This window comes from Pseudomonas sp. 5.2, from assembly GCF_059025405.1.
Map to the genome: position 1 here is coordinate 224,771 of NZ_JBYBHH010000002.1, position 55,639 is coordinate 280,409.

The 55,639-nt window shown below is 62.9% G+C and carries 51 protein-coding genes and 2 pseudogenes; 28 read left to right on the forward strand and 25 right to left on the reverse strand.

Annotated features, from left to right (window positions below; genetic code table 11):
• Positions 1 to 186 precede the first annotated feature (186 nt).
• Together AC5PZ0_RS04700 and AC5PZ0_RS04705 are read right to left on the reverse strand one after the other, a co-directional pair.
• A complete protein-coding gene (locus AC5PZ0_RS04700; RefSeq protein WP_027594051.1) occupies positions 187 to 783 on the reverse strand; it encodes a superoxide dismutase in 597 nt (198 codons plus the stop codon).
• A 425-nt stretch (positions 784 to 1,208) separates the two neighbouring features.
• Positions 1,209 to 1,808, reverse strand: coding sequence for a LysE/ArgO family amino acid transporter (locus AC5PZ0_RS04705; RefSeq protein WP_027594052.1), 600 nt, complete (start codon positions 1,806 to 1,808; stop codon positions 1,209 to 1,211).
• Positions 1,809 to 1,905: 97 nt separating this feature from the next.
• Between AC5PZ0_RS04705 and AC5PZ0_RS04710 the strand changes: the two genes are divergently transcribed.
• From AC5PZ0_RS04710 to AC5PZ0_RS04720, 3 genes are all read left to right on the forward strand, one after another.
• The gene (locus AC5PZ0_RS04710; RefSeq protein WP_172960427.1) at positions 1,906 to 2,802 is read left to right on the forward strand and encodes a LysR family transcriptional regulator ArgP; all 897 of its coding nucleotides are present in this window, start codon (positions 1,906 to 1,908) and stop codon (positions 2,800 to 2,802) included.
• 49 nt (positions 2,803 to 2,851) lie between these two features.
• Positions 2,852 to 3,847 carry an NAD-dependent epimerase/dehydratase family protein gene (locus AC5PZ0_RS04715; RefSeq protein ID WP_085273625.1) on the forward strand — a complete coding sequence of 332 codons (996 nt, stop codon included), beginning with the start codon at positions 2,852 to 2,854 and terminating at the stop codon, positions 3,845 to 3,847.
• Between the two features lie 87 nt (positions 3,848 to 3,934).
• Positions 3,935 to 4,759 (forward strand): ATPase, encoded by an 825-nt coding sequence (locus tag AC5PZ0_RS04720; protein WP_493854454.1) that lies wholly within the window; start codon positions 3,935 to 3,937, stop codon positions 4,757 to 4,759.
• A 114-nt stretch (positions 4,760 to 4,873) separates the two neighbouring features.
• On the opposite strand, the gene AC5PZ0_RS04725 is transcribed toward AC5PZ0_RS04720, so the two are convergent.
• Positions 4,874 to 5,923, reverse strand: a complete 1,050-nt coding sequence (locus tag AC5PZ0_RS04725) for an alkene reductase (protein ID WP_099430349.1) — start codon at positions 5,921 to 5,923, stop codon at positions 4,874 to 4,876.
• 12 nt (positions 5,924 to 5,935) lie between these two features.
• Positions 5,936 to 6,238 carry an ArsR/SmtB family transcription factor gene (locus AC5PZ0_RS04730; RefSeq protein WP_099430348.1) on the reverse strand — a complete coding sequence of 101 codons (303 nt, stop codon included), beginning with the start codon at positions 6,236 to 6,238 and terminating at the stop codon, positions 5,936 to 5,938.
• A 150-nt stretch (positions 6,239 to 6,388) separates the two neighbouring features.
• Here AC5PZ0_RS04730 and AC5PZ0_RS04735 point away from each other — a divergent pair, with 150 nt between their 5' ends.
• A complete protein-coding gene (locus AC5PZ0_RS04735) occupies positions 6,389 to 6,970 on the forward strand; it encodes an acyl carrier protein phosphodiesterase (protein WP_099430347.1) in 582 nt (193 codons plus the stop codon).
• Between the two features lie 147 nt (positions 6,971 to 7,117).
• On the opposite strand, the gene AC5PZ0_RS04740 is transcribed toward AC5PZ0_RS04735, so the two are convergent.
• Positions 7,118 to 7,906, reverse strand: a complete 789-nt coding sequence (locus AC5PZ0_RS04740; RefSeq protein WP_265968456.1) for a lysophospholipid acyltransferase family protein — start codon at positions 7,904 to 7,906, stop codon at positions 7,118 to 7,120.
• Complete coding sequence (gene olsB / locus AC5PZ0_RS04745; protein WP_027594060.1) at positions 7,906 to 8,661, reverse strand: L-ornithine N(alpha)-acyltransferase; 756 nt, start codon at positions 8,659 to 8,661, stop codon at positions 7,906 to 7,908. Before olsB ends, AC5PZ0_RS04740 begins: the two co-directional genes overlap by 1 nt.
• 150 nt (positions 8,662 to 8,811) lie before the next feature.
• Between olsB and AC5PZ0_RS04750 the strand changes: the two genes are divergently transcribed.
• From AC5PZ0_RS04750 to AC5PZ0_RS04775, 6 genes are all read left to right on the forward strand, one after another.
• Positions 8,812 to 9,699 (forward strand): acyl-CoA dehydrogenase middle domain-containing protein, encoded by an 888-nt coding sequence (locus tag AC5PZ0_RS04750; protein WP_099430345.1) that lies wholly within the window; start codon positions 8,812 to 8,814, stop codon positions 9,697 to 9,699.
• A 71-nt stretch (positions 9,700 to 9,770) separates the two neighbouring features.
• Positions 9,771 to 10,823: a serine hydrolase domain-containing protein gene (locus AC5PZ0_RS04755; protein ID WP_493854455.1), complete on the forward strand. Its 1,053-nt coding sequence runs from the start codon at positions 9,771 to 9,773 to the stop codon at positions 10,821 to 10,823.
• Positions 10,820 to 11,128, forward strand: a complete 309-nt coding sequence (locus tag AC5PZ0_RS04760) for an amidase (protein ID WP_099430343.1) — start codon at positions 10,820 to 10,822, stop codon at positions 11,126 to 11,128. Before AC5PZ0_RS04755 ends, AC5PZ0_RS04760 begins: the two co-directional genes overlap by 4 nt.
• 43 nt (positions 11,129 to 11,171) lie before the next feature.
• On the forward strand, positions 11,172 to 11,753 hold the full coding sequence (locus AC5PZ0_RS04765; RefSeq protein ID WP_099430342.1) for a YceI family protein: 582 nt from the start codon (positions 11,172 to 11,174) through the stop codon (positions 11,751 to 11,753).
• A 1-nt stretch (position 11,754) separates the two neighbouring features.
• Complete coding sequence (locus AC5PZ0_RS04770; protein WP_085273617.1) at positions 11,755 to 12,912, forward strand: phospholipase D-like domain-containing protein; 1,158 nt, start codon at positions 11,755 to 11,757, stop codon at positions 12,910 to 12,912.
• Between the two features lie 48 nt (positions 12,913 to 12,960).
• A complete protein-coding gene (locus AC5PZ0_RS04775) occupies positions 12,961 to 13,542 on the forward strand; it encodes a DJ-1/PfpI family protein (RefSeq protein WP_274888808.1) in 582 nt (193 codons plus the stop codon).
• 124 nt (positions 13,543 to 13,666) lie between these two features.
• Here AC5PZ0_RS04775 and AC5PZ0_RS04780 read toward each other — a convergent pair whose 3' ends face one another.
• Positions 13,667 to 14,065: a nuclear transport factor 2 family protein gene (locus tag AC5PZ0_RS04780; protein ID WP_027594067.1), complete on the reverse strand. Its 399-nt coding sequence runs from the start codon at positions 14,063 to 14,065 to the stop codon at positions 13,667 to 13,669.
• A 115-nt stretch (positions 14,066 to 14,180) separates the two neighbouring features.
• Here AC5PZ0_RS04780 and AC5PZ0_RS04785 point away from each other — a divergent pair, with 115 nt between their 5' ends.
• Positions 14,181 to 14,771, forward strand: coding sequence for a GNAT family N-acetyltransferase (locus tag AC5PZ0_RS04785; RefSeq protein ID WP_027594068.1), 591 nt, complete (start codon positions 14,181 to 14,183; stop codon positions 14,769 to 14,771).
• Complete coding sequence (locus AC5PZ0_RS04790; protein ID WP_493854456.1) at positions 14,768 to 15,640, forward strand: carbon-nitrogen hydrolase family protein; 873 nt, start codon at positions 14,768 to 14,770, stop codon at positions 15,638 to 15,640. Before AC5PZ0_RS04785 ends, AC5PZ0_RS04790 begins: the two co-directional genes overlap by 4 nt.
• Positions 15,641 to 15,869: 229 nt before the next feature.
• Here the strand turns inward: AC5PZ0_RS04790 and AC5PZ0_RS04795 are convergent, their stop codons facing one another.
• Positions 15,870 to 17,393 carry a fumarate hydratase gene (locus tag AC5PZ0_RS04795; RefSeq protein WP_027594070.1) on the reverse strand — a complete coding sequence of 508 codons (1,524 nt, stop codon included), beginning with the start codon at positions 17,391 to 17,393 and terminating at the stop codon, positions 15,870 to 15,872.
• Between the two features lie 249 nt (positions 17,394 to 17,642).
• On the opposite strand from AC5PZ0_RS04795, the gene AC5PZ0_RS04800 reads away from it, so the two are divergent.
• Complete coding sequence (locus AC5PZ0_RS04800) at positions 17,643 to 18,563, forward strand: iron-sulfur-binding ferredoxin reductase (protein WP_493854457.1); 921 nt, start codon at positions 17,643 to 17,645, stop codon at positions 18,561 to 18,563.
• A 74-nt stretch (positions 18,564 to 18,637) separates the two neighbouring features.
• Here the strand turns inward: AC5PZ0_RS04800 and AC5PZ0_RS04805 are convergent, their stop codons facing one another.
• The gene (locus tag AC5PZ0_RS04805) at positions 18,638 to 19,870 is read right to left on the reverse strand and encodes a delta-60 repeat domain-containing protein (protein WP_493854458.1); all 1,233 of its coding nucleotides are present in this window, start codon (positions 19,868 to 19,870) and stop codon (positions 18,638 to 18,640) included.
• Between the two features lie 160 nt (positions 19,871 to 20,030).
• A complete protein-coding gene (gene pyk, locus AC5PZ0_RS04810; RefSeq protein WP_027594073.1) occupies positions 20,031 to 21,482 on the reverse strand; it encodes a pyruvate kinase in 1,452 nt (483 codons plus the stop codon).
• 180 nt (positions 21,483 to 21,662) lie between these two features.
• Between pyk and AC5PZ0_RS04815 the strand changes: the two genes are divergently transcribed.
• The 3 genes from AC5PZ0_RS04815 to sbcB all read left to right on the forward strand — a co-directional run bounded on the left by AC5PZ0_RS04815 (position 21,663) and on the right by sbcB (position 24,014).
• Positions 21,663 to 22,049, forward strand: a complete 387-nt coding sequence (locus tag AC5PZ0_RS04815; RefSeq protein WP_099430337.1) for a tetratricopeptide repeat protein — start codon at positions 21,663 to 21,665, stop codon at positions 22,047 to 22,049.
• A gap of 123 nt (positions 22,050 to 22,172) precedes the next feature.
• Positions 22,173 to 22,541, forward strand: coding sequence for a PilZ domain-containing protein (locus tag AC5PZ0_RS04820; protein WP_454244221.1), 369 nt, complete (start codon positions 22,173 to 22,175; stop codon positions 22,539 to 22,541).
• A 36-nt stretch (positions 22,542 to 22,577) separates the two neighbouring features.
• Positions 22,578 to 24,014: an exodeoxyribonuclease I gene (sbcB, locus tag AC5PZ0_RS04825; protein ID WP_493854459.1), complete on the forward strand. Its 1,437-nt coding sequence runs from the start codon at positions 22,578 to 22,580 to the stop codon at positions 24,012 to 24,014.
• A 73-nt stretch (positions 24,015 to 24,087) separates the two neighbouring features.
• On the opposite strand, the gene mvaT is transcribed toward sbcB, so the two are convergent.
• Positions 24,088 to 24,465, reverse strand: a complete 378-nt coding sequence (mvaT, locus tag AC5PZ0_RS04830; protein ID WP_027594077.1) for a histone-like nucleoid-structuring protein MvaT — start codon at positions 24,463 to 24,465, stop codon at positions 24,088 to 24,090.
• Positions 24,466 to 24,748: 283 nt separating this feature from the next.
• Between mvaT and purU the strand changes: the two genes are divergently transcribed.
• Together purU and AC5PZ0_RS04840 are read left to right on the forward strand one after the other, a co-directional pair.
• The gene (purU, locus tag AC5PZ0_RS04835; protein WP_027594078.1) at positions 24,749 to 25,600 is read left to right on the forward strand and encodes a formyltetrahydrofolate deformylase; all 852 of its coding nucleotides are present in this window, start codon (positions 24,749 to 24,751) and stop codon (positions 25,598 to 25,600) included.
• A 336-nt stretch (positions 25,601 to 25,936) separates the two neighbouring features.
• Positions 25,937 to 26,170: a hypothetical protein gene (locus tag AC5PZ0_RS04840; RefSeq protein ID WP_275747076.1), complete on the forward strand. Its 234-nt coding sequence runs from the start codon at positions 25,937 to 25,939 to the stop codon at positions 26,168 to 26,170.
• On the opposite strand, the gene gpgF is transcribed toward AC5PZ0_RS04840, so the two are convergent.
• The 5 genes and pseudogenes from gpgF to AC5PZ0_RS04865 all read right to left on the reverse strand — a co-directional run.
• The gene (gene gpgF / locus AC5PZ0_RS04845) at positions 26,076 to 27,068 is read right to left on the reverse strand and encodes a glucosaminyl phosphatidylglycerol flippase (RefSeq protein ID WP_027594079.1); all 993 of its coding nucleotides are present in this window, start codon (positions 27,066 to 27,068) and stop codon (positions 26,076 to 26,078) included. The two genes, AC5PZ0_RS04840 and gpgF, sit on opposite strands and share 95 nt — an antisense overlap.
• Positions 27,065 to 27,829 carry an N-acetylglucosaminyl phosphatidylglycerol deacetylase gene (gene gpgD / locus AC5PZ0_RS04850; protein ID WP_493854460.1) on the reverse strand — a complete coding sequence of 255 codons (765 nt, stop codon included), beginning with the start codon at positions 27,827 to 27,829 and terminating at the stop codon, positions 27,065 to 27,067. Before gpgD ends, gpgF begins: the two co-directional genes overlap by 4 nt.
• The gene (gene gpgS / locus AC5PZ0_RS04855; RefSeq protein WP_099455203.1) at positions 27,822 to 28,943 is read right to left on the reverse strand and encodes an N-acetylglucosaminyl phosphatidylglycerol synthase; all 1,122 of its coding nucleotides are present in this window, start codon (positions 28,941 to 28,943) and stop codon (positions 27,822 to 27,824) included. The genes gpgD and gpgS overlap by 8 nt, the downstream gene beginning before the upstream one ends.
• Positions 28,944 to 29,177: 234 nt before the next feature.
• On the reverse strand, positions 29,178 to 29,942 hold the full coding sequence (locus tag AC5PZ0_RS04860) for a methyl-accepting chemotaxis protein (RefSeq protein ID WP_371097681.1): 765 nt from the start codon (positions 29,940 to 29,942) through the stop codon (positions 29,178 to 29,180).
• A gap of 93 nt (positions 29,943 to 30,035) precedes the next feature.
• Positions 30,036 to 31,052 (reverse strand): annotated as a pseudogene (locus tag AC5PZ0_RS04865) (HAMP domain-containing protein); the annotation flags it as partial.
• A 167-nt stretch (positions 31,053 to 31,219) separates the two neighbouring features.
• Here AC5PZ0_RS04865 and AC5PZ0_RS04870 point away from each other — a divergent pair.
• Complete coding sequence (locus AC5PZ0_RS04870; RefSeq protein ID WP_027594083.1) at positions 31,220 to 32,695, forward strand: helicase HerA-like domain-containing protein; 1,476 nt, start codon at positions 31,220 to 31,222, stop codon at positions 32,693 to 32,695.
• 164 nt (positions 32,696 to 32,859) lie between these two features.
• On the opposite strand, the gene AC5PZ0_RS04875 is transcribed toward AC5PZ0_RS04870, so the two are convergent.
• A complete protein-coding gene (locus AC5PZ0_RS04875; RefSeq protein ID WP_027594084.1) occupies positions 32,860 to 34,332 on the reverse strand; it encodes an inorganic phosphate transporter in 1,473 nt (490 codons plus the stop codon).
• A gap of 313 nt (positions 34,333 to 34,645) precedes the next feature.
• A complete protein-coding gene (locus tag AC5PZ0_RS04880) occupies positions 34,646 to 34,846 on the reverse strand; it encodes a hypothetical protein (RefSeq protein WP_027594085.1) in 201 nt (66 codons plus the stop codon).
• Between the two features lie 533 nt (positions 34,847 to 35,379).
• Between AC5PZ0_RS04880 and pcaR the strand changes: the two genes are divergently transcribed.
• From pcaR to pcaC, 8 genes and pseudogenes are all read left to right on the forward strand, one after another.
• Positions 35,380 to 36,255: a pca regulon transcriptional regulator PcaR gene (gene pcaR / locus AC5PZ0_RS04885; RefSeq protein WP_050580745.1), complete on the forward strand. Its 876-nt coding sequence runs from the start codon at positions 35,380 to 35,382 to the stop codon at positions 36,253 to 36,255.
• Positions 36,256 to 36,588: 333 nt separating this feature from the next.
• Positions 36,589 to 37,935, forward strand: a complete 1,347-nt coding sequence (gene pcaK / locus AC5PZ0_RS04890) for a 4-hydroxybenzoate transporter PcaK (RefSeq protein ID WP_099430330.1) — start codon at positions 36,589 to 36,591, stop codon at positions 37,933 to 37,935.
• Positions 37,936 to 38,112: 177 nt separating this feature from the next.
• Positions 38,113 to 38,308 (forward strand): annotated as a pseudogene (locus tag AC5PZ0_RS04895) (CoA-transferase subunit beta); the annotation flags it as partial.
• A 2-nt stretch (positions 38,309 to 38,310) separates the two neighbouring features.
• Complete coding sequence (gene pcaF / locus AC5PZ0_RS04900) at positions 38,311 to 39,513, forward strand: 3-oxoadipyl-CoA thiolase (protein ID WP_099430329.1); 1,203 nt, start codon at positions 38,311 to 38,313, stop codon at positions 39,511 to 39,513.
• Between the two features lie 186 nt (positions 39,514 to 39,699).
• Positions 39,700 to 40,989 (forward strand): MFS family transporter, encoded by a 1,290-nt coding sequence (locus tag AC5PZ0_RS04905; protein ID WP_027594089.1) that lies wholly within the window; start codon positions 39,700 to 39,702, stop codon positions 40,987 to 40,989.
• Between the two features lie 9 nt (positions 40,990 to 40,998).
• Complete coding sequence (locus tag AC5PZ0_RS04910) at positions 40,999 to 42,363, forward strand: 3-carboxy-cis,cis-muconate cycloisomerase (protein ID WP_027594090.1); 1,365 nt, start codon at positions 40,999 to 41,001, stop codon at positions 42,361 to 42,363.
• Positions 42,364 to 42,374: 11 nt separating this feature from the next.
• Positions 42,375 to 43,166: a 3-oxoadipate enol-lactonase gene (gene pcaD / locus AC5PZ0_RS04915; protein ID WP_085273603.1), complete on the forward strand. Its 792-nt coding sequence runs from the start codon at positions 42,375 to 42,377 to the stop codon at positions 43,164 to 43,166.
• 10 nt (positions 43,167 to 43,176) lie between these two features.
• Complete coding sequence (gene pcaC, locus AC5PZ0_RS04920) at positions 43,177 to 43,572, forward strand: 4-carboxymuconolactone decarboxylase (RefSeq protein ID WP_008097270.1); 396 nt, start codon at positions 43,177 to 43,179, stop codon at positions 43,570 to 43,572.
• A gap of 66 nt (positions 43,573 to 43,638) precedes the next feature.
• On the opposite strand, the gene AC5PZ0_RS04925 is transcribed toward pcaC, so the two are convergent.
• From AC5PZ0_RS04925 to ttgA, 6 genes are all read right to left on the reverse strand, one after another.
• On the reverse strand, positions 43,639 to 44,163 hold the full coding sequence (locus tag AC5PZ0_RS04925) for an Mpo1 family 2-hydroxy fatty acid dioxygenase (protein WP_493854461.1): 525 nt from the start codon (positions 44,161 to 44,163) through the stop codon (positions 43,639 to 43,641).
• 172 nt (positions 44,164 to 44,335) lie between these two features.
• On the reverse strand, positions 44,336 to 45,259 hold the full coding sequence (locus AC5PZ0_RS04930; protein ID WP_099430326.1) for a LysR family transcriptional regulator: 924 nt from the start codon (positions 45,257 to 45,259) through the stop codon (positions 44,336 to 44,338).
• Between the two features lie 182 nt (positions 45,260 to 45,441).
• Positions 45,442 to 46,695: an OprD family porin gene (locus AC5PZ0_RS04935; RefSeq protein ID WP_027594095.1), complete on the reverse strand. Its 1,254-nt coding sequence runs from the start codon at positions 46,693 to 46,695 to the stop codon at positions 45,442 to 45,444.
• Between the two features lie 352 nt (positions 46,696 to 47,047).
• Positions 47,048 to 48,502, reverse strand: a complete 1,455-nt coding sequence (locus AC5PZ0_RS04940; RefSeq protein ID WP_454242998.1) for an AdeC/AdeK/OprM family multidrug efflux complex outer membrane factor — start codon at positions 48,500 to 48,502, stop codon at positions 47,048 to 47,050.
• On the reverse strand, positions 48,499 to 51,651 hold the full coding sequence (gene ttgB, locus AC5PZ0_RS04945; RefSeq protein ID WP_265968430.1) for a multidrug efflux RND transporter permease subunit TtgB: 3,153 nt from the start codon (positions 51,649 to 51,651) through the stop codon (positions 48,499 to 48,501). Before ttgB ends, AC5PZ0_RS04940 begins: the two co-directional genes overlap by 4 nt.
• A gap of 3 nt (positions 51,652 to 51,654) precedes the next feature.
• A complete protein-coding gene (gene ttgA, locus AC5PZ0_RS04950; RefSeq protein WP_027594098.1) occupies positions 51,655 to 52,809 on the reverse strand; it encodes a toluene efflux RND transporter periplasmic adaptor subunit TtgA in 1,155 nt (384 codons plus the stop codon).
• A gap of 254 nt (positions 52,810 to 53,063) precedes the next feature.
• Between ttgA and ttgR the strand changes: the two genes are divergently transcribed.
• Complete coding sequence (gene ttgR, locus AC5PZ0_RS04955) at positions 53,064 to 53,696, forward strand: efflux transport transcriptional regulator TtgR (protein WP_027594099.1); 633 nt, start codon at positions 53,064 to 53,066, stop codon at positions 53,694 to 53,696.
• A 265-nt stretch (positions 53,697 to 53,961) separates the two neighbouring features.
• On the opposite strand, the gene AC5PZ0_RS04960 is transcribed toward ttgR, so the two are convergent.
• Positions 53,962 to 55,413: an MDR family MFS transporter gene (locus tag AC5PZ0_RS04960; protein WP_493854462.1), complete on the reverse strand. Its 1,452-nt coding sequence runs from the start codon at positions 55,411 to 55,413 to the stop codon at positions 53,962 to 53,964.
• Positions 55,414 to 55,639: the final 226 nt, after the last annotated feature.

The window sequence follows — 55,639 nt, forward strand, 5'->3', positions numbered from 1 at the left end:
ACAGCGCGAGAAGCGGGGTTGTCCTGGGCAGTATATCGGTCGCCTGGCCCTGCAACTTGAGTGCGCTGTATCAAGTTTCCAGAGGTTTGATGTTAGCGTGCAATCCGTGCTGAGCAAGAGGCTGTTACAGGCCCATAAAAAAACCCGGCACCAAGGCCGGGTTCTTCGTTCAAGGCTGGATATGCATCAGGCCTTGAAGGTCTTGCCTTCGAACTGTTCGGCAACGAAAGCCCAGTTGACCAGGTTCCAGAACGCCTCGACATACTTCGGACGCACGTTGCGGTAGTCGATGTAGTAGGCGTGTTCCCAGACGTCGCAGGTCAGCAGCGGGGTGTCGCCATTGGTCAGCGGGTTGCCGGCGCCGATGGTGCTGGCCAGGGCCAGGGAACCGTCAGCTTTCTTCACCAGCCAGCCCCAGCCGGAGCCGAAGGTGCCGACGGAAGTCTTGGTGAACTCTTCCTTGAACTTGTCGAAGGAACCGAAAGCGGCGTTGATGGCTTCGGCCAGGGCACCGGTCGGTTGACCACCGGCGTTAGGCGCCAGGCAGTTCCAGTAGAAGGTGTGGTTCCAGACTTGAGCGGCGTTGTTGAAGATACCGCCCGAAGAGGTCTTGACGATCTCTTCCAGGGTCTTGCCTTCGAATTCGGTGCCTGGGACCAGGTTGTTCAGGTTCACGACATAGGTGTTGTGGTGCTTGTCGTGGTGATACTCCAGGGTTTCCTTGGAGATGTGCGGCTGCAGGGCATCGTGGGCGTACGGCAGCGGCGGCAATTCAAAAGCCATGGTGGATCTCCTGATTCAGGTCTATTTGCGGTTTGCGCAAGGCCGATCACGGGCGGCCCGATCAACGTCGGCGAGTTTGTACTCTTTGCGACGCGAGGGCTGGATCATAGCACCGGGCCCGGCGCATAACCACGCAACAAAGATAGGGAATAGAGGTTCCAGAGCGGTTGGCCGGTGCCGACCAGTGGTGTTTGCCGCGGCGTTTGTATCGCCTGTGAGATCGAGCGCCGCCCGCGCGGCGCTTCGCAGCACAAGGCTGCTCCCACATTTGTTTCGGTCCAGTGAGGCCTGTGGCATTTGCGCGCGTTAGCCCCAGGAATAATTGGCCCGAAAAAATGTAGGAGCAGCCTTAGTGCTGCGAAGCGCCGCGCGGGCGGCGCTCGATCTCCCAGGCGCTGAAACTGCTGTGCCAAACACGTCCCCATTCAGCTAAAAATCAGCTGCGCCGCCACCGCGAACATCATCACCGCCACCATCAGGTCGAGCATCCGCCAGGTCGCTGGCCGCGCCAGCCACGGTGCCAGCCAGGCCGCACCGATCGCCAAGGTCGAGAACCACAGCAGCGAAGCACTGGCCGCCCCCGCCACATAGGCCCCGGGCACTGTCTGCTGGGCACCGAGCGAGCCGATCAGCAGCACGGTGTCGAGGTACACATGGGGGTTGAGCAGGGTCACCGCCAGCGCACTGAGCAACACCGCGCGGCGCGAGCGCATGCCCTGGCCTTGCTGGTGCTGCAGGCTCTGCTTGGAGCAGGCGCTGCGCAGCGCCTTGGCGCCGTACCAGAGCAGGAACACCGCGCCGCCCCAACGGGCGATGGCCAGCAGGGTCGGGTTGTGCGCCAGTACCGTGGCCAGGCCGAACACCCCGGCAGCGACCAGCAGGGCGTCGCAGACGATGCACAGGGCCGCCACCGGCAGGTGGTGCTCGCGGCGCAGGCTTTGCGCGAGGACGAAGGCGTTCTGCGCGCCGATGGCCATGATTAGGCCGAAGGCCACCAGCATGCCGTTCAAATAGCTTTGCCACATGGCGGTGTACTCCAGAAAATGAGCCATAAACGATGCTGGCTATTGTGGTGATTGGCGCTGTATAAGAAAAACAAATAAAGCTGATAAGGCATTAGGAATATCGATGTTCGACTACAAGCTGCTGGCCGCCCTTGCGGCGGTGATCGAGCAAGGCGGCTTCGAGCGTGCGGCGCAGGTGCTGGGGCTGTCGCAATCGGCCATTTCCCAGCGCATCAAGCTGCTCGAAGCACGGGTTGGCCAGCCGGTGTTGGTGCGGGCCACGCCACCGAGCCCCACCGAGGTCGGGCGCCAGCTGCTCAACCATGTGCAGCAGGTGCGTCTGCTCGAGCGCGACCTGCAACGCCAGGTGCCTGCGCTGGACGAGGAGGGCATGCCGGAGCGTTTGCGGATTGCCCTTAACGCCGACAGCCTGGCCACTTGGTGGGCGGGCGCGGTCGGCCGGTTCTGTGCCGAACAGAACGTGCTCACCGACCTAGTGGTGGAGGACCAGGAAGTTGGCCTTAAGCGCATGCGTGCCGGTGAAGTGGCGGCCTGCCTGTGTGGCAGCGAGCGGCCAGTGGCTGGCGCGCGCAGCCTGCCGCTGGGCGCGATGCGCTACCGAGCACTGGCCAGCCCGGTGTTCATGGCGCGGCATTTCCCCCGTGGGTTCGAGGTCAAGCGCTTGGCACGCACGCCCGCGATCGTGTACGGCCCGGACGACTTCCTGCAACACCGCTACCTGGCATCGCTGGGCATCGAGGACGGTTTCCTGCACCACTTGTGCCCTTCGTCCGAAGGGTTCCTGCGCATGACCGAGGCGGGGTTGGGCTGGGGGCTGGTGCCTGAATTGCAGGCGCGCGAGCAGCTGTCCAGCGGGCAATTGGTGGAAATATGCGCCGATACTCCCATCGATGTGCCGCTGTACTGGCATCATTGGCGCAATGGCGGGCAACTGCTCGCGCAACTGACCGATCACCTGCGGCACACGGCACGGCAATGGCTGGTGCCCTTGTAGCCACGGCCGGCGTCAGTTGCATCTGAAATCTGGCAAGGCGGAGTCTTACATGCGAATTCTGGTCACCGGCGCGAGCGGCTTCATCGGCGGGCGCTTTGCGCGCGTTGCCCTGGAGCAGGGCCTGGACGTGCGGGTCAGCGGCCGACGTGCCGAAGGTGTCGAGCACCTGGTCAAGCGCGGCGCGCAGTTCATCCCCGGCGACCTGGGCGATGCCGAGCTGGCCCGGCGCCTGTGCCAGGGCGTCGAAGCGGTGGTGCACTGCGCAGGCGCGGTGGGCAACTGGGGGCGCTACCAGGATTTTCACCAGGGCAACGTGGTGGTCACCGAAAACGTGGTCGAGGGTTGCCTGAAGGAGCATGTGCGACGCCTGGTGCATCTGTCGTCGCCGTCGATCTACTTCAATGGCCGTTCGCGCCTGGACATCCGTGAGGACCAGGTGCCGCGCCGCTTCCACGATCACTATGCGCTGACCAAGCACCTGGCCGAGCAGAAGGTGTTTGGTGCCCAGGAGTTCGGCCTGGAAGTGCTAGCGCTGCGCCCGCGCTTCGTCACTGGGGCTGGGGATGCCAGTATTTTCCCGCGGCTGATGCAGATGCAACGCAAGGGCCGCGTGGCGATCATCGGCAACGGCCTGAACAAGGTCGACTTCACCAGCGTGCACAACCTCAACGAGGCGTTGCTCAGTGCCCTGTTCGCCGACGACCGCGCCCTGGGCCAAGCCTACAACATCAGCAATGGCCACCCGTTGCCACTGTGGGATGTGGTCAACTACGTGATGCGCCAGATGCAATTGCCGCAAGTCACCCGGTACCGCTCCTACGGCCTGGCCTACAGCCTGGCGGCGCTCAACGAAGCGGCGTGCATGCTCTGGCCGGGGCGGCCGCAGCCCACCTTGTCGCGCATGGGCATGCAGGTGATGAGCCGCGATTTCACCCTGGACATCAGCCGCGCACGGCAGTACCTGGACTACCAGCCCAAGGTCAGCCTGTGGACGGCCCTGGATGAATTCTGCGGTTGGTGGAAGCATCAGCCACTTGGCCAGTGAACCTGGCGCAGGGATGATGGTCATCAGTGCGCCGCACGAGCGGCTTATACTCATGTCTCTTTGCTACTACCGCGGTTGAATTAATCCATGCGCAACGATGCCCACGACGATTTCGATGATGTGCCAGCCCTGCGTGCCGGTACCCCTGATGATGACGAGCTGTTGCCAGCGCACGTTTCGCGCAGCCGCCAGAAGGCCGCAAGGCCGGCCAGCACAGGCCCGCTGTGGGCGCTGCTGGTGGCCTCGTTCATTGCCTTGGCCGGGCTTGGCTGGTGGAGCTTTCAGCAGATCTCGCTGATGGAGCAGCAACTGGTGGCCACCCAGGAAAGCTTTGCGCGCATCAGCGAAGAAGCGGCGGGGCGCCTGCAGGCCATCAGCGGCAAGGTCGATGCCAGCGAGTCGACGACCAGCACGGGCAGTGAGGCGCTGAAGCTGCAGATCCGCCAACTGCAGGCCAGCCTGGCCGAGCAGGGCAAGCAGCAGCAGGGTGTAGCGGGGCAGGCCGGTGACCTGGGCAAGCGCCTGGAGCAGGTGCTGGCCGATACCCGCGAACAGCAGAAAGCCGTGACCGAACTGCAGACCCAGTTGCAGGCGCAATTGAAGGCCGTGAATGGCGAGCTGGCGGCGCTGAAGTCAGGCCAGGTCGATGGCGGCAAGCTCGACGGGCAGCTCAAGAACCTGAGCGACGAAGTGGCAGCGCTGAAAAAGCAGGGTAACCCGAGCGCGGCGATCCAGAGCCTGGAGCAGGACATGCTGGTGTTGAAGAGCCAGGTCGACAATCGCCCGGCGGCGGCGCCGGGCGGTGCCTCGGTGCAGGAGTTCGATGCGTTCCGCGGGCAGACCACCCGCAGCATCAACACGCTGCAGAGCCAGATCCAGAACCTGCAGCAGCAGATCAAAGCGCGCCCCTGAAGACCCCGCATGCCCTGTAGGCGCAGCCTTGTGCTGCGAAGAGGCCAGTGTAGGCATAACCGTTACGTGCAAGCCTGCACCGGCCTCTTTAAGCACAAGGCCGCGCCTACCCGATCACATCCGTGGGTAGTCGATATACCCCACCGGCCCCTTGCTATAGAAGGTTTCCGGGTGTGCCTGGTTCAAGGGCGCATCCGCCGCCAGGCGCGCTGGCAGGTCCGGGTTGGCAATGAACGGCACACCGAACGCCACGGCATCCGCCTTGCCAGTGGCTAGCGCGGCATTGGCAGTGGCCTTGGTGAAGCGCTCGTTGACGATGTACGGGCCACCAAAGGCCTCTTTGATCAGCGTGCCGATGCTGTCGTCGGCTTCCTTCTCCCGCGAGCAGATGAAGGCGATGCCGCGCTTGCCCAGTTCGCGTGCCACGTAGGTGAAGGTTTCGGCACGGTCAGCGTCGCCCATGTCGTGTGAATCGGCACGCGGCGCCAGGTGCACGCCTACGCGGTTGGCCCCCCACACTTCAATGGCGGCGTCAGTGACTTCCAGCAGCAAGCGTGCGCGGTTTTCCAGCGAGCCACCGTAACGGTCGGTGCGCTGGTTGGTGCTGCTTTGCAGGAACTGGTCGAGCAGGTAGCCATTGGCACCGTGGATTTCCACACCATCGAAACCTGCGGCCTTGGCGTTTTCGGCGCCGCTGCGGTAGGCCTCGACGATGTCGACGATCTCTTCGGTTTCCAGCGCCCGCGGGGTCGGGTAGTCGCTGAGCGGGCGCACCAGGCTGACGTGGCCCTTGGGCTGGATCGCGCTGGGGGCCACCGGCAGTTCGCCGTTCAGGTAGCTGGGGTGGGAAATGCGGCCCACATGCCACAGTTGCAGGAAGATGCGCCCGCCGGCGCCATGCACGGCCTTGGTGACATTGTTCCAGCCACGCACCTGTTCGTCGTTCCAGATGCCTGGGGTGTCTGGGTAGCCGACCCCCATCGCCGTGACCGACGTCGCCTCGCTGAGGATCAGCCCGGCGCTGGCGCGTTGCACGTAGTACTCGGCCATCAGTGCGTTGGGCACCCGGCCTTCATCGGCGCGGCAGCGGGTCAGCGGGGCCATGATGATGCGGTTGGGCAGTTGCAGGTCGCCCAGCGTGATCGGGTCGAAGAGCGTAGTCATGCGGTTTCCTTTTCAGAGCGCTTGGCTCAACTGTTCGAGGAAGGCCTGAATGGTCTCCTCATTGCGTTTGAAGAAGTGCCATTGGCCGATCTTCTGGCTGCTGATTAGGCCGGCGCGCTGCAAGATGGCCAGGTGAGCAGAAACGGTCGACTGCGACAGGCCGCAGCGTTGGTCGATCTGCCCGGCACAGACACCGTGTTCGGTGCTGTGGTGCTGGTCAGGAAACTGCGTTGCCGGGTCCTTCAGCCAGTCGAGGATTTCTCGCCGGACCGGGTGGGCCAGGGCTTTTATTATGTCGTCTAGATCGAGGGGCATGGGGTGTGGCTCATGGTGAAGCGGTCGATTGCGATAGGGGACTGTAAATCGGTATTTCGCGATATACAAATATGAAGAGGTTCTGAGCTGAGCACCAATCGCTATATCGCGTTATGACGATATAGGCGTTGGCGGTGCTAGACTGACGCCATGAACTACCTCGCACACTTGCACCTCGGCGGCCCCGCGCCGCAGCAACTGCTCGGCAGCCTGTATGGCGATTTCGTCAAGGGCTCGCTGGAAGGGCGCTTTCCTCCGGCGCTGGAAGCCGCTATCCGGCTGCACCGGCATATCGACAGCTACACCGACCGTCATCCGCTGGTGCTGGCCGCGCTGGCGCGGTTCCCTGTGCAGCGGCGGCGGTTTGCCGGCATTGTCCTGGATGTGTTTTTCGATCATTGCCTGGCACGGCATTGGGCTGACTATGCCCAGCAGCCGTTGGCGCAGTTCACCGGTGATTTCTATCGGGTGCTGCTGGCGGAGCCTGAGTTGCCCGGGCGCCTGGCGCGCATTGCACCGTTCATGGCGGCCGATGACTGGCTGGGGGCGTATGGCGATTTTGCGACCCTGGAGCAGGTGTTCAACGGCATTGCGCGGCGGTTGTCGCGGCCGGAGGGGATGGCTGGCGTGATGCCTGAGTTGGAGCGGTTGTATGAGCCGCTGATGGCGGACTTTCGCGAGTTTTATCCGCAGTTGCAGGCGTTTGCGGCGGCCGAGCGGGTGTCTGGTTAATCTTGTGCTGCCTGCTCTGGCCTCTTCGCGGGCAAGTCGGACCGCCGCACCGCCGCTCCCACAGGTACCGCACAGATTTTGAGCACTGTGCAGTACCTGTGGGAGCGGGCTTGCCCGCGAAGAGGCCAGAGCAGGCAGAACCAAAGCTCAGGCAGCGCGAGCCTGCCGCCGTGGCACCACTGTTGCCTCTTCAACCCCAAACAGCGCCCCATGAATGGCCTGTTGCGCCTGCAATGCCAGCACCGCACGCTCCTTGCCAACACTGGCAATCGGCTGCAACAGATGAATGCGCACCTCGCCACGCGGCTGGGCAAACAGCCGCATCAGGTGCGACACCAAATCATCATCGCCAATGAATGGCGCAATCGGGTCAGCCTCGCCATTGCGCAGATATTGGATGGCCACCGGCTGCACCGGCACCGCCTGGTCGATGGCACCTGCCAGCAAACGACCGTGGAACGTGCGCACGTGGCGCCCATCGGTGGTGGTGCCTTCGGGGAAGATCAACAGCGGCCGGGCGTCGCTCAGTTGCGCGCTGATCTGCTCCCGCAGCCGTTGGCTGTCGCCACCGCCGCGCCGGATGAACAGCGTGCCGGCCTTTTCTGCCAGCCACCCGGCCACAGGCCAGTGGCGCACCTCGGCTTTGGACAGGAACGACAGCGGAAGCAGCATGCCGAGCAGCGGGATGTCGGCCCAGGAGACGTGGTTGCTGACCCACAGCATCGGCTGTTTGGGCAGTTCGCCTAACACCCTGACCTCAAAGGGCAAGGCTGCGACCAGGCGTTTCATGAACCAGCAGCTCCAGCGTTGCCGGCGCTCGATCGAAGCCGTCAAGCCTACGCGTTCGCCAAGGGCGATCACGCTGGCCATCAGCAGACCGAGCAGCAGCACCAGCATCAGCCGTGTCAGGCGGGCGAGTACCCGCAGCTTCGGCATCAGACCGCCGCCTTGAAGTGGCGGGCGTAGCGTGGGCAGAGGTCGTCGCGCTTGAGCAGGATGAACACGTCGGCGACCTGGAAGTCCTCATCCCAGCAGGGTTCGCCGCAAATCTTCGCACCCAGGCGCATGTAGGCCTTGAGCAGCGGTGGCATTTCGGCGATGACATTGTTTGGCAGGGCCAGCTTCGGCAGCGGGTTTTTAGGCTCGGCGCGCAGGTGCTCGTTGCACAGGTAGCGTTCGCGCAGGCGCTGCATGACCGCATGGGCCTGCACGCCACCGTCCTGCATGGGGATGCTGGCGCACCCCATCAGGTAGCTGTAGCGCCCTTCGTTGAGCACTTCGGCCAACTCGCCCCAGAGCACGGCGATGGTGCCGCCGTTGCGGTATTCGGCGGCCACGCAGGTGCGGCCCAGTTCAAGAATCGGCCCTTGCAACTGCAACAGGCCGTGCAGGCTGAACTCTTCTTCGCTGTAGAAACGGCCAAGGCTGCTGGCAGCCTGGTGGTCGAGCAGCCGGGTGGTGGCGACCAGTTCGCCGGTGCTCAGGTCGCGCACGCCGATGTGGCGGCAGTGCGGGTCATAGTCATCCATGTCCAGACCGTGTTCGGCACCCTTGAGCTTGGCCTTGAATTCTGCGCTGAACACTTTGTAGCGCAAGGCCTGGGCTTCCTGCAGGGCCGTGGCGCCGACCAGGCGTTCGGCTTGCAGACGGCGTTCAGTGCTGTTGTCGCCGGTGTGAGCGATCCGAGTCATTACGAGTCTCCATAAACCAGCCATGAAGGGTTGCGGCCGGTCGGCTTTGTTGTGCAAAGTCAGCCTAGGTAGACGGGGTGTCACCCCTGTGAATCTTTGGTGATGCTTGCGTGACACCCGCCCTCAACCCCCCGCAAGGAGCTGCGTCCGATGGCCTGGCTACAACGACTCAACGACCCGCTGCGCCAACCTGTGGCCGGCACCCTGGGCGAAACCTACGCCGCGCTGCTCGAGCGCCTTGGCCAGGTTGCCCCGTTCGAACTGGCGGTGCTTGGCGGGCGCGCGATGGCCACGCCGGGCCTGGCCTTTCTCGTCGGCTACCAGGCCGCCTTGCGCGTGCTCTGGCCCAGCGCGCCGGCCAGCCTCGGCGCCCTGTGCGCCACCGAGCGGCGCAGCGTGCGACCGGCGGACATGCGCACGCGTGTCGACGGGTTGCGCCTGACCGGCAGCAAGGATTTCGTCACCGCCGGGCTTGAGGCGGAATGGTTGCTGGTGGCGGCGCGCAGTGAAGCGGCAGGCGAGGCACCACGCTTGAACCTGGCGGTGGTGTACCCGGGCGAACCGGGGGTGACGTTGGAGGCGTTGCCGACCTTGCCGCTGATGCCCGAAGTCGGCCATGGCCGGTTGCACCTGGAGCAGGCGGCGTGCGAATTGCTGGCCGGAGATGGTTGGGATGCCTACGTCAAACCGTTCCGTTCGCTCGAAGACTTGTACGTACTTACCGGTTTGACGGCTTGGCTGTATGGCGTCGGCCAGGAGTGTGCGTGGCCGCAGGCGTTGCGCTTGCGCCTGCTCAGTGTGTTGGCCGGGTGTGCGGAAGGCAGCCGTCAGTGTGCGGACAGTGTGGGTTGCCATTTGTTGCTGGCGGGGTTGTTTGCGCAGTTTCAGGCGCTGCGCGCTGATATTGATGAGGCGTTGCTGGCTGGGCCCAAGCAGTGGGCGCAATTGTGGCAGCGTGATCAAGGGGTGATGGCGCTGGCTGCAGCAGCGCGGGAGAAGCGCCTGGCCAAGGCCTGGGCGGCTGCAGGATTGTCATGAAAGGCCGGCAGACTTGGGTGAACATTTGAATCTTGGGGCTGCAACGCAGCCCCATATTATGTGAGCTCAAGATGGAAAAGGTTCTGCTGGCCCTGCTGTGGCTTGTCATGTCCTCGGCCCGCGCCGAACACTGGCCAGCCCCCGACTGGCAAACCGACACTGCCCCACTCGACTGGCAAGCCGTTGACGCCTACGCCTTCCCCGCTGACCGCAGCATCCACACCAACGCCCTGCTGATCATCCGCGACGGCCGCATTCTCTATGAACGCTACACCCACCCCACAACCGCCCATACCGCGCACCTCACCTGGTCCGTGAGCAAGAGCGTGCTGGCCACGGTGTTGGGTGTTGCCCAAGGCGAAGGCCGCTTCCAACTGCGGGACCCGGTCGCCCGCTTCTATCCACCCATGCAAACCCACCCGGACGTGCGCCTGGCCGACCTGCTGCACTGGGCCAGCGGCCTGGGCTGGCAGGAAGACTACGAGTACGCCCCGTTAAACTCCTCCGTGGTGGCCATGCTCTACACCCGCGGCCATGGGGACATGGCGGCCTACACAGCGGCGCGGCCAGCGGCCCGCACACCAGGGCAGCATTTTCTGTATTCCAGCGGTGACAGCAACCTGCTGGCTGCAGCCTTACGCGGCATGCTCGATGCCGGGCAGTACCCCGACTACCCCTGGCAGGCGCTGTTTACGCCGCTGGGCATTCACAGCGCGGTGTGGGAGCGCGATGCTGCTGGTACCTATGTCGGCTCTTCGTACCTCTACCTCACTGCCCGGGACCTGGCGCGCATTGGCCTGCTGATGCAGCGCGAGGGGCGCTGGGGTGATCGGCAGCTGCTGCCCGCAACCTGGGTGGCCTTCAATCGCACACCCTTTGCACAGGCCGAGCCAGTCCCGGGCGAAGCCAACCCGGGTGGGCACTGGTGGCTCAACGATGCGCAGGCCTGGCCGGATGCCCCCGCGGACACCTACGCCGCGCTGGGCCATTGGGGCCAGGCGCTGTACGTGTTGCCTAGGCAAAAACTGGTGATTGTCCGCTATGCCGATGACCGCGACGGCACGTACCAGCATGACCAACTGCTCAAGCGTGTGTTGGCGGCGCTGGCCGGGGAGGGCGCATGAGGCGGGCGCTGCGGGTGCTTGTGGCGCTGCTTGCCGTGTCGCTGGGCTGGAGCGCGTGGCAGGCGCGCCAGGCGCTGGCGGATTTCCCGGGCATTCTCTCGGCTTATTCGGCCAAGGAGTATTGCTCGTGCCGCTTCGTCATGGGGTTCGACCCGGCCTACTGCCGCGCCTACGTGAAACAGTGGCTGCCACTGAGCCTGCTTGAAGAAAGCAGCGAGCAACGGCGCGTTACCGCCGAAGGCCTGGGCCGGCGTAACCAGGCCGTATGGCAGGGCGCGCGCGAGGGCTGCCGCTTGCTGCCATGATGGCGGGCGGGTAAGGTTGCGGTCTTGTTTCACGAGATCTGTCATGTTCAAGTTGCCCCGTCTCCTGCCCGCATTATTGCTGGCCCTATGCCTTCCTGCCCACGCCAACTGGCACCTCGATGGCGAGTCATCACGCCTGTCGTTCATTACCGGCAAAAACGGTGATACGGCCGAAGTTCATCGCTTTCTGGTGCTGCATGGCACGGTAGACCGCAAGGGTGCGGCTGGCCTGCGTATCGAAATGGATTCGGTCAGCAGTGGTATCCCGCTGCGCGACGAGCGCATGCGTGACGGCCTGTTCGAGGTCGAGCAGTTCGCCGAGGCCACGGTGAAGGCACAGCTGGACCTGCGGCCGATCAACGACCTGGCCAACGGTGCGCAGATCGAGCTGCGCCTGCCACTGACGGTAACGCTGCATGGCCAGTCCCACAGCTACAATGCCTTGCTGCTGGCCACACGGCTGGACGAGCGGCGCTTTCAGGTGGTGACCCTGGAGCCCTTGGTACTGCGCGCCGAGGATTTTGGCCTGGTGCCGGGGCTGGAGAGCTTGCGCAAGTTCGCTGGGCTCAAGTCCATCAACCCATCGGTACCGGTTAATGCGGTGCTGATCTTTACCGCCCGCTGACATGCCGGGGCCGGTCTTCCCCTGGCGGGATGGCAACCAGTTCGAACTGCTGATCGACGGCCCCGAGTTCTTTCCACGCATGCTCCAGGCGATCACGCGTGCCGAGTTCCAGGTCGACCTCGAACTGTATCTGGTCGAAGCGGGCGCGTGCGCCGATGCGGTGGTCGACGCGCTGGCACAAGCTGCCCGGCGCGGTGTGCGGGTGCGCTGCCTGTTCGATGACTATGGCTCGCTGGCCTTCAACAGCGCCTTGCGCCAGCGGCTGCTTGAGGCCGGCGTGTACCTGCGCTGGTACAACCGCCTGCGCTGGAAGCGTGGCCTGCGTAACCTCTACCGCGATCACCGCAAGCTGCTGCTGGTGGACGAGCGCTGGGCGGCGGTGGGCGGCACGGGTGTCACCGATGAATTCTGGACGCCGGGCACCGCTACCAGCGAATGGCATGAGGTGATGGTGCAAATAGAAGGCCCTGTGGTCACCGACTGGCAACTGCTGTTCGACCGCCAATGGCACGCCAACAACCGCCGCACCGCCTGGCGGCCGGCTGAAGGCTTTGGCCTGCCACGCCTGCCCAAGGTGCCAGCACAAGGGCAGGGCATGGGCCGGGTAGCCTATGCCGACGCCCGTCAGCATCAGGACATCCTGCATGCGCTGGTGCGTGCGCTGAACAGCGGCAAGCAGCGGGTATGGCTGGCCACGCCGTATTTTCTGCCGACCTGGAGCGTGCGCCGCTCGTTGCGCCGCGCAGCCAGCAAGGGCCTGGATGTGCGCTTGTTGCTGACCGGGCCGCGTACCGACCACCCGTCGGTGCGCTATGCCGGGCATCGCTATTACCCACGTCTGTTGCGCGCCGGGGTGAAGATATTCGAGTACCAGCCGTGTTTCCTGCACCTGAAAATGGCCGTGGTGGACGACTGGGTCAGCGTCGGCTCGTGCAACTTTGACCACTGGAACCTGCGCTTCAACCTTGAGGCCAACATCGAGGCCCTTGACCCGCCGCTGACCGCTGCCGTGGTGGCCAGTTTCGAGCGTGATTTCGCCTTGAGCGAAGAAGTCGACCTCGCTCACTGGCATGCCCGGCCACTGTGGCGACGGGTGAAACAGCGGGTGTGGGGGTGGCTCGACCGGCTGGTGGTCAACGTACTCGACCGCCGTGACTAAGAGCGACTATCGTGCAGTGACTGTTCACAGGCAATGGAAGGAGTGGATGTGATGACGGCGAAGAAGATTCTTATGCTGGTGGGTGATTACGTCGAAGATTACGAGGCGATGGTGCCGTTCCAGGCCCTGAGCATGGTAGGCCATACGGTGCATGCCGTGTGCCCCGAGAAGCTCGCGGGCCAGACCGTGCGCACTGCCATCCATGACTTCGAGGGTGAACAGACTTACAGCGAGAAGCCGGGGCATAATTTTGCCCTGAACTACGACTTTGTGCGCGTGCGTGCCGAGAGCTATGACGCCCTGCTGATCCCCGGTGGCCGTGCCCCTGAATACCTGCGCTTGGATGACAAAGTGCTGGACCTGGTCAGGGCGTTCAACGGGGCGGGCAAGCCGATTGCCGCAGTATGCCATGGGGCTCAGTTGCTGGCAGCGGCTGGCGTGTTGGAAGGGCGCGAGTGCAGTGCCTACCCAGCGTGTGCACCGGAGGTGCGCTTGGCGGGCGGCACGTTCATCGATATCGCGGTGGACCAGGCGCACGTGGATGGCAACCTGGTGACTGCGCCGGCGTGGCCTGCGCACCCGGCCTGGCTGGCGGCATTTTTGAAGGTGCTGGGGACTCGCATTTCCTGAACCGACCCATTCGCGGGCAAGCCCGCTCCCACAGGGTACCTGCTGTTCTTCAGTTCATTAGAACACCTGTGGGAGCGGGCTTGCCCGCGAAAGGGCCAGTACAGGAAGCACAACTCGAACAGTTTTAACCAACCTGCTCAACCCAGTCATTGAGGTTGTAGTAGTTGGTCACTCGGGCAATCTTGCCGCAGTGAATATAGAAAAACGCCCCCGCTGACAGCACATACGTCTGCCCATTGGCCGCGGGCAGCCCTTCGTCATCGGCGAGGTATTCGCCATGCACCGTGAACTCCGCCGCTGCCCGGCTGCCGTCGGCATTCTGCATCACCACGATATCGGCCAGGCGCTCGCGGTAGCAGCGGTTCATCTTGTCCATGAACGCGGCAAACCTGGCCTTGCCCATCTGCCGCTCGCCCTGGTTGATGTCGTGGATCACGTCTTCGCTGAGCAGGGCGAGAAAGCCTGGCATGTCACCGGCATTGAAGGCTGCGTAGTATGCATTTACCAGTTCGGTAGCGGTCATGGAACAATACCTGTCGTGTAGGGAAAAGGCGGAGCGTGGGTTCGGATGATAGGGTTTCCCCTCAAGCCCGGCTTAGCCGAGCGCGTCATCCACATCGACAAAACGACCGCCAAGCATGGAAATACGCCTGTTGCACGGCGCCGCTATCGCGCCTTACATCGATGACCTCGCTCGCCTGCGCCTGACCGTGTTCCGCGAGTTTCCCTACCTTTACGACGGCACGCCGGAGTATGAGGCCGACTACCTGTCTACTTACGCCCGCTCCGGGCGCAGCCTGGTGGTGCTGGCGCTGGACGCCGGCCGGGTGGTGGGTGCCGCCACCGGCCTGCCGCTGGTGGACGTTGCCGCCGAGTTCCAGCAACCGTTCCTGGCCCAAGGGCGTGACCCTGCCAGCGTGTACTACTTCGGTGAATCGGTCGTGTTGCCGGAGTACCGGGGCCAAGGCCTGGGCGTGCGCTTCTTTATCGAACGCGAGTCCTATGCCCACAAGCTTGCCGAATTCGACTATTGCGCCTTCTGTGCCGTCGAGCGCCCAGGCGTGCACCCCCGGCGGCCGGCCGATTACAAACCCTTGCAAGGGTTTTGGCGCAATCGAGGCTTTTTGCACGACCCCTCTTTGCGCACCACCTATGGCTGGCGCGACCTGGATGAGCAGGAAACGTCCGAAAAGATCATGTCGTTCTGGCTCAAGGAACTGCCGATATGATCCGTCTGGCGGCCTGCCAGTACGCCATCGAGCTGCACAAGACCTGGGATGCTTACGTCGACCACCTGCAGCGCCTGTGCGCCGAAGCCGTGCAAGACGGCGCCCAGTTGCTGCTGTTGCCGGAGTACGCGGGCCTGGTGCTCAGCGGGCTGCTACGCGAGGAGCAGCGGGGTGACCTGAAGGGTTCCATCGCCGGTATCCAGCCGTTGATCGAACCCTGGAAGGCCTTGTGTGAGCGCATCGCCCGGCGCTGGGGTATCTATCTGCAACCTGGCAGCCTGCCGGTGCAGGACGGCGATGGCCGCTTTCGCAACCGCGCCTGGCTGTTTGGCCCCGACGGTGTGCTGGGTTATCAGGACAAACTGATCATGACCCGTTTCGAGCGCGAGCAATGGGACATCGCGCCGGGCGAGGGACTGAAAGTATTCGAGACCAAGCTTGGCAAGCTGGGCATTTTGATCTGCTACGACAACGAGTTCCCGATGCTGGCCCGGCACCTGGCCGAAGCGGGCGCCGACCTGATTCTGGCCCCCAGTTGCACCGACACTGAAGCCGGTTACAACCGGGTGCGTATCGGCGCCCAGGCAAGGGCGCTGGAAAACCAGATTGCCGTGCTGCAGAGCCCGACGGTAGGGCTGGCGCCGTGGTCGCCAGCGCTGGATGAGAACACTGGGCGTGCGGGGTTGTTCGTACCGCCGGATCATGGGATGCCCGCGGATGGCGTGGTGGCGCTGAGTGATCAGCTCAACCCGGCCGGCAGCCAGTGGCTGATGTGTGAGGTGGACCTTGAGGCCGTACGGCGGGTGAGGCAGGAGGGGCAGGTGTTTACCCGGCGCGACTGGCCAGAGCAGTTCGGGCGGATGCTGTAAATGAAAACGTCCGGCGGATGCCGTAATGCTGTTCACTTAAGAATGCCGGGGCCGCTCTGCGGCCCATCGCGGCACAAGGCCGCTCCCACACCGACCGTGTGATGCCCCTATTTACAGGGCATGCGCGAGCATTGTGGGAGCGGCCTTGTGCCGCGATGGGCCGCAAAGCGGCCCTAAGTGAATAGCATTACGGCGGATGCCGGGCGTTTTCGATCAGGCCAGAGGTGAATTACTTCACTTCAACAGCCAGGCTTTCGGCAATCTTGCTCTGCCACAGCGCAGGGCCGGTGATGTGCACCGACTCACCATTGCTGTCCACCGCGACGGTGACTGGCATGTCTTTCACGTCGAACTCGTAGATCGCTTCCATGCCCAGCTCGGCGAAGGCCAGGACCTTCGACTTGCGGATCGCCTGGGCTACCAGGTAAGCGGCGCCGCCAACGGCCATCAGGTACACGGCCTTGTTGTCCTTGATCGCTTCGATGGCAGTCGGGCCACGCTCGGACTTGCCGATCATGCCCAGCAGGCCAGTTTGCTCGAGGATCTGGCGGGTGAACTTGTCCATGCGGGTAGCGGTGGTCGGGCCGGCTGGGCCAACCACTTCGTCACCGACCGGGTCGACTGGGCCGACGTAGTAGATGAAGCGGCCTTTGAGATCCACTGGCAGTTCTTCGCCACGGTTGAGCATCTCGACCATGCGCTTGTGCGCAGCGTCGCGGCCGGTGAGCATCTTGCCGTTGAGCAGGATGGTCTCGCCTGGCTTCCAGCTGGCGACTTCTTCCGGGGTGATGTCGTCAAGGTTGACGCGGCGGGCGCTTGGGCCAGCTTCCCAGACGATTTCTGGGTAGGCGTCCAGCGACGGCGCTTCCAGCTCGGCTGGGCCGGAGCCATCGAGCACAAAGTGCGCGTGACGGGTGGCAGCGCAGTTCGGGATCATGCACACCGGCAGCGAGGCCGCGTGGGTCGGGTAGTCCATGATCTTGACGTCAAGCACAGTGGTCAGGCCGCCCAGGCCCTGGGCACCGATGCCCAGCTGGTTGACCTTCTCGAACAGCTCCAGGCGGATCTCTTCGATGCGGTTTTGCGGGCCGCGGGCTTTCAGCTCATGGATGTCGATGGACTCCATCAACACTTCTTTGGCCATGACCGCAGCTTTTTCGGCGGTACCGCCGATGCCGATGCCGAGCATGCCAGGTGGGCACCAGCCAGCGCCCATGGTCGGAACGGTCTTCAGCACCCAGTCGACGATCGAGTCGGACGGGTTGAGCATGGCCATCTTCGACTTGTTTTCCGAGCCGCCGCCTTTGGCTGCGACATCGACTTCGACCTTGTCGCCAGGGACGATCGAGTAGTGGATGACGGCCGGGGTGTTGTCCTTGGTGTTCTTGCGGGCACCGGCCGGGTCGGCCAGGATCGAGGCGCGCAGGACGTTCTCAGGCAGGTTGTAGGCGCGACGCACACCTTCGTTGATCATGTCGTCGACGCTCAGGGTGGCGCCGTCCCAGCGCACGTCCATACCGACGCGCACGAACACGGTGACGATACCGGTGTCCTGGCAGATCGGGCGGTGGCCGGTGGCGCACATGCGCGAGTTGATCAGGATCTGGGCGATGGAGTCGCGCGCGGCAGGCGACTCTTCACGCAGGTAGGCCTCGTGCATCGCCTGGATGAAATCGACGGGGTGGTAGTACGAGATGAATTGCAGGGCGTCGGCAACGCTCTGAATCAGGTCGTCTTGCTTGATCACGGTCATGCAGCGCGCTCCTCTTAAAGACGGGAACATTCGTAAAGGCCCTTCGACACTGCACACCTGTGTGTCGAAACGCCTGGCAAGGCGTCGGCAGGTCAGGCCGACGTAAAAAGGCGCGGCAGTATAGCGCGCCTCACCGTGCGAAACACCTGCGTGTGGTCTGGACCATGGTCGGCAGGGTGTCGGGCATCCTTTTTGCTGCCAATCGCGGCTTGCCTTAGAGTGACGATGTGTACCCGGAGAATCATGACCATGCCTGAACTCTGTGTGGGCGAGCGCCGCTGGACGGTGCCCACCGGCAGCAACCTGCTCGATGCCTTGAACGCAGCGGGCTTGAATGTGCCCTACAGCTGCCGCGCAGGCAGTTGCCACGCCTGCCTGGTGCATTGCCTGGACGGGCAACCGGCGGATGCCTTGCCCGAGGCCTTGGCGCTGGACAAGCACGCACAGGGTTGGCGCCTGGCGTGCCAGTGCCGGGTGGTGGATGACCTGCGCGTGGCGGTGTTCGACCCGCTGCTCGAAGGCATGCCCGCGACGGTGTGTGCACTGGACTGGTTTGGCGATGTGTTGCGCTTGCGCCTGCGGCCCGAGCGGGCGCTGCGCTACCAGGCCGGCCAGCATGTGGTGCTGTGGAACGGTGCGGTTGCGCGGCCCTATTCCCTGGCAAGCCTGCCGGGTGAGGATGATTTTCTCGAGTTTCATATCGACTGCCGGCGGCCAGGGGCGTTTTGTGACAGCGCTCGGGGCTTGCGGGTTGGTGATGAGCTGCGCCTGGGCGAGCTCAGGGGCGGGGCGTTGCACTACGACCCGGACTGGCAGGAGCGGCCGCTCTGGATGTTGGCGGCGGGTACCGGGCTTGCGCCATTGTGGGGCATCTTGCGTGAGGCTGTGCGGCAGGGGCATCGCGGCGAGATTCGGGTGCTGCATGTAGCGCGGGACAGTGCCGGGCATTACCTGGCTGAAGCGTTGTACGGCCGTGTAGGTGTGACCGTCGAGCTGGTGCTGGCGGAGCAGATGGAGGAAGCGCTGGCGGGGTTGCGGATGGTGTCACGACAGACGGTGGCACTCGTATGCGGGGCGCCCGCGAGTGTCGAGCGTTTCGCCCGGCGCCTGTTCATTGCTGGGGTGCCGAGAGGCCAAGTGTACGCGGATGCCTTTGTTGAACACGTTTAAACCCTTGAACGATGCACCTTGGTCAATCGCGGGCAGTTCGCGATTGACCAGTTGCCATGTGCCGGTGCTGATTGTCAGGGCGCTGTGAGGCAACGTAGCAGGAAACCTTTGCGGGTCAAGCCTTGCTCCTCTTCCTCATCGTCCTCGCCGGTAACCAATGTGCTGCCGTCTGGCTGCAGTTCGCTGCTTGAGACCATATCCATGCTCTTCCCCAGAGAAAACGACAGCCAGCCATTGTCCTGAAAACCACTGTCCGGTTGGCCGTTGGTCAAGTACCTGCCGACTAATAGATCAGATTGAATCCCGCCGGTGTCGCCTACGGTGATGATGGCCTGGTCGTGGAAGACGGCGACCGTTTTCCAGTAACCGCCGGTGCCCAGTGAGGTAGTGATGAAGCCCGCCAACGGTTGGCCCTGATGATCGAAAGCGGCGATCACACTTTTTTGAGGTACTTCGCCGCCGGCACAGACAATGGCGTTAGACGCGAGTTTGGCAACCGAGAAAAAGTTGGCATGAGAAGTCAGCTCGGCGAAGGCAAAGCCTTCGTTACCGAATGTCGAGTCAGATTCACCGCTACTGTGCAGCCGGATGACACAGGCTAAGTCGCGATCAGCAGTCATGACCGACCCGCCCAGCAGAATGAATTCATCGTCCAGAAGCATCGCGGTCGTGTAAGTAAGGTATCCCCTGGGCGGTGTAAGCTGCTTGTAACCGGTGCCGTTGAAGCTCGTATCCAAAGCGCCGTCGGCGTTGAACCGCATGATCGTGGAGTGGCTATTGTTGAACTGAAATGTGAGGTAAACCTTGTCGTTCGCCGCGAGTGTCTGCACCTGCGGTGGTCCCTCAGCGACTTCAATAACGCGGGGTGTGGATAACAGGTGTTTTTGCTCGTGCACCTCAAGGTCTGTGGGCGTTTTGATCAAAACATGGCCATCCTTGCCGAATGACGTGTCTAGCAATCCGATGCTGCTGAATCGAGCCAGAGCGGGTTGTAGCCCATTATGCATTCCGATCATGAGGATTTTGCCGTCTGAGAGCAGGTGAACGCTGCGGCCAGCGGCGGATAACGGGGGGGCAAACTTGCCTTTGGTCAGCCCGTCTGTCTGACCAAATTGTTTATCGAGTTTGCCTTTGTTATCCACACGGAAAATGACGTAATCGCCGTCCATACCCGTGCCAACGCAAATTCTGCCGTCCCTGTTATCTGGGATTGAAGACGCGATTCGCTGAATCGACCGGTGTGGGCGAGCGACGCCGTAGGTGCCGTAGTCAGGGTCCAGCACGTTCTGTTTGCGGGTTGTGCTCATTGCTTTTCACCTTTCGTGTTGAACAGTGTGAAGCCGTTGCGTCACTCAACGATCGCAGGCTGGGCGCCACGACGAAACTGGCAAAAATGCTAGGTAGCGGACATGAAAAAGCCCCGTGAGGGGACTCACGGGGCTTTTTGACTACGGGCGTGTAAGGCAATCAGACCAGCGGATCACCGACATGCAGGATCTTCATGCCGTTGGTGCCACCGATGGTGTGGTAGCTGTCGCCCTTGGTCAGGATTACCCAGTCACCTTGTTGCACCAAACCACGCTTGAGCAGTTCGTCGACCGCCGCCTGGCTCACCTTGTCGGCCGGCAGCGAAGCCGGGTCGAAGGCGATCGGGTAGACACCGCGGAACATCGAGACGCGAGCCTGGGTAGCGCGGTGCGGCGACAGGGCGAAGATCGGCACGTGCGAACGCAGGCGCGACATGATCAGCGGGGTGTAACCACTCTCGGTGAGGGCGATGATCGCCTTGACGCCCGGGAAGTGGTTGGCGGTGTACATGGCCGCCAGGGCGATGCTTTCGTCGCAACGCTCGAAGGTGGTGTGCAGGCGGTGGCTGGACTTCTGGTTGGTCGGGTGCTTCTCGGCACCCTGGCAGATGCGCGCCATGGCCTGGACGGCTTCGATCGGGTAGGCGCCGGCGGCACTTTCGGCCGACAGCATCACCGCATCGGTGTTGTCCAGCACGGCGTTGGCCACGTCGGACACTTCGGCGCGGGTCGGCATCGGGTTCTGGATCATCGACTCCATCATCTGGGTCGCCACGATCACCGCTTTGTTGTTGCGGCGGGCGTGCTGGATGATCTTCTTCTGGATGCCGATCAGTTCGGCGTCGCCGATTTCAACGCCCAGGTCGCCACGGGCAACCATGACGGCGTCGGAGGCGGCGATCAGCTTGTCGAGGGTTTCGTCGTCGGCAACGGCTTCGGCACGCTCGATCTTGGCCACCAGCCAGGCGCTGCCGCCGGCCTCGTCACGCAGCTTGCGGGCGTATTCCATGTCGCTGGCGTCACGTGGGAACGATACGGCCAGGTAGTCCAGGTCCATTTCCGCGGCCAGCTTGATGTCGGCCTTGTCTTTTTCGGTCAGGGCCGGTGCGGTCAGGCCGCCACCTTTGCGGTTGATGCCTTTGTGGTCCGACAGCGGGCCACCGATGATCACTACGCAGTGCAGTGCATCAGCAGTGGCGGTCTCGACGCGCATGACCACACGGCCGTCGTCGAGCAGCAGTTCGTCACCGACGCCGCAGTCCTTGACCAGGTCGGGATAGTCGATACCGACGATGTCCTGGTTGCCTTCGGTCAGCGGGTGGGCGGTGGAGAAGGTGAACTTGTCACCGATCTTCAGTTCGATGCGCTTGTTGCTGAACTTGGCGATGCGGATCTTCGGACCTTGCAGGTCGCCCAGCAATGCGACGTGGCGGCCGTTCTTGGCCGCGATTTCACGGATCAGGCGAGCGCGCGCCTTGTGCTCGTCCGGCGTGCCGTGGGAGAAGTTCAGACGTGCCACGTCCAGGCCGGCAAGGATCAGTTGTTCGATCACTTCCGGCGAGTTGCTGGCGGGGCCAAGGGTGGCGACGATTTTGGTACGGCGGATGGTCATGCACAGACTCCTATAGTGAAGCGCAGCGAAAGGCTACTCCTGAATCTCGCTGTAGTCATTGTTCCGTTGCACTACCTGCGACCAAGGCAGGGTAGCGTTTGAACGGTCAGGCCATCCTCGCAAAAGGGTGTGAAGATTTATGGGCAAAGGCCGATACACTGGCATCAAAGGAGACCCCTCATGCGAGCCCTGATCGTTTTAGCCTTGGCGGCCAGCGCCGTCGGCTGCACCCGCTGGTCCATGGACCACCACTTGAACAATGCCTACCGTGCCTACGACCGCGGTGATTGCCAGCGGGTGATGCTGGAGCTTTCGCAGGTCGATCGCACCAGCCGCGCGCGACCGTTCGTCCACCCCGAGGTGTCGCTGCTGCGTGGCCAGTGCCTGGAACGCCAGAAACTGTTCGTGGACGCTGCACAGACCTACGAGTACATGATCCATGCCTACCCGGGCAACGAATACGCGTACCGCGCCCAGGCCCGGCTGCAGACCCTCGAGAAGCTTGGCCATTACCGTGGCGCCGAGGCTGCCGTGGCCAACCCGGTGCAGACCACCCCTTGGCGTTAACACCAAGGTGTGATTTATTTCACGGGATTAACCGCGCGCGCTGCGCTAATCTGTAACTCAGTTGTTACAACAACCGCCAGTACCGCGCATTCCTGGCACCGGGTACGGACTGCACTTGTGATCATCTTCAACAAGCGGCATATCGAACGCCATCAGTTGCCCTGCGTTCTCAAGGTCTTCAACCGTTTTACCGATCAGCCGATCGGCCAGCTGGGTAATGCCTCAGAAGACGGGTTGATGCTCATCAGCCAACTGCCGGTGCTGGTCGGGCCGGATTACGAGCTGCAACTGCGTTTGCCGCTGGCCGGTGGCGGGCATCAGTTCATCAACCTCACCGCCAGTTGCCTGTGGTGCCGCGAAGACCAGACGCCCGGCCATTACGACTCCGGCTTCATGTTGCTGCAGGCGCCCCGCGAGTACGACGAGTTCGTTCGCTCTCTGCACGACTATTTCAGTTTCCGCCCCGCCAACGCTTCCGCTAGAGCCGAGTAGGCTAGAATCGGGTCGACCTCGATACAGGACGACCCCGTGAGCTCCAGCATTTTCTGGCACGACTACGAAACCACTGGCATCAACCCGCGCTGCGACCGGCCGCTGCAGGTGGCCGGTGTGCGCACCGACTTCGACCTCAACGAAATCGAAGAACCGATCAGCCTCTATTGCCGCCCTTCGGACGACATCCTGCCGCACCCGGCTGCTTGCCTGGTCACCGGCATCACCCCGCAACAGCTGGAAACCCAAGGGCTGTGCGAAGCCGAATTCATGACCCGGGTGCACGCGCAACTGGCGCGCCCAGGCACCTGTGGCGCCGGCTACAACACCCTGCGCTTTGACGATGAAGTGACGCGCTACAGTCTTTACCGCAACTTTTTCGACCCTTATGCCCGTGAGTGGCAGGGCGGCAACAGCCGCTGGGACCTGATCGACATCGTGCGCACGGCCTACGCCTTGCGCCCTGAAGGCATCGAGTGGCCGCAGCAGGATGGCCGTACCAGCCTACGTCTGGAGCTGCTCAGCAAAGCCAATGGCATCGACCATGGCCACGCCCACGAGGCACTTTCCGACGTGCGGGCCACGATTGCCCTGGCGCGCTTGATCCGGCAGAAGCAGCCGAAATTGTATGAGTGGCTGTTTCAGCTACGCAGTAAACAAAAAGTGATGGAACAGGTCCGTTTGTTGCAGCCGCTGGTACATATTTCGGGGCGTTTTTCGGCGGCCCGTAATTACCTGGGTGTGGTGCTGCCGCTGGCGTGGCACCCGCGCAATCGCAATGCCCTGATTGTCTGCGACCTGCATCAGGAAACCCTACCGTTATTGCGGGAAAGTCCTGAAGTTCTTCGTCAGCGCTTGTATACCCGCCACGAAGAATTGGCCGAGGGCGAATTACCCGTTCCGCTTAAATTGGTGCAGATCAATCGTTGCCCAGTGCTGGCGCCACTCTCGGTATTGCGCCCGGCCGATCAACAACGGTTGGGCATCGACTTGACGTTGTTACAATCGCGTGGCGAACAGCTGGCCAATCAACAAGCACACTGGCAAGACAAGCTGGAACACATCTACGGCAAGGATGATTTCACGCCGAGTGAAGATCCTGAACAACAGTTGTATGACGGTTTTCTGGGCGACCGTGATCGGCGTTTGTGTGAGCAAGTTCGCACGCTGGAACCCGCGCAATTGGGCCAGGGGCACTGGATGTTCGATGACCCGCGCATGCCTGAACTGTTGTTCCGTTATCGGGCTCGGAACTTCCCTGAGACCTTGAACAGTGAAGAGCGTCAGCGTTGGTATAGCTTCTGTCAGCAACGCCTGAGCGACCCGCAGTGGGGCGCGCCGAATACCCTGGGTGATTTCGAGCAGGCGCGGCAGCGTGCCTGGGAAGGCGCCGACGAGGCGGGCCGGCGGGTTCTGGATGCGTGGCAGGAACACGCGCGAAAACTGCAGGCACAATTTGCAATTGCGCAGTGAATGGAAAAACAAAAACGCCGGCATTGAGCCGGCGTTTTTTTGTTGCGCTAAGCAACGTTGAGCGTGCGGACAATCAGTCCAGCAAGGTCGCCCAGCTTTCAACCACGTCACCACCCCACTTGGCTTTCCATTCTTTCAGGGTTTTGTGGTTGCCGCCTTTGGTTTCGATCACTTCACCATTGTGCGGGTTCTTGTATTGCTTGACCTTGCGCGCACGCTTAGTGGCAGTAGGCTTGACCGCGCCGCGAGGCGCTTTGCTCAGTTTCGACTCTGGGTCGAGCAGGGCAATCACATCACGCAGCGACTTGGAGTACTCGCCCATCAGCGTGCGCAGTTTGCCTTCGAACTCCAGCTCTTGCTTCAGCTTGTCGTCTTGCGACAGGTTGGCCAGGCGGGCTTGAAGTTCCTTGATGGCTTCTTCGGTGGCGCGGTACTCGTTAATCAGGGACATGGAGAGTTCCTTTAATGCGTGTTCAGAAATGTGTGGGCCAATAATAGACAGGCGATACTCGCAAGTAAACATACAAATGGGCCATTAACTGTTAATTAAGCTGTGACAACATTTCTCTGCGTGAACAAAAATTTACATTAGCCCTGCGTTTTGTCATGCCGCTGAACAGGGCCACGTCTTGTGTGCCTGGCGGTGTGCACAACGCACGCGGTGCGATCCATACTGCGTTTTTCCTGGCGGGCCGCTAGAATGAGCGCCTTTGCGAAGTTCTGGAGTCTCATTCATGCGCACCTATCGTCTGGTGATCGCCTGCCCCGACCGTGTTGGCATCGTGGCGAAAGTCAGTAATTTCCTGGCCTTGTACAATGGCTGGATCAACGAAGCCAGCCACCACTCCGATGAACAGAGTGGTTGGTTCTTCATGCGTCATGAAATCCGTGCCGAATCCCTGCCATTCGGTATCGAGGCATTCCGCGAGGCGTTCGCGCCCATCGCCGAAGAGTTCTCCATGACCTGGCGTGTGACCGACTCGGCGCAAAAGAAGCGCGTGGTGTTGATGGCCAGCCGCGAGTCCCACTGCCTGGCCGACCTGTTGCACCGCTGGCACACCGATGAGCTGGATTGCGATATCCCCTGCGTTATCTCCAACCACAACGACCTGCGCAGCATGGTCGAGTGGCACGGCATTCCGTTCTTCCATGTACCGGTCGACCCCAAGGACAAGGCGCCAGCCTTCGCCGAAGTGTCGCGCCTGGTCCAGGAACACGCGGCCGACGTGGTAGTGCTGGCTCGCTACATGCAAATCCTGCCGCCGCAGCTGTGCCAGGACTACGCTGAAAAAGTGATCAACATCCACCACAGCTTCCTGCCGTCGTTCGTCGGCGCCAAGCCTTACCATCAAGCGGCCCTGCGCGGCGTGAAGCTGATCGGTGCGACGTGCCACTACGTGACCGAAGAGCTGGATGCCGGCCCGATCATCGAGCAGGACGTGGTACGTGTCAGCCATGCCGACAGTATCGAAGACATGGTCCGCTTCGGCCGTGATGTCGAGAAGATGGTGCTGGCCCGCGGCCTGCGTTATCACCTCGAAGACCGCGTGCTGGTGCACGGCAACAAGACTGTAGTGTTCGACTGATACCGAGCCGGCCTGCTTCGCAGCCCATCGCCGGCAAGCCAGCTCCCACAGGTGCGGCGCTAGCCTTGGAGGCTACACAGTTCGGGTGAGAGCAACTGTCTTGTGGTGCTTGTTTGGCCCCATCGCCGGCAAGCCAGCTCCCACAGGTGCGGCGCTAGCCTTGGAGGCTACACAGTTCGGGTGAGAGCAACTGTCTTGTGGTGCTTGTTTGGCCCCATCGCCGGCAAGCCTGCTCCCACAGGTGTGGCGCTAGCCTTGGAGGCTACACAGTTCGGGTGGGAGCCGGCTTGCCGGCGATGGGGCGCAAAGCGCCCCCTCAATCGCGAGGAAACGCTCATGCCAGATCCACGTGACAAAGCTGGCGCCTCACCACCGCCAACCCTCGGCGAGGGCTGCCTGGCCCGCTATGACCCCGAGGCCCTGAGCGACGCCGACGGCACCGACTTCCCCGGTGCAGCCGAACTCTGGCAGCAACTCAACCCGCCTGACGCCGCCAACGCTCCAGCAGCGGGCGTGCCAGCAAACAAGCGAACACCGGCCCACCCGCCAGCAGATAAAAGTAGTAAGTGACCGCGCGCCAGATAACGATCGCTGCGGCCGCTGTCGAACTGCCCACCAAGGGTGTAAGCAGGCTTGCCGAGGTCAATTCGGCGGCACCTGCGCCCCCCGGCAACAGGCTGAACTGGCCGGCGCTGAGCGAGAGCATCTGCACCAGGAAGCTGGGGATCCACGACAGCTCCACGCCCAACCCCTTCAGCACCAGGTACAGCACGCTGTAACGCAGCCCCCAGTGCGCGCAGGTCAGGGTGAAGACCAGTGCCAGCGTGCGCTTGGGCAGGCGCCAGGTTTGTGCCAGGGCGTCGATGAAGTGCAGCAGCTTGCGCGCCCAGCGGCGTTTACGCCCCGCAGACATCCCCAGGCGCTGTAACAGGCGACCGTTCAAGCGCATCAGCCCGCGCCGGTAGCGCAGCAGCCCCAGCACTACGACCAATGCCGCACACAGCAACAGTGCGCTGCCCAGCAACATGCTTTGCTGGCTGTGCCCCAGGCGGTGGAACAACGCATAGCCGGCGATCGCCAGCATCGCGCAGAAGAAAAACAGCAAGTCGTTCAACTGGTCCATGGCGAATACCGCACCGCTGCGCGCCGGGCCAATGCGGTCGCGCGCCAGCAAGGCCATGAGGGTCAGCGGGCCGCCGCTGCCGCCAGGGGTGGTACAGATGGCGAACTCGGTGGCCATGACCACGCCGAGGCTGCGCAGGTAACGCAGTTGTGCGCCTTGCTGGCCGAGCAGCAGGCGCAGGCGAATGGCGTTGATCACCCAGCACAGCACGATCATGCCCAGCAGCATCAGTAACAGGCCGGGGTCGAAGCGTTGCAGGCGCGGCAGCAGTTCGCTGCCGCCCAGCAGCGTCGGTACCAACACCGCGCCCAGCAGGGCCAGGCCTAGCCAGCCCAGGCGATTCATGCGCTGGCCTGGCGGTCTAGCCAGGCAGACTTGGTCAACGGCTCGCGGCCCTCTGCCAGCAGCGCCTGCAGGGTGTGTAGCCAGTAGTCGCGTGATACGCGGTGGCGCATGTCCACCGGGTGCAGGCCGAGGCGCAGGGTCTGCGCGCCACGCCAGCGTTGGCATTGCCAGTCGCAAAGCACCTTCGACACCCTGCGGCGCCAGGCGCTGCGTGCGCTCCACACCAGGCCGGGGGCCTCGATGGCGGTGAACTCAGGCAGGCGGTACAGGTGCTGCGGTGTGCTTGTGTAGCGCAGCGGCAATTGGCGCAGGGCCTGGCGCGTGCCTTCGCTCATCAGCCAGGCGGGGGCGATGAAGCCGGCAACCGGCCAGGCTTGCCGCTCGAACACTGCCAGGCCTTGTTCCAGGCGTGCTAGCGCCTGACGTTGATCCAACCCGTAGAATTCGCCTTCATGGGTATAGATGCGGCGCATGAAGAATGCGCCGGGGCTGCGCGGTGGCGCGCCGTCGTCAGCATGGTAGTAGCCATGCAGCGCCAGCTCATCACCCAGTGCCAGGCGCCGGTCGAGCAGGCGGCAGAACGTGGGCGAGCGGTGCAGGGGGTTGCGGTGGTGAAAGTCTGGCACCACCAGCCAGGTCATGGGCACACCGCCGATCTTGTCGACGGCTTCGACGAAGGGTTGGTAGTCGGGCCAGGTCTCGGGCGCGATGTCGTGCAGCACCAGCATCAGGCTGCGTGCTGCGCTGCCGGTTTCAGCCATGGGCCCGCGCCCGCGGTTGGTGGCCGAGCACGGCCTGGTAATGCTGCAGCAGGCCGGCGACCACGTTGTCCCATGAGTAGTGTTGCTCGACATGGCGGCGGGCTTGGGTGCCGAGGGTACGCACACCCTCTTCGAACACCTGGCGCACCGCCTGCGCCATCGCCGCCCCGTCATTGGCCTGGCACAGCCGCCCGCATTGTTCGTTGACGATCTCGCCAAAGGCACCGGCACGCACCGCCACCACTGGCGTCGCGCTGGCCATGGCTTCGAGAATGACCAGGCCAAAGGTTTCCTGGTCGCCGGCATGCACCAGCAGGTCGGCACTGGCCATCAGCCTGGCGACCTCTTGTGGCGGGCAGAAATGGTCGATCACGCTGACGTTCTGCGGCACATTCACAGGCATGTTGGAGCCCACCAGCAACAGGTGGTAGGGCCGCCCCAGGCGCTGCATGCAGTCGAGCAGAACCGGCAGGTTCTTTTCCCGCGAGCCACGGCCGGCGTAGATCAGCAGGCGGCTGGTGTCGGCAATCCCAAGTTCCGCGCGCAGGTGCGGGTCGCGGTGGTCGGGGTTGAAGGTGGCCAGGTCTACACCCAGGCGCTGCACATGCACATCGCGGATGCCCAGCCGGCGCAGTTTGTCGGCCATCACCTGGCTGGGGGCCAGCACCCGGTCGAAGTTGCCGTACAGTTTGCTGACGTAGGCTTCGACATTGGGCGTGAACCAATTGCCCATGCGGTTGCTGACCAGCAGCGGCAGGTCGGAATGGTAGAAGCCAATCACCGGCACATCGAGCTGGCGGCGTGCCTCCAGGGCAGCCCAAGCGGTCAGGTACGGGTCGCCGACTTCGATCAGGTCGGGTTTGAGGCTGCGCAGTACATTGCACCAAGGCGCCAGGCGCACCGGGAAGCGGTAGCCATTGCCAAAGGGCAGGGGAGGGGCCGGCACCTGGTAGATGCCATCGGTGTGTTGCGCGCTGGCGCCGGGGATCAACAAGCTGTGGCGCACGCCTTGGATGGCATCGAGGCGGCGGTGTTTGGCATCAAGGTAGGTACGTACGCCACCACTGGCGGGGGCGTAGAACATGGTGATGTCGGCAATGTGCACGATCAGCATCCCTCCGGGATCGTCTTCGGGTCTGTCATCCGGCCGTAATGGGTCGGCGATGACGCGCCTAAAGGTTGACCTACCAGAAGGATAGTTTGTTCGATCGAGGTTGGGCTGGTTGCTGCGGGCTTGTAGGCGCAGCCTTGTGTTGCGAAGAGGTCGGCACGGACGCTACAGCTTTGTGGGCTGAGCTGGCCTCTTCGCAGCGCAAGGCTGCGCCTACAGGGGGCTATTGAACCGTCATTAGATGCGGAAGCTGCCCACCAGGTGTTTCAGGCGCGAAGCCTGTTGCTCCAGGTCCGAACACGCGCGCAGGGTGGCCTGCAGGTTTTCGACACCTTCCTGGTTGAGCATGTTGATCTCGTTGATGTCCATGTTGATCGCCTCGACCACGGCCGTCTGCTCTTCGGTGGCGGTGGCCACCGACTGGTTCATGCCGTCGATCTCGCCGATACGCACCGTCACGCTGTCCAGCCGCTCGCCGGCCTGGTTGGCGATCTGCACGCTGTCCTGGCTGTGGCGCTGGCTCTGGCCCATGGTGTCGACCGACTCGCGGGCACCGACCTGCAGTTCTTCGATCATGGTCTGCACCTGTTGTGCCGACTCTTGGGTGCGGTGTGCCAGGTTGCGCACCTCGTCGGCGACCACGGCAAAGCCACGCCCTGCTTCACCGGCGCGGGCGGCTTCGATCGCCGCGTTCAAGGCCAGCAGGTTGGTCTGCTGGGAGATGCTGGTGATGACTTCGAGAATCTGGCCGATGTTGACGGTCTTGCTGTTGAGCGTCTCGATGTGCGCACTGGAGGTGACGATCAGGTCGGACAGGCGGTTCATCGCGGCGATGTTGCGCTCGACCACCTGCTGGCCTTCTTCGGCCAGCAGCCGTGCGGAGCTGGCGTGTTGCGAAGCCTGGGCAGCATTGCCGGCGATTTCCTGTGCGGCGGCGCCCAGTTCGTTGATGGCGGCGGCGACGCTGTTGGTGCGGTTGGATTGCTCATCCGAGTTGGTCATCGACGAGTTCGAGGCGCTGATCACGCGCAGGGCCACTTCATTGACCTGCTCGGTGGCCGAGGACACTTCGCGGATGGAGCCGTGGATACGCTCGACGAAGCGGTTGAAGGCGCTGCCGAGCAGGCCGAATTCGTCGTGGTTGTGGATGCGCAGACGCTTGGTCAGGTCGCCTTCGCCTTCGGCGATGTCTTCCATGGCGCGGGTCATGGTCATCAACGGTTGCATCAGCACGCGAATCAGCAGGCCGAGCAGGCCGATGATGATGACCACCGCGACCAGCGTGGCGATCACCGCCGAGGTGCGGAAGGTGCTGAGCATGGAGAAGGCTTTGTCCTTGTCCACCGACAAGCCGATGTACCAGTTGGCCGAAGGCAGGCCTTTGATCGGGGTGAAGGTGAGCAGGCGGGTCTCGCCCTGGGCCTGGACTTCCGTCAGCTCACCGGACAGTTTCGGCGTGTGCTGAGGGAACAGGTCTGACAGCGATTTCATCACCAGGCTCTGGTCCGGGTGTACCAGGACTTTACCTTGGTCGTTGACCAGGAAGGCGTAGCCCATGCCGCCGAAGTTCAGCGAGTTGATGATCTGCACCAAGCCGTCGAGGGCCAGGTCGCCGCCGACCACGCCCACGCTGTTGGAGACCTTGCTGAGGATGCCGATGACCATCTTGTTGGTGGTCATGTCGATGTACGGTTCGGTCAACGTTGCGCCAGAGGCGTTCATGCCGTCCTTGTACCAGGGGCGGGTACGCGGGTCATAACCCTCAGGCATCTTGGCGTCCGGGCGCACGCTGAAGCCGCCATCGACCTTGCCCAGGTACACGGTGAGGAAGCTTGTGATCAGCGCATTCTGCCCCATCAGGGTTTCAGCGTCGTTGGGGGCCTGGGCAATGTTCTGTGCCAGGTTCTCCACCAGCTTTATACGGCCTTCGAACAGGTTGCGGATATTGGTCGAAGTCGACTCGCCCATTTCAGTCAGATAATTCTCCAGATCCTCTCTGATGGCATTACGCTGGAGATAATCGTTATAGAGGGTGAACAGGCTGAAGGCGAGTATCACGATCAGTGAGGCCGCCAAGAGAATCTTGTGGCTGAAACGAAGGCTTTTGCTCATGGAGTAATCGGTTCCGCTAAGGTTTTATCGGGCGTTCGCACGAATACATCTGCAAGACAGTGCAACATCCCGGGAAGTCCTAGTTGGGTTGTTACTGTGTTCTAGGCGAATATCACCCCGAGGTATCGGCCGATACGCGGCAAAGCTTGAGAAGAGGATGAAAGAAGATGTCGGATTCTTCGCAAATAGTTGTAGGGGCCGGCCTTGATGGTCAGCCTGTCAATCAAGCCATGCGCCTCGCCAACCGTCACGGCCTGGTGGCCGGCGCCACGGGCACCGGCAAGACGGTCACCTTGCAGCACCTGGCCGAGGTGTTCAGTGATGCGGGCGTGGCAGTGTTCGCGGCCGATGTAAAAGGCGACCTGTGCGGCCTGGGTGCGGCGGGCGCACCGCAGGGCAAGGTGGCCGAACGCATTGCCGGCATGCCGTGGTTGGGGCATACGCCGCAGGCTTATCCGGTAAGCCTGTGGGATATCGCCGGGCAGTCCGGCCACCCCTTGCGCACGACCCTCAGCGAAATGGGGCCGCTGCTGCTGGGTAACCTGCTGGAACTGACCGACAGCCAGCAGGCAGCCTTGTATGCGGCATTCAAGGTGGCCGACCGTGAAGGCCTGCTGTTGCTCGACCTCAAGGACCTCAAGGCGCTGCTGGCGCACCTGAAGGACAACCCGCAGATGCTGGGTGAAGACAGCGCGCTGATGACCAGTGCCTCCACCCAGGCCTTGCTGCGTCGCCTGGCGACCCTCGAGCAGCAAGGTGCCGAGGCGCTGTTCGGTGAGCCCGCGTTGCAACTCGAAGACTTGCTGCGGCCTGGCAGTGACGGCCGTGGGCGCATCCACCTGCTCGATGCCAGCCGGCTGGTGCATGAAGCGCCGAAGGTGTATGCAACCTTCCTGCTGTGGCTGTTGGCGGAGTTGTTCGAACAGTTGCCTGAGCGCGGCGATGCCGACAAGCCAGTACTGGCGCTGTTCTTCGATGAAGCGCACTTGCTGTTCAATGGCACGCCCAAGGCGTTGCAGGACCGCCTGGAGCAGGTGGTTCGGCTGATTCGCTCCAAGGGCGTGGGGGTCTACTTCGTGACCCAGTCGCCAGGTGATCTACCCGATGCGGTGCTGGCCCAATTGGGTTTGCGCATCCAGCATGGTTTGCGTGCGTTCACCGCAAAAGAGCAGAAGTCGCTGCGGGCCGTGGCCGATGGTTTCCGCCCCAACCCCGCATTCGACAGCCTGGCGGTGCTGACCGAGCTGGGTATTGGTGAAGCGTTGGTCGGTACGCTGGAAGAGAAGGGCACCCCCGCCATGGTGCAGCGGGTGCTGATTGCGCCGCCGCAGTCGCGTATCGGGCCATTGAGTGCGGCTGAGCGCACTGCGTTGATTACCTCGTCACCGCTGGCCGGGCGTTATGACAAGCCGGTGGACCGTGAATCGGCTTATGAAATGCTCACTCAGCGCAAAGGTGAGCCTGTCGAGCCAGCGCCAGTGCCGAAGGCCGATGAAGAGAGCTTTGCCGACAAGGCTGGCGATTTTTTGCAGAGTGCTGCGGGGCAGGCGATCAAGTCCGCCGTGCGGCAGGCGGCCAATCAGTTGGGTCGGCAATTGGTGCGCGGGCTGATGGGGTCGTTATTGGGGGGCAAGAAGCGCTAGCAGCGCCACGCACTGCAGGAGCAGCCTTGCGCTGCGAAGAGGCCGGTACAGCCCATGAAGCTGTAGTGCCTTTGCCGATGTATTCGCAGCGCAAGGCTGCTCCTACAGGGGCGCGCTAATATGAAAAAGGCGCCCGAAGGCGCCTTTTTCTACAGCGGTGTCGCTCAGCCGATTGCCTTGGACGCCAGCCAGAACAGGCCAGCTGCCAAGCCCATCGAGGCAGGCAGGGTCAGGATCCACGCCAGCAGGATGGTCTTCACGGTGCCGCCTTGCAGGCCGCTCTTGTTGGCGACCATGGTACCGGCCACGCCGGACGACAACACGTGGGTGGTCGATACCGGCAGGCTGAACACGTTGGCCATGCCGATGGCACAGGCCGCGGTGATCTGCGCCGACATGCCCTGGGCGTAGGTCATGCCCTGCTTGCCGATCTTCTCGCCAACGGTCAGAACCACGCGCTTCCAGCCGACCATGGTACCCAGGCCCAAGGCCAGGGCAACGGCCACGATCACCCAGAACGGTGCGTATTCGGTGGTGGCGGTGAGGTCTTTGCGCAGCTTCTCCAGGTCTGCCTTTTCACGGGCATCCAGGCCTGGCAGCTTGCCGACCTTTTTCGCCGTGTCATCCAGGCAGAGCAGGTAGCGGCGAACTTCCACGCGCTTCTCGGCATCCAGGGTGTGGTAGTCGGTCACGCCCTTGAGCGAGGCCTGCAGAGCGGCGATGGTCGGCTCGGTCTGCTGCGGGTTGCAGCTGAACTGCTCCGGCAGGTCGCTGGCCTTGGCCTTGCCCAATGCCAGGAACTCACCCAGGGTGGCGGCATTGCGCTCGTAGAACTGGCTCATGTGCAAGGTGGCGTCGCGGGTGCGTTCGATCTGATAGGTGGTGCTGTTCAGGTCGAGCACGAACTTGGCCGGTACGATACCGATCAGCACCAGCATGATCAGGCCAATGCCTTTCTGGCCATCGTTGGAGCCGTGCACGAAGCTCACGCCCATGGCCGAAATCACCAGTACCAGGCGGTTCCAGAACGGCGGGTGCTTCTTGTCGTCGAGCTTGCGGCGCTGTTCAGGCGTCTTGTGCATCTTCGACAGCGGACGCCACCATTTAAGGCCGATCAGCACCAGCGCAGCGACCGCGAAGCCGGCCATGGGCGAGACCACCAGCGACATGGCGATGTCGATCGCCTTCTGCCAGTTGACGCCATCGCCCAGCGGGATGTCGTTGATCAGGGCGTTGGCCAGGCCAACACCGAGGATCGAGCCGATCAGCGTGTGCGAACTGGAAGCCGGGATACCGAAGTACCAGGTGCCCAGGTTCCAGGTGATGGCCGCAGCCAACAGCGAGAAGACCATGGCCAGGCCGTGTCCGGTGTTCACATTGATCAGCAGCTCTACCGGCAGCAGGTGAACGATGGCATAGGCCACCCCGACACCACCGAGCAGAACGCCGAGGAAGTTGAACACGCCGGAGAAGAACACGGCGAGGTGCGGCGGCATGGCTTTGGTATAGATGACGGTAGCTACCGCGTTGGCGGTGTCATGAAAGCCATTGATGAACTCGAAGGCGAGTACGAAGGTCAAGGCGAGCAGGAGGCTCACCAACACCCAGGCATCCAGTCCGCTGAATAAATCGATCATGAAGGTTGTCTGGCGGTCTTAGGGGGGCGGGATTATGCCAGAAAATATTGGCAATCGATGCACCTGCTACAGACCAATAGCACGCACTGTGACGCAGCCTTCACGCGCTTGCCAACGCTTGCATGAACAGTAGCGTCCGCAAAAAAGCGTGAAATATTCAAAAAATCGGCAAATGTCTGGGAAATAATCGACGCTTGACTGATTCAAACGGCCGTATGAAATTTGTGTAATTCCATTTCATCATCGACCTCTGAGTAAAGATCGACCGCGCCCGGGCAGGCCGGGCGACGACGCGGAAGGCGGAACGTTGCGCTTACGGCTTGTCGCTGCGCAGTTCCTTTTCCATTTTTTCCAGTTCCTGGTTGAACGCCTGGTCACGCACGCTGGCGCGCTTGCGCCACGGTTTGCGTTCGGGGTCCGGTTGGGCGGCGTAAGTGGTCACTTCACCACCGTAAACATCCTTGTAACGTTCAGCCTGGCGCTCGAGTTCTGCGCGCAGTTCATCTTTCGTCACAGTAGTACCTGAGTAAGTTGAATTAAGACTGTTGTTTTAGCTGTACAGCATGCCCCTGCGCATACAAAGGATGCCACAGGGAAAGCAGAGGGGGTGCCATACAGAACCTGCACATGCGTGGGTTGCCCGTAAGTGCTGGAGACAGCGGTGTGTTCCATTACCACAGCAACAAGGCGTACAACCCAATCGATTATAGCAACCGATAATTCTTCGAACAGGGATATTTACCAAAGCCTGACATGCCCGTCGAAGTAGTTGGGCTCAATGGGTAACGCGTCACACCGTGCGTATAACTTTGAAAGGAGTGAGCGGCAAAAGTTCGTCGCCCAGCCATGGCGAGCGCAGAAAGTAAAACGGCCTCGCACAAGGCGAGGCCGTTGCCTGGGACTTCTACGGTGGGTACCTGACCAGTCTCTCCAAAGAAGCCACAAAGTGGCATGAGAAAGGTATAAGCAAAAGTGTCAGCGGTCAATTGCGATTATCGGCCGTTCGTTCGATAATCGCACGAACCAGCGTTTTTTTTGAGGTGAGCGATGAGCGACGAAACAGCGGCCAACGAATCTGCCAACCCAGAGTCGGCACGCCCTGCCGCACCCGCCCTGGCGCCGCCGATCGTGGCGTCGCCGGCCAAGCGTATTCAGGCGTTTACTGGCGACCCGGATTTCATGACCTCCCTCGCGCGTGGGCTGGCGGTTATCCAGGCGTTTCAGGAGCGCAAGCGCCACCTGACCATCGCCCAGATCAGTCACCGCACCGAAATCCCTCGCGCAGCCGTGCGCCGTTGCCTGCATACCTTGATCAAGCTGGGCTATGCGACGACTGACGGGCGCACGTATTCACTGTTGCCCAAGGTGCTGACCCTGGGCCATGCCTACCTGTCGTCGACGCCATTGGCGATTTCTGCGCAGCCGTACCTGGACCGCATCAGTGACCAACTGCACGAGGCGGCCAACATGGCCACCCTCGAAGGTGACGACATCCTTTATATAGCCCGATCGGCGACTGTGGAGCGGTTGATCTCGGTCGACCTGTCGGTAGGCGGGCGCTTGCCGGCCTACTGCACGTCGATGGGGCGCATCTTGCTGGCGGCGATGGACGACACCAGCCTGCGCGAGTACCTCGACCGGGCTGACCTCAAGCCGCGTACCAGCCGCACCTTGCACGATGCCGAATCGTTGTTTGCCTGCATTCAGCAAGTACGAGCCCAGGGCTGGTGCGTGGTGGACCAGGAGCTGGAGCAAGGGCTGCGTTCCATCGCCGTGCCGATATATGACGCTTCGGGGCAGGTGCTGGCTGCATTGAACGTCAGCACCCACGTCGGGCGTGTCACGCGCAGCGAACTGGAGCAGCGCTTCTTGCCGATCCTGCTGGCAGCCAGTCGAGACCTTTGCCATCAATTGTTTGGTTGATGCCGCGCAAGGGAGGGCCGCTGAGCGCCCTTCCTGCCCCGTTATCGAGCACGGAAGCCTTTCCTGTTCGATAAACGCACAATGTCGTGCTCAGTGAATTGCGTCGTCCCGGTAGGCTGATTAATGTCTCTCGCAACGGTCGGCTTTGCCGACCGAACAAGAAAAACATGTGAGGCACATACCATGACTACTGTCCCATCGCTGCCGCGGCCGCACCCGCTCGCAGCACTGTTGTATCCAGGCTGACGCAGGCCGCCATCCTCCTATTATCAAACCCTGTACTTGCGCGCTGAGTGCAGTGGCATGGCCGTGCCCTAATTCTGGATAACAACAATGAACCAACCGCAAACCAACGTCGGCAAATGCCTCGACGTCCAGTCGTTCATCAACGACCAGCCGCTGTCCCGCTATCAATGGCGTGTCGTGCTGCTGTGTTTTCTGATCGTTTTCCTCGATGGCCTGGACACTGCCGCCATGGGCTTCATCGCCCCGGCCTTGTCGCAGGAGTGGGGCATCGACCGCGCCAGCCTCGGCCCGGTCATGAGTGCCGCGTTGATCGGCATGGTGTTCGGCGCACTGGGCTCAGGCCCGCTGGCCGACCGTTTTGGGCGTAAAGGCGTGCTGGTGGCTGCCGTGCTGGTGTTCGGCGGCTTCAGCCTGGCCTCGGCCTACGCGACCAATGTCGACCAGTTGCTGGTTCTGCGCTTCCTCACCGGGCTTGGCCTGGGTGCAGGTATGCCCAATGCGACGACGCTGCTGTCCGAGTACACCCCTGAGCGGCTCAAATCGCTGCTGGTGACCAGCATGTTCTGCGGCTTCAACCTGGGCATGGCGGGCGGTGGGTTTATCTCCGCGAAGATGATCCCGGCGTATGGCTGGCATAGCCTGCTGGTGATCGGTGGCGTGCTGCCGCTGTTGCTGGCGGTGGTGCTGCTGGTCTGGTTGCCGGAGTCGGCACGCTTCCTGGTAGTGCGTAATCGCGGTACGGATAAAGTCCGCAAAACCCTGGCGCCGATTGCGCCGCAGGTAGTGGCCCAGGCGGCCAGCTTCAGCGTGCCGGAGCAAAAGGCGGTGGCGGCGCGCAACGTATTCGCGGTCATCTTCTCGGGCACCTACGGCCTGGGCACGATGTTGCTGTGGCTGACTTACTTCATGGGCTTGGTGATTGTCTATCTGTTGACCAGCTGGCTGCCGACCCTGATGCGTGACAGCGGGGCCAGCATGGAGCAGGCGGCGTTCATTGGCGCACTGTTCCAGTTTGGCGGCGTGCTGAGCGCAGTCGGGGTGGGCTGGGCCATGGATCGCTTCAACCCGCACAAGGTCATCGGCATTTTCTACCTGCTGGCCGGGGTGTTTGCCTACGCAGTTGGGCAGAGCCTGGGCAACATCACCCTGCTCGCCACCCTGGTGCTGGTCGCTGGTATGTGCGTCAACGGGGCGCAGTCGGCCATGCCGTCGCTGGCTGCCCGCTTCTACCCAACCCAAGGGCGTGCCACGGGCGTTTCGTGGATGCTGGGCATCGGCCGCTTTGGCGCGATTCTCGGCGCCTGGAGTGGTGCGACGCTGCTGGGCCTGGGCTGGAATTTCGAACAGGTGCTGACAGCGCTGCTGGTGCCGGCGGCATTGGCGACGGTGGGTGTGGTCGTGAAAGGACTGGTCAGCCACGCGGACGCGACCTGAGTGACGAAGGGGGCCGCTTTGCGGCCCATTCGCAGCACAAGGCTGCTCCTACAGTAGAAATACATAAATGGTTCGATAATCGCACATAAGGTCGATTATCGGATTGTAAGGGACCTACCAGTCTCCTTAATCTGAACGCACTGATGAACCCTGACCGGGAGTCTCCAAAGCGAGCCGGCACCCCATGAATTCGCTGTCGCTGCGGTTCATTCGGGGGCCAATCCGCGAGCAGATCGTTGCGGCCATCCGCTGGGCGATCCGCTTTGCCGGCGACGTGCAGACCACCACCGAATCCACCCGAATCGAGATGTCCGCCTTACGCGACCTCGAAGCCCATACCGCCGCGGCCCATGGCCAGATGGCAGGAGAAGCCAAATGCGCGACGTATTCATCTGTGACGCCATCCGCACCCCGATCGGCCGCTTCGGCGGCGCCCTGGCCGGCGTGCGCGCCGATGACCTGGCGGCAGTGCCGCTGAAGGCGCTGATCGAGCGTAACCCTTCGGTGCAGTGGGATCAGGTCGACGAAGTGTTCTTCGGCTGTGCCAACCAGGCCGGTGAAGACAACCGCAACGTGGCGCGCATGGCGCTGCTGCTGGCGGGCCTGCCCGAGAGCATTCCTGGCGTGACCCTGAACCGCCTGTGCGCATCGGGCATGGATGCCATCGGCACGGCGTTCCGCGCGATTGCCAGTGGCGAAATGGAATTGGCCATCGCCGGTGGCGTCGAGTCGATGTCGCGTGCCCCCTTCGTCATGGGCAAGGCCGAAAGCGGCTACTCGCGCAACATGAAGCTTGAAGACACCACCATCGGCTGGCGTTTCATCAACCCGCTGATGAAGAGCCAGTACGGCGTCGATTCGATGCCGGAAACCGCTGATAACGTCGCTGACGATTACCAGGTGTCCCGCGCCGACCAAGATGCATTCGCCCTGCGCAGCCAGCAAAAGGCCGCCGCGGCCCAGGCAGCCGGCTTCTTCGCCGAAGAGATCGTGCCGGTGCGCATTGCCCACAAGAAGGGCGAAACTATCGTCGAGCGTGATGAACACCTGCGCCCGGAAACCACCCTGGAAGCATTGACCAAGCTCAAGCCGGTCAATGGCCCGGACAAGACAGTCACCGCAGGCAACGCGTCGGGTGTCAACGACGGTGCTGCGGCACTCATCCTGGCCTCGGCGGAAGCGGTGAAGAAACACGGCCTGACCCCACGTGCCCGGGTACTGGGCATGGCCAGCGGCGGCGTGGCTCCTCGAGTCATGGGCATTGGCCCGGTGCCAGCGGTGCGCAAGCTGACCGAGCGCTTGGGTGTGGCGATGAGCGACTTCGACGTGATCGAGCTGAACGAAGCGTTCGCCAGCCAAGGCCTGGCCGTGCTGCGTGAGCTGGGTGTGGCCGATGATGCGCCGCAGGTGAACCCCAATGGTGGCGCGATTGCCCTGGGCCACCCGCTGGGCATGAGTGGCGCGCGCCTGGTGCTGACGGCGTTGCATCAGTTGGAGAAGAGTGGCGGGCGTAAAGGCCTGGCGACCATGTGTGTGGGGGTAGGCCAAGGTTTGGCGTTGGCCATCGAGCGGGTTTGATCAGGCTCGGCCTCTTCGCGGGTAAACCCGCTCCCACAGGGATCCACGCAATCCTCTGTGGGAGCGGGTTTACCCGCGAAGAGGCCGGATCTATGAGACACAAGGCTAATGGCCAGCCGCGCAGCGGAACGAGTGTGTTACTAGGTATGTCTAGACTTACCTAGGACCCTCCAGGAGTAAAACCTCATGACCTCAACCTATTACACCGGCGAAGAACGCAGCAAGCGGATCTTCGCGATCGTCGGTGCCTCTTCAGGCAACCTGGTGGAATGGTTCGACTTCTACGTCTACGCCTTCTGCGCGATCTACTTCGCCCCGGCCTTCTTCCCCTCCGACGACCCCACTGTGCAGTTGCTCAACACCGCCGGTGTGTTCGCAGCGGGCTTCCTGATGCGCCCCATTGGTGGCTGGATCTTTGGCCGCCTGGCCGACCGCCATGGCCGCAAGAATTCCCTGATGATCTCGGTGCTGATGATGTGCGCCGGGTCCTTGATGATTGCCTGCCTGCCGACCTACGGCAGCATTGGTACCTGGGCGCCGGCGCTGCTATTGCTCGCCCGCTTGATCCAAGGCCTGTCGGTAGGTGGCGAGTACGGCACCACGGCGACCTACATGAGTGAAGTGGCTCTGCGCGGCCAGCGCGGTTTCTTCGCCTCGTTCCAATACGTGACCCTGATCGGCGGCCAGTTACTGGCGGTGCTGGTGGTGGTCATCCTGCAGCAGTTGCTGACCGAGGACGAACTGCGTGCCTGGGGCTGGCGTATTCCGTTCGTGGTCGGTGCCGTGGCCGCGCTGATCTCGCTGATGCTGCGTCGCTCGCTGCACGAAACCAGCAACGCCGAAACCCGCAATGACAAAGACGCCGGCTCGATCAGCGGCTTGTTCCGCAATCACGCCGCGGCGTTCATCACCGTGCTGGGGTACACCGCCGGCGGTTCGCTGATTTTCTACACCTTCACCACCTACATGCAGAAGTACCTGGTCAACACGGCCGGGATGAACGCCAAGAGCGCCAGCTATGTGATGACGGGGGCGCTGTTCCTGTTCATGATCCTGCAGCCGTTCTTCGGCATGCTGTCCGACCGTATCGGCCGGCGTAACTCGATGCTGCTGTTCGGCGCCTTGGGCACGCTGTTCACCGTGCCCCTGTTGATGGCGCTGAAGACCGTGACCAGCCCGTTCCTGGCGTTCGTGCTGATCAGCCTGGCCTTGTGTATCGTCAGTTTCTACACCTCGATCAGCGGCCTGGTAAAAGCGGAGATGTTCCCGCCGCAGGTGCGCGCACTGGGTGTGGGCCTTGCGTATGCGGTGGCCAACGCCATGTTCGGCGGGTCGGCTGAATACGTGGCCTTGGGCCTGAAGACCCTGGGCATGGAAAACACCTTCTACTGGTACGTGACGGCCATGATGGCGGTGGCCTTCTTGTTCAGCCTGCGCCTGCCGAAGCAGGCGGCGTACCTGCACCATGACGATTAAGGACCTGCAATGACGTACCGTGCGGACAACCAGCTGTTCGATGCCTACTTCACCGCGCCGGCCATGCGCGAGATTTTCTCCGACCGTGGCCGCCTGCAGGGCATGCTCGATTTCGAAGCCGCCCTGGCCCGCGCCGAAGCGGCCGCCGGGCTGGTGCCGCACAGTGCGGTGGCGGCCATCGAGGCGGCCTGCAAGGCTGAGCGTTACGACGCTGGCGCCCTGGCCGATGCCATTGCCAGTGCCGGCAACTCGGCGATCCCGTTGGTGAAGGCGCTGGGCAAAGTGATCGCCAGCGGCGTGCCCGAGGCCGAGCGCTACGTGCACCTGGGCGCCACCAGCCAGGACGCCATGGACACCGGGCTGGTGCTGCAACTGCGCGATGCCCTCGACCTGATCGAGGCAGACCTTGCTCAACTGGCCGATACCCTGGCGCGCCAGGCCTTGCACCATGCCGACACCCCGATGGTGGGGCGTACCTGGCTGCAACACGCCACGCCGGTCACCTTGGGCATGAAGCTGGCCGGTGTGCTGGGCGCGCTGACCCGTCATCGCCAGCGGCTTCAGGAGCTGCGCCCGCGCCTGCTGTGCCTGCAGTTCGGTGGTGCGTCCGGCAGCCTGGCTGCGTTGGGCAGCAAAGCCATGCCGGTGGCCGAGGGCCTGGCCGAGCAGCTCAAGCTGCACTTGCCCGAGCAACCCTGGCACACCCAGCGCGACCGGCTGGTGGAGTTTGCCTCGGTGCTGGGCCTGATCGCCGGTAGCCTCGGCAAGTTTGGCCGCGATGTCAGCCTGCTGATGCAGACCGAGGCGGGGGAGGTGTTCGAGCCTTCCGCGCCAGGCAAGGGTGGTTCGTCGACCATGCCGCACAAACGCAACCCGGTGGGTGCCGCCGTGCTGATCGGTGCCGCTACCCGCGTGCCGGGCCTGTTGTCGACCTTGTTCGCCGCCATGCCTCAAGAACATGAACGCAGCCTTGGCCTGTGGCATGCCGAGTGGGAAACCCTGCCGGATATCTGCTGCCTGGTTTCCGGCGCCCTGCGCCAGGCCCAGGTGATTGCCGAAGGCATGCAGGTCGATGCCGAACGTATGCGCCGCAACCTCGACCTGACCCAGGGGCTGGTGCTGGCCGAGGCGGTCAGCATCGTCCTGGCCCAGCGCCTGGGCCGTGATCGCGCCCACCATTTGCTCGAACAGTGCTGCCAGCGCGCCGTCGCCGAACAGCGCCACCTGCGTGCCGTGCTGGGTGACGAGCCGCAGGTCAGTGCCGAATTGTCGGCAGAAGAACTCGATCGCTTGCTCGACCCTGCCCATTACCTTGGCCAGGCCCGCGTCTGGGTGGCGCGCGCCGTGGCTGAACATCAACGTTTCACTGCCTGAAGGAGACTGCTGTGGCGCATTTGCAACTGGCCGATGGCGTACTGAACTATCAAATCGATGGCCCGGCGGATGCTCCGGTGCTGGTCTTGTCCAACTCCCTCGGCACCGACCTGGGCATGTGGGACACGCAGATCCCCGTGTGGAGCGAGCACTTCCGTGTGCTGCGCTATGACACCCGCGGCCACGGCGATTCGCTGGTGACCGCCGGCCCGTACAGCATCGAGCAACTGGGCCGCGACGTCGTGGCCTTGCTCGACGCCCTGGACATCAACAAGGCGCACTTCGTCGGCCTGTCGATGGGCGGCCTGATCGGCCAATGGCTGGGCATCAACGCCGGCGAGCGCCTGGCCAGCCTGACCCTGTGCAACACCGCCGCCAAAATTGGCAGCGATGAGGTCTGGAACCCGCGTATCGACACCGTGCTCAAAGGCGGCCAACAGGCCATGGTCGCGCTGCGCGACGCGTCCATCGCCCGCTGGTTCACCCCGGCCTTCGCCCAGGCGCAGCCCGAGCAGGCCCAGCGTATCTGCCAGATGCTCGCGCAGACCCAGCCTGAGGGCTATGCGGCCAACTGCGCTGCGGTACGCGACGCCGACTACCGCGAGCAGGTGCAGCGTATCCAAGTGCCGACGCTGATCGTTGCCGGTACTGAAGACGTGGTGACCACGCCGGAACATGGCCGCTTCATGCAGGCGGCTATCAAGGGTGCCGAGTATGTCGATTTCCCGGCGGCGCACCTGTCCAACGTCGAGATTGGCGAGCGCTTCAGCCGCCGTGTACTCGACTTCCTGCTGGCCCACTGAGGACAACGCCATGGATGAGAAACAACGCTACGACGCGGGCATGCAAGTGCGCCGCGCGGTGCTGGGCGATGCCCACGTGGACCGCAGCCTGGAGAAGCTCAACGACTTCAATGGCGAGTTCCAGGAAATGATCACTCGCCATGCCTGGGGTGATATCTGGACCCGCCCCGGCCTGCCGCGCCATACCCGCAGCCTGATCACTATCGCCATGCTGATTGGCATGAACCGCAACGACGAGCTCAAGCTGCACCTGCGCGCCGCTGCCAACAATGGCGTGACCCGTGACGAGATCAAGGAAGTGCTGATGCAGAGCGCGATCTATTGCGGTATTCCGGCAGCCAATGCCACCTTCCACCTGGCGGAGTCGGTGTGGGATGAGCTGGGGGTTGAGTCGCGCCAGCCGTGACCTTCGCTGTTTTCACTGGCCCTATCGCCGGCTTGCCGTCGATGGGGCCAGTGGCGGCAACTGTTGTCACACCGCCGCGTTTTTCTGCCTGATGGCGACCGGCCCGGCGTTGGCTTCCACGGCCCGCTTCAGCGCCGGGCACAACCCCAGCATGAATGCAGCTTCGGCCACCACGAACAGCGGCCCGATGATCAGCCCGCTGATGTCGTCGACGAACGCCGGCTTGCGGCCCTCGTAGTAGTGGCCGACGAACTGGATGATCCAGCCCAGCACAAATGCCCCCAGCCCAGCCCCCAGCCACAGCCCGGTGCTTTGCACCGCCAGTACCTGGCCAAGCCACAGGCACAGCCCCAGCAGCAGGCCCATGACCAGCCCGAAGCGCAGGTCCAGGCGCAGGTAGAACCACACCGAGGCGGCGGCCGCCAGCAGGGCAGGTGAGAGCCAGATGCCTGCAATGTCCCAGCCTGGGCGCGACAGCAGGATGGTCACGGCCAGCACGATCAGTGGAATGCCGACGAAATGGGTGGCGATGTTGCGCGGGTCGCGGTGGTAATTGGCGTACTGGCTCAGGTGCTCTTCGAGGTTTTTCATTGTTGTGCCTCCCTGGTTTGCCTGATCGGGTTTTACTGCCTGTGCCGGCCTCTTCGCGGGCAAGCCCGCTCCCACAGGTATCTCGCTGCCCTCAGGCTCGGCGACACATCTGTGGGAGGCACAGGCAACCTATATTGCTCAGGATAGCCTGCAGCCCACCAGCATCATCACTTCAGCGAATGGCAGCACTCCGCAGGGGCGCATCCAGCCCTACCAGCGTCTCGATCATCGCCCGCGCCGCCGGCGACAACCGGTAGCCGCTGCGGCTGACCACGCCGCAGCGCACGCTGAGCACCTCCAGTGCGGGCGGCAGGTTGCGCCAGTGCAGGCGCACCAGGCTGCCGGCCGCCAGGTCTTCGGCAACGGCTTCTTCGCTGGCGGTACCGATTGCATTACTGGCCTGCACGACACTGCGCAGCACCGCCAGGTGCTCGGTCTGCAGGTGCGGGGTGAAGTCGTTGCGCCCGCTCAGGTTGGCCAGCCGCTTGCGCACACCGGGCGCGAGCAGGGCGCTGGCCAGCGGGTAGGTGAACAGGTCGTTGGTCGACAAGCTGTCCTTGGCCAGCAACGGGTGGCCGGGGCGGCAGAAGAACAGGCCGGGGCGTGGCGAAAGCGGCTCGGTATGGAAGTTGGGGTCGGCCTCGAACGGGCGGATGTCGTCGACGAAGAATTCGATCTGCTCACGGCGCAGTGCCTGGCCGAGGCGCTCGGCATTGTCCACCAGCAGCGAGGTACGAATACCCGGGTGGCTGTCGATGAAGTGGCGCAGGGCATCGGGGACCAGGCGAACAGCCAGGGCTGGGCCGCTGCCGAAGTGCAACTCGCCAGCGTCGAGCTTGGTCATCTGCAGCACTTCGTTGCTCAACTGCGCGGCACCTTGCACGAGGCGGCGTGCGTGCTGCAGCACCACCAAGCCTTCGGGGGTGGGTGGCAGGGCCTTGCTGGCGCGGTCTACCAGGGCGCAGCCGAATGTCTGCTCCAGGCCTTGGATGGCACGGCTGAATGCAGGCTGGGTGATGCCCATGGCTTCAGCGGCGCGGACAAAACTGCGGTATTCGTTGAGGGCGATGAAGTAGCGCAGTTGACGGAGGTCCATGTCGCGGCTCTGGGGCGGGGATCAGGGCTCGATTTAAGCTGTTACAGCTTATGTCGTCAACGAAGGTTTGTTTAGGTTGTTATGCGATAAAGTTATTTGTGCGTCAACTCATCCGGCCTCTTCGCGGGTAAACCCGCTCCCACCCTGTGGGAGCGGGTTTACCCGCGAAGAGGCCTGTGAAATTACAGCAGGTTCAACGGGTAGCTCACGATCAAGCGGTTCTCATCGAACGCGTTGGTGCTGAAGTCCCGGCGCATGGTCGAGTTGCGCCACTTCAACGAAAGGTCCTTGAAGCTGCCCGACTGCACCACATAAGCCAGTTCCGTTTCCCGCGCCCATTCCTTGCCGTCGTCAACGCCACCTGCAGTCACGTTGTCACCCTTGATATAGCGGTTCATCAGGGTCAGCCCCGGTACCCCGACAGTCGCGAAGTTGAAGTCATGGCGCACCTGCCAGGAGCGTTCCTTGGCGTTGTCGAAGCTTGAGTTGTAGCTGTCGTTGGCCAAGGTGCCGCCGCTGGTACCGTTGACGCGCATCCAGGCGTCATCGCCGCTGACCTTCTGCAGGCCGACGTAGAAGGTATGGCCCTGGTAGCGAGCCGAGAGCAGCGCCGAGGCGGTGCGGTTGTCCAGGTCGCCGGCGCGCTCGGCACCGTCTTCCTTGCCGGTGAAGTAACCGAGGTTGGCGCCCAGGGTCCAGTCGCCCAGTGGCTGGCTGTGGACCAGGTTGAGGTACTGCTGGCGGTAGATGTCCTTGAGCTGGGCATCCCACAGGGCAATCGTCGTGCGCTTGTCGTTGAAAGTGTATTCACCGCCGCCGAAATTGAAGCGGTCGGACGTGAAAGCACCGCGGCCATTGAGCGACATGTCTTCCATGCTGGCGTCGTTGCGCGGGCTGTTGGCGCGGAACTGGCCGGCGTACAGGGTCAGGCCGTCGATCTCCTTGGAGGTCAGCTGGCCGCCGCGGAAGGTTTGTGGCAGCGAGCGACCATCGTCGGAGCGCAGGATCGGCAGCACCGGCATCCATTCGCCGACCTTCAATTCGGTCTGCGAGAGCTTGGCTTTCAAGGCCACGCCCAGGCGGCCGAAATCATCGGCGGGGCGGCCATCGTCGTGCACCGGCAGCAGGTGCGTGTTGGTGGTGCCTTTACCGCCATCGAGCTTGACCGAGTACAGGCCCAGTACGTCCATGCCGAAACCGACGGTGCCTTGGGTAAAACCGGAGCGGGCGTCGAGGATGAAGCTTTGGGTCCACTCTTCGGCCTTGGCCTGCGGGTGAGCCGGGTCGACGAAATTGCGGTTGATGTAGAAGTTGCGCAGGTTGAGGGTGGCCTTGCCGTCCTCGATGAAACCACCGTCGGCGGCGAACACGGGGAGGGTGCAGGACATGGCCAACAGGCCTGGCAGCAGCTGGCGTGCGGGGTACGAAATGCTCATCTGTCGTGGATCTCTTGTTTTTATTGGCGAACCGTTGCATTGCAGGATGCGGCCTGCAAGCACGGGTCTTTTGATGAACGTGGGCAACGTTGCGTGAGCGGATGGTGCGGGGTAGGGAAGGGGCGAGGCAATTCGTCGCAGACGGTATGGGGCGATTATCGAACGGAATGTTCCAGTTGGTTAATTGTTTTTATGCACCGGCCTCTTCGCGGGCAAGCCCGCACAGGACTGTGTCGAGCCTGAGGGCAGTTAAGTACCTGTAGGAGCGGGCTTGCCCGCGAAGAGGCCGGCGCCGACAACCGAAAACAAAAAGCCCACCGCGAAGGTGGGCTTGATGCTGCTAGCGGATCATTCAGCCTTTCGGTGTTTCCACCGAAGCTTGCTGATTGGCCTGACCGGTTTTCTCGTACCAGCCACCGCCGAGCGCCTTGTACAGGTTGACCTCGCTGGTCAGCTGCGACAGGCGATCACCGATCAGTGCCTGCTGGGCGCTGAACAGGTTGCGTTGGGCGTCGAGGAAGGTCAGGTTGCTGTCGATACCGATACGGTAGCGACGCTCCGCCAGGCGGTAGTAATCCTGGTTGGCTTGCACCAGGTCACGTTGTGCCTGCAACTGCTCTTCGAAGGTCTTGCGCGCCGCCAGGCCATCGGAGACTTCCTGGAAGGCGGTCTGGATGGTCTTTTCGTACTTGGCGACGTTGATGTCCTTCTGGATCTTCGAGTAGTCCAGGCTCGCCTTCAGGCTGCCGGCGTTGAAGATCGGCAGGTTGATCTGCGGCTGGAACAGCCAGGTGCCCGACCCCCCCTTGAACAGGCCGCCCATGTCCGGGCTCAGGGTACCGGCATTGGCGGTCAGGCTGATGCTGGGGAAGAACGCTGCGCGGGCCGCGCCGATGTTGGCGTTGGCGGCCTTGAGCAGGTGCTCGGCTTCCTGGATGTCCGGGCGACGCTGGAGGATGTCCGACGGCAGGCCGGCCGGTACTTCGGCCAACTGGTCGGCATTGAGCTCCAGTGGCGCAGGCAGGTCGGCCGGTACGCCGGTACCCAGCAGCACGGTCAGGCTGTTGAGGTCCTGTGCAACCAGGCGCTGGTACTGCGAGTACTTGACCCGCGCGCCTTCCACGGCGGTGCGTGCCTGGCTGAGGTCGAGGGCAGAGGCCACCCCGACTTCATTGCTGCGACGGGTCAGGTTGTAGCTTTCCTGGTAGGTCTTCAGCGTTTCTTCGGTCAGCTTGAACAGCGCCTGATCCGCCTGCCAGGTGTAGTAGGCGTTGGCCACGCTGGCCACCAGGGCGATCTGCGTGGAGCGCCGCGCCTGCTCGCTGGACAGGTAGGTTTCCAGGGCCTGCTCGCTCAGGCTGCGCACCCGGCCGAACAGGTCCAGCTCATAGGCGCTGACGCCAAGGGTGGCCGAGTACTGGCTGGTGATATCAGCTTGGCCAGTTTGCGACATGTCTGCCGGTACCCGCTGGCGGCTGCCGCTGCCGGTGGCCGAAACCGCCGGGAACAGGTCGGCCCGCTGGATGCGGTACTGCGCACGGTAGGCGTCGATGTTCAACGCCGCGACACGCAGGTCGCGGTTGTTGACCAGCGAGGTCTGGATCAGCTGCTGCAGGGCCGGGTCGTGGAAGAACTGGCGCCAGCCCTGTTCGGCGGCGGCAACGTCTGCCGCTTCGGTCGGCGAGTACGCAGGGCCTTGCGGCCACTGCGCTGCCACCGGCGCTTCCGGGGTCTGGTAGTCAGGGATCAGCGAGCAGCCGCCAAGAATCAAAGCGGTTACCGCCAGGGACAACAAAGACTTGGTCATTGCCCAGCCTCATAACGTGGAGTTTCAGGGGTGACGTCTTTTTCCGGCTGTTTGCTGCCGAACAGCGACGACACTGCGACGAAGAATAGCGGTACCCAGAAGATTGCCAACACGGTGGCGCTGATCATGCCGCCGATCACGCCGGTGCCGATGGCGTGCTGGCTGCCGGCGCCCGCGCCGCTGGCGATGGTCAACGGTACCACGCCAAGGATGAACGCCAGCGAGGTCATGATGATCGGGCGCAGACGCATACGGCACGCCTCGATCGCGGCGTCGTACAGGCTGCGGCCCTGCTCGTGCAGTTCTTTGGCGAACTCGACGATCAGGATCGCGTTCTTCGCCGCCAGGCCGATGGTGGTCAACAGGCCGACCAGGAAGTACACGTCGTTGGACAACCCGCGCAGGCTAGTGGCGATCAGTGCACCGATGATCCCCAGCGGTACGACCAGCACGACGGCGATCGGGATCGACCAGCTTTCGTACAGCGCTGCCAGGCACAGGAACACGAACAGGACCGAGAGGGCGAACAGTGCCGGCATCTGCGAGCCGGAGAGTTTTTCCTCGTAGGACATGCCGGTCCAGGAGAAGCCGATACCGCTTGGCAGTTCGCCGGCGATACGCTCGACTTCGGCCATGGCCTCACCGGTACTGTAGCCAGGCGCTGGCGCACCGAGAATTTCCATCGCCTCGACGCCGTTGTAGCGGGACAGCTTCGGCGAACCGTAGGTCCATTCACCTTTGGCGAAGGAGGAGAACGGCACCATCTCGCCCTTGCCGTTGCGCACGTACCACTTCTGCAGGTCTTCCGGGCTCATCCGGGCGTTCGGTTCGCCTTGGATGTACACCTTCTTGACCCGGCCACGGTCGATGAAGTCGTTGACGTAGCTGGCACCCAGGGCAATCGACAGGGTGTTGTTGATGTCGGCAATGGTCACGCCCAAGGCGCTGGCACGTTCGTCATCGATGGTCAGCTGGTACTGCGGCTCATCGTTCAGGCCGTTCGGGCGCACGGCGCTGAGCACCTTGCTCTGCGCGGCTTTTGCCAGGAACTGGTTGCGTGCTTCCATGAGTTTGGCATGGCCGACACCGCCGCGGTCCTGGAGGAACACGTCGAAGCCGGTGGCGTTACCCAGCTCGAGTACGGCAGGCGGGGCGAAGGCGAATACCATCGCATCGCGGAAGGTGAAGAAGTGCTGCTGGGCACGCTGGGCCAGGGCGAACACGCTGTTCTCCGCTGAGCGCTCGCCCCATGGTTTGAGCATGATGAATGCCATACCGGAGCTCTGACCGCGACCGGCGAAGTTGAAGCCGTTGACGGTGAACACCGACGACACGGTATCGGCTTCGTCCTTGAGCAGGTACTCACGCATCTGGTCGACCACCGCCTGGGTGCGCTCGGCACTGGAGCCTGCCGGGGTCTGCACCTGGGCAAACAGTACGCCTTGGTCTTCTTCAGGCAGGAACGCCGTCGGGATGCGTGCGAACAGCCAGATCATGCCAACCACGATCAGCGCGTAGGCCAGCAGGAACGGCACCTTGTTGCGCAGGATGGTACCGACGCTGCGCTCGTAGCCGTTTACGCTGCGGTCGAAGTTACGGTTGAACCAGCCGAAGAACCCACCTTTGGCCACATGGTGCTCGCCCTTTTTCAGCGGCTTGAGCATGGTGGCGCACAGTGCCGGGGTGAAGATCAGCGCCACCAGCACCGAAAGGCCCATGGCCGAGACGATGGTGATGGAGAACTGCCGATAGATCACACCGGTGGAACCACCGAAGAAGGCCATTGGCAGCAGTACCGCCGACAGCACCAGGGCGATACCCACCAGGGCACCCTGGATCTGCTCCATGGAGCGCTTGGTCGCCTCCTTGGGTGGCAACCCCTCTTCGGACATCACCCGCTCGACGTTTTCCACCACGACGATGGCGTCGTCCACCAGCAAGCCGATGGCCAGGACCATGGCGAACATGGTCAGGGTGTTGATGCTGAAGCCCGCGGCGGCAAGGATGCCGAAGGTACCCAGCAACACCACCGGTACGGTCATGGTGGTGATGATGGTGGCGCGGAAGTTCTGCAGGAACAGGTACATCACCAGGAACACCAGGACCACGGCTTCGATCAGGGTGTGGATTACCCCGCTGATCGATTCGGTGACCACCGGTGTGGTGTCATACGGGAACACGGCCTTCACGCCAGGCGGGAAGAACGGCTCGAGGTCGCTGATGGTCTGGCGCAGGGCCTTGGCGGTGTCCAGGGCGTTGGCACCGGTGGCCAGTTTGACCGCCAGGCCCGACGCCGGCTTGCCGTTGAACTGGGCGCTGACGGCGTAGTTCTCGCCACCCAGGCCTACTTCGGCGACATCGCCCAGGCGTACTTGGGAACCGTCGCTGTTGACCTTGAGCAGAATCTTCTCGAACTGCTCGGCGGTTTGCAGGCGGGTCTTGCCGATGATGGTGGCGTTAAGCTGGGTACCCGGCAAGGCCGGCAGGCCGCCGAGTTGGCCGGAGGACACCTGCACGTTCTGCGCGGCAACTGCGGTCTTGACGTCGACTGGGGTCAGCTGGAACTTGTTCAGCTTGGCCGGATCGAGCCAGATACGCATGGCGTACTGCGCACCGAACACCTGGAAGTCACCCACACCGGCCGTCCGCGAGACCGGGTCCTGCATGTTCGAGACGATGTAGTTGGCCAAGTCGTCCTTGGTCATGCTGCCATCTTCGGACACCAGGCCGATCACCAGCAGGAAGTTTTTAACTGCCTTGGTGACGCGGATACCTTGTTGCTGCACTTCTTGCGGCAACAGCGGCGTGGCCAGGTTCAGCTTGTTCTGAACCTGAACCTGCGCGGTGTCGGCGTTGGTGCCTTGCTCGAAGGTGGCGGTGATGGTCATGCTGCCGTCGGAGTTACTTTCCGAAGACACATAACGCAGGTTGTCGATACCGTTGAGCTGCTGCTCGATGACCTGCACCACGGTGTCCTGCACCGTCTGCGCCGAGGCGCCCGGGTAGGTCACGGCGATGGCGATGGCCGGTGGCGCGATGCTCGGGTACTGGTTGATCGGCAACTTCAGGATCGACAGTGCCCCGACCAGCATGATCACCAAGGCGATCACCCAGGCGAAGATCGGGCGATCGATAAAGAACTTCGACATGGTTTACTCCGCTTTGGCGTCTGCTTTCGCCGCGTTGGCCTGATCAGGGCTGGCCGGCTTGTTGACGTTGGTGGCTTCGCTGACCTTGACCTCGACGCCTGGGCGCACGTATTGCAGGCCTTCGGTGATCAGGCGGTCGCCTGGGTTCAAGCCTTCCTCGATCAGCCAGTCGCTGCCCAGGGTGCGGCTGGCCTTGAGCTGGCGCAGTTCGACCTTGTTTTCCTGGTTGACCACCAGTGCGGTCGGCGCGCCTTTGAGGTCGCGGGTCACGCCCTGCTGTGGGGCCAGGATGGCGTTGGCGTTGACCCCGGCGCGCAGGCGGGCATGCACGAACATGCCAGGCAGCAGGGTGTGGTCGGGGTTCGGGAAGATCGCGCGCAGGGTCACCGAGCCGGTGGTCTCGTCGACCGCGACTTCGGAGAACTCCAGGCGACCCTGCTGCTTGAACAGGCTGCCGTCTTCGAGCACCAGTTGCACCGAGGCGGCGTTGTCGCCGGCCTTTTGCAGCTGGCCGCTTTCCAGGTCACGGCGCAGCTTGAGCAGCTCGGCGGTGGACTGGGTGACGTCGACGTAGACCGGGTCGAGTTGCTGGATGGTCGCCATGGCGTTGGTCTGGCCATTGCTCACCAGTGCACCTTCGGTGAACGTGGAACGGCCGATGCGGCCGCTGATCGGTGCCAGGACCTTGGTGTAGCGCAGGTCGATCTGGGCGCTCTTCAGTGCTGCCTCGGCCTGCAATCGTTTGGCATTGGCGTCGTCGTATTCCTGTTTGGAGACGGCTTGCTCATCGATCAGCTGCTTGTACCGCTCGGCCAGCGAGCGGGTCGCCTGCAGGTTGGCCTGGGCATTGGCCAGGTTGGCTTCATAGACGGCAGGGTCGATCTGGTAGAGCTGCTGGCCTTCCTTGACGTCGCTGCCTTCTTTGAAGAGGCGCTTGAGGATGATGCCATTGACCTGTGGGCGCACTTCGGCGACGCGGTAGGACGTGGTACGCCCCGGCAATTCCGAGGTCAGGGTGAAGGCTTGTGGTTGGAGGGTCACGACGCCGACCTGAGGAGCCTGCGCGGCAGGCGCTGCTTCTTCTTTCTTGCAGCCACTGAGCAGTGTTGCCAGGGCGACGGCGGAAACCAGAGCGGTAACGGCTGGCTTGAATTGCATGAGGATCCTCGGGGCGCTGGAGCAGGAGACGCTCAAGAGTAATGGAAGAGTCTGGTCAGAAAAATGCTATCGGGTGGATAAATAGCTTGCTAAGGAATATACTTACATTCATGGTTGTTTGTAAATACCGCTGGGTAGTACTTGGCTACTGCCGCAGCCCTTGATTAGCCCATCCGGGAGACGCCCTGCAGAGGCGACCCCGGCGGTTTCCCCGTGTGCGCCGCGCGCTCGGGCCCAGATGAGGTTGTACTGCCATGGTCCGTAGAACCAAAGAAGAAGCCCAGGAAACCCGCGCCCAGATTATCGAGGCGGCGGAAAAGGCCTTCTACAAGCGCGGGGTTGCGCGAACCACCTTGGCTGACATCGCCGAATTGGCGGGCGTGACCCGAGGTGCGATCTACTGGCACTTCAATAACAAAGCTGAACTGGTACAGGCGTTGCTCGACAGCCTGCACGAAACCCATGACCACCTTGCGCGTGCGAGCGAAAGCGAGGATGAGCTGGACCCGCTTGGTTGCATGCGCAAGCTGCTGTTGCAGGTGTTCAACGAGCTGGTGCTCGATGCCCGAACCCGGCGTATCAATGAGATTCTGCATCACAAGTGCGAGTTCACCGATGACATGTGTGAAATTCGCCAGCAGCGCCAGAGCACGGTGCTGGATTGCCATAAGGGCATTACCCTGGCGCTTGCCAATGCAGTGCGCCGGGGCCAGTTGCCTGCCGAGCTGGATGCCGAGCGCGCGGCGGTGGCCATGTTTGCCTATGTCGATGGCCTGATCGGGCGCTGGTTATTGCTGCCAGACAGTTTCGATCTGCTACGTGACGTCGAAAAATGGGTCGACACTGGGCTGGATATGCTGCGCTTGAGCCCTGCTCTGCGCAAATGACTCTTTGTTAAGGATTGTGAGGGAGTGTTTCCTCATTGTATTAACGGGGCATTAAAAGCGGGGGCCGCGCTGCGGCCCATCGCAGGCAAGCCAGCTCCCACCCGAATTGTGTAGCCTCCAAGTCTAGCGCCACACCTGTGGGAGCGGGCTTGCCCGCGAAGAGGCCGGAACAAGCACCACAAGACAGTTGCTCCCACACGCGTGGCGCTGTACTTGCAGGAGCGGCCTTGTGTCGCGAAAGGGCCGCAACGCGGCCCCAGCAGGCTCAACGCCCACGCAATTGCCGGTCCGGCAACGCCAACGCCACCACCAGCCCCAGCAGGGCGATCACGCCACTGCCCATCAGCAAATGGCTGAACGTCTCCAGCAACCGCGCTTGGGTCTGCGGGTCTGCCTCGCCAGCCTTCAGGCTCCCCAGCAATGGATTGCCCAGCAACTCGAACCCACCTTGGTGCAGCAACGCCAGCAGCAGGCTGGACATGCACGCCACGCCCATGGCTCCCCCGAGTGAGCGGAACAGGTTGGTGGTACTGGTAGCCACGCCGATGTCCTTGATGTCCACGGCGCTCTGCGTGCCCACCAGCGAAGTCGGAAACTGCAGCCCGCAGGCTATGCCGGTCAGCAGCATGAACACGGCACTGAGCAGGGCCGACTGCGGCGGTGTGATCGCCATGGCGAAGATGGCCACCGGCATCAACAGTGCACCGGCGAGAATTTGCGGCTTGTAGCGCCCGGTGAGGCTGGTCATGCGGCCCCCGGTAAAGGCGCCCATCGGTAGGCCCATCGCCAGTGGCAGCAGGTGCAATGCCGCGCTGTCGGCGCCCGCCCCGGTGATGCCTTGGTAGCGCAAGGGCATCAGCATGGTCAGGGAAATCGACTGGAAACTGGCGAAAAAGATCACGCCCCAGCACAGCACCGCGACGCGGTTGCCGAACAGGCCGAGGGGCAGCAGGGGCTCCTGGCAGCGCCGCTCGTGGGCAATGAACAGCATCAGGCCAAGCACCGCGCAGGCGAACAGCGCCAGCACCGGCGGCGCTGTCCAGGCGTGCCCTTGGCCGACCAGGGTAATGCCCAGCAGTAGGCTGCCCAGGCCAAGAATCATTAGCACCGCGCCCAGGTAGTCCACCTGGGCCTCGCGACGCTTCACCGGCATGTCGCCGAGCGCCCGGTGGATCGCCCACAACGCGACCAGCCCCAACGGCAGGTTGATCCAGAACACCCAGCGCCACGACAGGTACTCGGTCAGCCAGCCACCGAGCACCGGCCCGGCGACGCTGGCCACGGCGTACATACTGCTGAAGTAGCCCTGGTAACGCCCGCGTTCGCGGGGCGGCACGAAGTCCCCGATGATCGCCTGGCTGACCGACACCATGCCGCCCGCGCCAACCCCTTGCAGCACGCGCGCCAGCACCAGTTGCTGCATGTCCTGGGCCAGGGCGCAGGCAATCGACGCCAGGGTGAACAGCGAGATGCCGGTCAGGATCATCCGCCGCCGGCCGTACAGGTCGCCCAGCTTGCCGTAGATCGGCACTGCCACGGTCATCGCCACCATGTAGCCAGAGATCACCCAGGCGAGCAGGCCGACATCGTTGAACTGGGCCGAGATGGCCGGCAACGAGACGGCGACGATGGTTTGGTCCAGCGCACCGAGGAAGATGGCCAGCATCAGGGCGGTGAGCACGTTGCGCAGCACGGTCGGGGGCAGGGCGGCAGTCACGGGGTTACCTTGGCAATGGGCTTGAGGCCGATGAATTGTAACCTGACTTAGGTAGCTTCCTATGTACTATCTGCATCCCCTATGCAAGATCGGCATTGGCGCATTCATCCAGTGAGGCATGGCTGCGTGATATCGTGGCTAGACCGCAGGGGCTGTAATCCGTGGCCTGCACCAGCTTGGTGCAGCTATTTGCCGCAGGGTTTTCGTGCCGCTGTATCCCACACCT

Bases quoted from the DNA above. Each gene is read 5' to 3' on its own strand.
- AC5PZ0_RS04800 (WP_493854457.1), top strand. From the start codon at position 17,643: ATGCCTGAACTCTGTGTGGGCGAGCGCCGCTGGACGGTGCCCACCGGC.
- AC5PZ0_RS04925 (WP_493854461.1), bottom strand. From the start codon at position 44,163: ATGAAAAACCTCGAAGAGCACCTGAGCCAGTACGCCAATTACCACCGC.
- AC5PZ0_RS04790 (WP_493854456.1), top strand. From the start codon at position 14,768: ATGATCCGTCTGGCGGCCTGCCAGTACGCCATCGAGCTGCACAAGACC.
- AC5PZ0_RS04755 (WP_493854455.1), top strand. From the start codon at position 9,771: ATGGAAAAGGTTCTGCTGGCCCTGCTGTGGCTTGTCATGTCCTCGGCC.
- AC5PZ0_RS04870 (WP_027594083.1), top strand. From the start codon at position 31,220: ATGTCGGATTCTTCGCAAATAGTTGTAGGGGCCGGCCTTGATGGTCAG.
- mvaT (WP_027594077.1), bottom strand. From the start codon at position 24,465: ATGTCCCTGATTAACGAGTACCGCGCCACCGAAGAAGCCATCAAGGAA.
- gpgS (WP_099455203.1), bottom strand. From the start codon at position 28,943: ATGCTGATCGTGCACATTGCCGACATCACCATGTTCTACGCCCCCGCC.
- gpgF (WP_027594079.1), bottom strand. From the start codon at position 27,068: ATGAATCGCCTGGGCTGGCTAGGCCTGGCCCTGCTGGGCGCGGTGTTG.
- AC5PZ0_RS04750 (WP_099430345.1), top strand. From the start codon at position 8,812: ATGGCCTGGCTACAACGACTCAACGACCCGCTGCGCCAACCTGTGGCC.
- olsB (WP_027594060.1), bottom strand. From the start codon at position 8,661: ATGACTCGGATCGCTCACACCGGCGACAACAGCACTGAACGCCGTCTG.
- AC5PZ0_RS04700 (WP_027594051.1), bottom strand. From the start codon at position 783: ATGGCTTTTGAATTGCCGCCGCTGCCGTACGCCCACGATGCCCTGCAG.
- AC5PZ0_RS04910 (WP_027594090.1), top strand. From the start codon at position 40,999: ATGACGTACCGTGCGGACAACCAGCTGTTCGATGCCTACTTCACCGCG.
- AC5PZ0_RS04785 (WP_027594068.1), top strand. From the start codon at position 14,181: ATGGAAATACGCCTGTTGCACGGCGCCGCTATCGCGCCTTACATCGAT.
- AC5PZ0_RS04795 (WP_027594070.1), bottom strand. From the start codon at position 17,393: ATGACCGTGATCAAGCAAGACGACCTGATTCAGAGCGTTGCCGACGCC.
- AC5PZ0_RS04730 (WP_099430348.1), bottom strand. From the start codon at position 6,238: ATGCCCCTCGATCTAGACGACATAATAAAAGCCCTGGCCCACCCGGTC.
- gpgD (WP_493854460.1), bottom strand. From the start codon at position 27,829: ATGGCTGAAACCGGCAGCGCAGCACGCAGCCTGATGCTGGTGCTGCAC.
- AC5PZ0_RS04765 (WP_099430342.1), top strand. From the start codon at position 11,172: ATGTTCAAGTTGCCCCGTCTCCTGCCCGCATTATTGCTGGCCCTATGC.
- ttgA (WP_027594098.1), bottom strand. From the start codon at position 52,809: ATGCAATTCAAGCCAGCCGTTACCGCTCTGGTTTCCGCCGTCGCCCTG.
- AC5PZ0_RS04815 (WP_099430337.1), top strand. From the start codon at position 21,663: ATGCGAGCCCTGATCGTTTTAGCCTTGGCGGCCAGCGCCGTCGGCTGC.
- AC5PZ0_RS04760 (WP_099430343.1), top strand. From the start codon at position 10,820: ATGAGGCGGGCGCTGCGGGTGCTTGTGGCGCTGCTTGCCGTGTCGCTG.
- AC5PZ0_RS04740 (WP_265968456.1), bottom strand. From the start codon at position 7,906: ATGCCGAAGCTGCGGGTACTCGCCCGCCTGACACGGCTGATGCTGGTG.
- pcaR (WP_050580745.1), top strand. From the start codon at position 35,380: ATGAGCGACGAAACAGCGGCCAACGAATCTGCCAACCCAGAGTCGGCA.
- AC5PZ0_RS04715 (WP_085273625.1), top strand. From the start codon at position 2,852: ATGCGAATTCTGGTCACCGGCGCGAGCGGCTTCATCGGCGGGCGCTTT.
- AC5PZ0_RS04725 (WP_099430349.1), bottom strand. From the start codon at position 5,923: ATGACTACGCTCTTCGACCCGATCACGCTGGGCGACCTGCAACTGCCC.
- AC5PZ0_RS04840 (WP_275747076.1), top strand. From the start codon at position 25,937: ATGCCAGATCCACGTGACAAAGCTGGCGCCTCACCACCGCCAACCCTC.
- ttgB (WP_265968430.1), bottom strand. From the start codon at position 51,651: ATGTCGAAGTTCTTTATCGATCGCCCGATCTTCGCCTGGGTGATCGCC.
- AC5PZ0_RS04720 (WP_493854454.1), top strand. From the start codon at position 3,935: ATGCGCAACGATGCCCACGACGATTTCGATGATGTGCCAGCCCTGCGT.
- AC5PZ0_RS04940 (WP_454242998.1), bottom strand. From the start codon at position 48,502: ATGACCAAGTCTTTGTTGTCCCTGGCGGTAACCGCTTTGATTCTTGGC.
- AC5PZ0_RS04935 (WP_027594095.1), bottom strand. From the start codon at position 46,695: ATGAGCATTTCGTACCCCGCACGCCAGCTGCTGCCAGGCCTGTTGGCC.
- pcaK (WP_099430330.1), top strand. From the start codon at position 36,589: ATGAACCAACCGCAAACCAACGTCGGCAAATGCCTCGACGTCCAGTCG.
- pcaF (WP_099430329.1), top strand. From the start codon at position 38,311: ATGCGCGACGTATTCATCTGTGACGCCATCCGCACCCCGATCGGCCGC.
- AC5PZ0_RS04705 (WP_027594052.1), bottom strand. From the start codon at position 1,808: ATGTGGCAAAGCTATTTGAACGGCATGCTGGTGGCCTTCGGCCTAATC.
- AC5PZ0_RS04930 (WP_099430326.1), bottom strand. From the start codon at position 45,259: ATGGACCTCCGTCAACTGCGCTACTTCATCGCCCTCAACGAATACCGC.
- AC5PZ0_RS04805 (WP_493854458.1), bottom strand. From the start codon at position 19,870: ATGAGCACAACCCGCAAACAGAACGTGCTGGACCCTGACTACGGCACC.
- AC5PZ0_RS04875 (WP_027594084.1), bottom strand. From the start codon at position 34,332: ATGATCGATTTATTCAGCGGACTGGATGCCTGGGTGTTGGTGAGCCTC.
- AC5PZ0_RS04860 (WP_371097681.1), bottom strand. From the start codon at position 29,942: ATGACCAACTCGGATGAGCAATCCAACCGCACCAACAGCGTCGCCGCC.
- AC5PZ0_RS04735 (WP_099430347.1), top strand. From the start codon at position 6,389: ATGAACTACCTCGCACACTTGCACCTCGGCGGCCCCGCGCCGCAGCAA.
- AC5PZ0_RS04905 (WP_027594089.1), top strand. From the start codon at position 39,700: ATGACCTCAACCTATTACACCGGCGAAGAACGCAGCAAGCGGATCTTC.
- pyk (WP_027594073.1), bottom strand. From the start codon at position 21,482: ATGACCATCCGCCGTACCAAAATCGTCGCCACCCTTGGCCCCGCCAGC.
- ttgR (WP_027594099.1), top strand. From the start codon at position 53,064: ATGGTCCGTAGAACCAAAGAAGAAGCCCAGGAAACCCGCGCCCAGATT.
- AC5PZ0_RS04770 (WP_085273617.1), top strand. From the start codon at position 11,755: ATGCCGGGGCCGGTCTTCCCCTGGCGGGATGGCAACCAGTTCGAACTG.
- purU (WP_027594078.1), top strand. From the start codon at position 24,749: ATGCGCACCTATCGTCTGGTGATCGCCTGCCCCGACCGTGTTGGCATC.
- pcaC (WP_008097270.1), top strand. From the start codon at position 43,177: ATGGATGAGAAACAACGCTACGACGCGGGCATGCAAGTGCGCCGCGCG.
- AC5PZ0_RS04780 (WP_027594067.1), bottom strand. From the start codon at position 14,065: ATGACCGCTACCGAACTGGTAAATGCATACTACGCAGCCTTCAATGCC.